The organism is Clostridia bacterium, from assembly GCA_036654455.1.
GTDB lineage: Bacteria > Bacillota > Clostridia > Christensenellales > CAG-314 > JAVVRZ01.
In genome coordinates this window covers 1-41,886 of the sequence record JAVVRZ010000007.1, presented here as the reverse complement: position 1 = coordinate 41,886, position 41,886 = coordinate 1, and the positions used below count along the sequence as shown (strand labels likewise).

The window sequence follows — 41,886 nt, the reverse complement described above, 5'->3', positions numbered from 1 at the left end:
ACAAGAGTTTAAATTTAATAAGCGCAAAATTGCAATCCTTAATACTTATTTTATTTAATTTGACTCTATTATATCATATTTAATAAAAAGAAAAAGCCGACACCTTACGTAATCGTAAAATGTCGACTGTTTTTAATGGAGCTGCTGGGCAGATTTGAACTGCCGACCTATTGATTACGAATCAATCGCTCTACCAGCTGAGCCACAGCAGCAACTATTATATTATAAAATATTTATTGGTAAATGACAACAATTTAAGCCTATTTAAATTAGATTTTGCCTCAAATTTGCCCCTAGTCTAACCGCTAACGGCTAGCCTTGTCTATATAATCTTTAACTTGTCTTGCCGTATCTCGCTTGCTGTCAGCTTCGGCGATTGATTGCCGTTTGTCGTAAAGAAGTTTTCCACGAGCAAGGGCTATTTCTACCTTAACTAGACTGCCTAAAAAATATACTGTAAGGGGAATAATCGTGTAACCTTTCTCAATAACTTTACTTCTCAAACGTTTGATTTCGGCTTTGTTCATTAAAAGTCTGCGTTGCCTAAACGGGTCTACGTTGTTGTAGCTCCCCTGCGGATAATTCTTTACATGGCAACCAATAAGGGTTAGGTCGCTGTCTACCCTTACATAACTGTCTTTGAGATTGACTTCGCCTTTGCGGATTGATTTAACTTCGCACCCCACAAGTTGAATACCAGCCTCATATTTTTCCACGATTAAGTAGTCGTGAAAAGCTTTTTTATTTGTAGCTACTACTTTCATATTGCCTTATTCTTAAAAAAAATTATAATTAATTGTTGGTTATTTGATATTTATTTAAACTCTTTAATTTACACGCCTTGATTTATAAAAAAATGCGACCACATTAAGCAGTCGCACCATTAATACAATAAAGTTATTTACCCTAGTATAAAGAACACGATTGAGCAAACTGCAAGTACAGCCGAACAAATAAATGTCCACATTTTGTAAACTGATTCTTTTCTCATACCTTTGTTGCGTTGATAAAAAGAGTTAGAGTCTTTGCCACTACCGCTACCCGAAAGTGCGCTTGTGCCGTCGCTGTTACTTCTTTGTAATAAAACAAGTATAGTTGCGACTACGCCCGACAAAAACATTAAAATTACTAAAATTATACGAATGATTACTACTACGGTCATTAATATATCCTCCAAAGTCTACTGCATATATTAGTATAACACATTTGTCTTTGCTTTGACAAGTGTTTTGTTTATTTTATTATTAATGATTTGCCTGTCATCTCCTGCGGAATTGGCAAATTCATAAGGTCTAATAGCGTTGGGGCTATGTCGCACAATGCGCCGTTATGTAATTTAGCGTCCATAAATTGTTGGTCAATCAAAATAAACGGAACTTTATTAGTCGTATGCGCCGTAAAAGTAGCGCCGTCTAACAGCATTTGTTCGGCGTTGCCGTGATCTGCCGTAAGAAGAACTCTACCATTTGTGGACAAAATGTATTCGATAAGTTGTCTTACGCAGTCGTCAACCGCTTTAACCGCTTGACAAGTCGCCTCGAAATTGCCCGTATGCCCAACCATATCGCAATTTGCGTAATTAAGCACAAGACAGTCATATTTATCTTTTTGTAATTCGGCAATAACTCGTGTGGTTAGAGTTTGAGCGTTCATTTGAGGTTGCAAATCGTAAGTAGCTACGGTTGGAGAAGGAATAAGTAACCTTGACTCGCCCTCATTTGCCTTTTCAACGCCACCATTAAAGAAGAATGTCACGTGGGCATACTTTTCGGTTTCGGCTGCTCTAAGCTGAGTAAGCCCTAATTTTGAGATATATTCGCCTAAGGTATTGTCTAAGTGCTGTTCGCCAAATGCAGTTGGTAAATTAAAAGTTTCGTCGTACTTAGTAAATATAGTATATTTTACCTTGCGTTCTTTCCCTTTAATTGAAAAATTGTCAAATCCTTTTTGAGTAAATACACGAGTCATTTCTCTCGCCCTGTCGGGGCGGTAATTAAAGAAAATAACCGAGTCGTCGTTATTTATAGTAGCTATCGGCTTGCCCCCAGAGGTAATAACGCTTGGCAAAATAAATTCGTCGTAAATACCGTTGTCATAACTAGATTGCACGGCTTGGCTTGCGTTATCAAAAGTTAGCCCTTGCCCAAGAACAAGCATATTATAAGCCTTTTCTACTCTATCCCAACGATTGTCCCTATCCATAGCGTAATATCTACCGCATACGGTGGCGATTTTACCAAATTGAAGTCTATCCATTTCTTGTTGAAGGTCGGCGACAAAGTTGATTGCGCTTGTTGGAGAAGTATCTCGTCCGTCGGTAAAACAATGCACATAGCAGTCGGTTACGCCGGCTTCTTTTGCCATTTGAAGCAAGGCAAAAATGTGAGAAATATGACTATGTACTCCGCCGTTTGAAACCAAACCCATTAAATGTAGAGAATGCCCCTTAGCCGAGTCAAAAGCGCTAAGCAAAACTTCGTTTTTAAAAAAAGTTCGGTCTTTAATACTGTTAGAAATTTTGAGCAAATCTTGATATACTATTCGCCCTGCGCCCATATTTAAGTGTCCTACTTCGCTATTGCCCATTTGTCCGGCTGGTAGACCTACGTATTCCCCGCTAGCTTCGAGGGCGGTATTTGGGTAAGTATTCAATAAGTAGTTGACAAAAGACGAGCAAGAGCAACCTACTGCATTGCCAACCTTACTTTTGGATAGCCCATAGCCGTCCATAATAACTAACGCTGTTAATTTTTTCATATTTACCTACTTGTTATAGTTTGCAATAGTTGCAAACTTAGTTGCGTCAAGCGACGCTCCGCCGATTAGTCCGCCGTCAATGTCGGGTTGCGAGAGCAGTTCTTGCGCATTTGTTTGGTTCATACTTCCGCCATATTGGATATACATTTCTTTTGCAGTATTTTCGCCAAACATAGTAGAAAGAGTTTTTCTTATATAGCAAATTGTTTCTTGGGCTTGTTGAGTAGTGGCAGTAACGCCGGTGCCGATTGCCCAAATAGGTTCGTAGGCTACTATGATATTTTTAGCCTGGCTTGACGAGATGTCTTTAAGCCCCAAACTAAGTTGCGAGTTAAGAATTTGTTGCGTTTGATTGCTTTGGCGTTGAGCTAAACTCTCGCCTATACACATAATAACCAACAAATTGTATTCGAGAGCTTTCTTTATTCGCATACAAATCGTTGCGTCGGTTTCGCCAAAATATGTTCTGCGTTCGGAGTGACCTATAATTACATACGCAACGCCTAATTCTTGCAACATAGGCGCACTAATCTCGCCGGTAAATGCGCCGGAGCTTGCCCAATGCACATTTTGAGCCCCTATTTTGATGTTTGTCCCCCTGCAAAGCTCTACCGCTACTGCTAGGTCGGTATATGGAACACAGGCTACAACGGTGTTAGTAGACTCTTTAACAAGAGGGATTAATTGCGTTAGCAACTGCCGAGCGCAAGAAATATCATTGTTCATTTTCCAGTTGCCGGCTAATATTTTATTTTTCATTGTTCTCCTTGTCGTAAACGCTAAGTAGCTATGTTTACAACTTCTAATTAAGTTAAATTCTAAAAAAGAATTTCTTCGTCTTTTGTTATACGGCTAAACCTTCTTAATCTAAATTAATAAATCTATTTTTTAAAAAAAATAAGTTTTTTTAGGTCGCAAACAAATATATATATGCAGTTACTTATTGTCAATAGATATTTTTTTAATTTGCAATTACTTATTGTCTAGGCAATCTATGCCCGGCAAAACTAGACCTTCGAGAAATTCTAGGCTTGCTCCTCCGCCCGTGCTAATATGAGTTACCTTGTCGGCAAAACCCATTTGCTTTACTGCGCTTGCCGAATCGCCACCGCCGATAATCGAAACAGCCTTGCTTGACGCTATGGCTTCGGCAACGGCAAAAGTGCCGTAAGAGAAGTTTGGCATTTCAAAAACGCCTACCGGTCCATTCCAAATAATTGTCTTTGCTTGTGAAATATATTTTGCAAATAGCTGTCTTGTCTTTGTGCCGATATCAAGCCCCATATACTTTTCGGGAATACCGTCGCAAGCAACTTCAAGAGATTTAGCGTCGTTATCAAATTTATCGGCTACAATATTATCTATCGGCAAAACTAAGTTAACGTTTAGCTTGTTTGCCTTTTCGAGCAAAGTTTTTGCAAGTTCAACCTTGTCGAGTTCGCAAATTGAAGTACCTATGTTGTAGCCTAGCGCCTTATAAAAAGTATAAGCCATACCTCCGCCAATCAGTAAAGTGTCAACCTTCTCTAATAAATTATTGATTACGCCAATTTTATCGCTAACCTTGCTACCGCCTAGAATTGCAACAAACGGACGAATAGGGTTGTCTAAGGCTTTGCCCATAATAGAGAGTTCTTTTTCAATTAAAAAACCACAAACGTTAGTAGAACAAAATTTACAAATACCCGCTGTCGAAGCGTGGGCTCGGTGAGCTGTTCCAAAAGCGTCGTTGACATATATGTCGGCGTAACTTGCCAAAGTTTTACTAAATTCGGCGTCGTTAGCTTCTTCTTGCGGATAAAAACGAAGATTTTCAAGTAAAAGAACTTGACGAGGCTTTAAATTATCTATTATTTGTTTAGTTTCTTCGCCGATACAGTTACTGGAAAATAATACTTGTTGCCCAAGTAGTTCGGCAAGGCGTTTGGCTACCGGCAAGAGCGAAAAACTTAAATTAACCTTGCCCTTTGGTCTGCCTAAGTGGGACATAAGTATAATTTTAGCGTTATTTTCTATTAAATACTTAATTGTTGGCAAAGTTTCTACTATGCGGTTGTCGCTTGTAATGTTGCCAGACTCGTCTAACGGAACGTTAAAGTCTACTCTTACAAGACATTTTTTGCCGTTGACTTCACAATCTTTTATGCTCTTTTTCATACTTATATTCTCCTATTAATCATTATACGTTTGTTAGCCTATGCAAAACATAAACTAACATTTTAGCTTTATTTTATTATTAATTATAACGAATTTAAACCTAAATGTCAAACGATGGGAAATAAAAAAGAATATAGAGCATTTTTGATACTTTGCGTATCTTCAAACTGCATAATTTTTGTCACTACTTGTTTGTTTCCGGTAATGCCTTTTATGTAGTGAAAAACGTGTTTTTTCATTTCGTTAGCTACGACCTTGTCGGGTAAAAGTTCTTTTAGTTTGTCGATATGAAAATTAATTGTAGAATAAATATCATATTGATAAGGAATATTTAATATTTGTGAAAAAATATAAGGCCTACCAAGCGCTCCCCTTCCAACCGCAACGCCATAACAGCCTAGACCTTGCAAGGTTAAATAGTCTTGTCTAGTAGAAACGTCGCCATTTCCAAATACAGGGGCGTCTACGGCGTTACAAATTTTGCCAATGCTATCCCAGTCGGCTTTTCCGGAATACATTTGTTTTTGCGTGCGACCGTGAACGGTTAGCATATCCGCTCCGCTATCGACGCAATTTTTTGCAAAGTCAACGCAACGTGAATTGTCGGTAATACCTAGCCTAAATTTAACGCTAACATATTTACCGCTTGACTTAACCGCCTTGATTATTTGACTTGCAAGCAAAAAATTATTAATTAGTGCGCTACCTTCGCCGTTACTTACAATTTTTCTAACGGGACAGCCCATATTGATGTCTATAATGTCAAAGCTAGAAAGTAACTCGCTACTGGCTACTTGCCTAAATACTTCTACCTCGCTACCAAATAGTTGAACGCACTTAACGCCCGAACCATCAAGACAATAGAGAAGTTCGTGGGCGATATTTTTAGGGTTAAGCGACAACGCCTTAGCCGAAACCATCTCGGTAGTAGTAAGACCTGCGCCGTATTTGTGAGCAAGAAACCTAAACGGAGCGTCGGTGTAGCCTGCAAGCGGGGCTAGAATTACATTAGAAGTTAGTAGGTCGGTAACGCTCATTTGTGTTTTGCCTCATTCCAAAGTACGTCTAACTCCTCAGCCGATACCTGCGCAAATGATTTGTCGTTACCAGCAAGCGTCTGTTCGATATAGGAAAATCTATTTATAAATTTATCAATCGCCTTGCCCAACGCAACTTCGGGGTCAGTCTTAAAAAACCTAAATACGTTTACAACCGCAAAGAGCAAGTCGCCTAATTCTTCTTCACGTTGAAGCGTATCGGCGTCGATTACTTCGGCAAGTTCCTCTTTAACCTTAGAAATAGCCTGGTTAACGTTAGAAAAATCTAACCCAACCTTGCTAGCCCGACTTTGCACTTTGTAGGCTCGCATAAGCGATGGCGTAGTCAAAGGCACTTGTTTAAGATGCTGAGCGTAAGTAGAGTAACTGTGTTCGATAAGTTTGTTTTTATTCCAAACGTCAAGAGCCGAACTTTCGCTATCGGCGCAGTCTTGTCCAAAAACGTGGGAATGACGGCTAATTAATTTGTTGCAAAGGGTAGCGCAAACATCGTTGAAGTTAAATTCGTTGTTTTCGCTTGCTATTTGAGAATGCAAAGCGCATTGAAGAAGTAAATCGCCTAGCTCCTCTTTAATTGAAGACGAGTCGTTTTTGTTAATTGCGTCGACAAGTTCGTAAGCCTCTTCGATACAATTAGCCCGCAAGCTTTGGTGAGTTTGAACTTTATCCCACGGACAACCGTTTGGACTGCGTAAAATTTGAACTATTAAAAGTAAATCGTCAAAGTTATAACTTTTTTTGTCCTTCAAAAACTGTTTTTGTGTTTCTAATGTTGTCATTTGCTTTATCCTTCTTGTTAAATTTGGCAAGGTCAAGTTCTTCTTTTGTAAAAACTTTAAGCGCAAATGCGCTAGCTACGTATATAACAATGCAAAGTAAAATGCTTACTAACGTGCCTGTTATCGTTGCGACAAAGTCCGTTGCAAAAGTTGTAATTACAAGTAAGCCGGTTAGCATTATGGCGTTGCAAGCTATGGGTTTGAGCAAAGAATTAACTATGTCTATACTCAAATTTGACCTAACTTTAAGATAAATTATACCACAAATACAAGCAAAAAGATAGCAAAAAGTTTCGGAGAGGGCAGCTCCGTAAATATCTACGTTTTTAAGGGGCAACAAAATGTAGTTGACAATCAATTTAATAGCTACCGCTCCCACAACAATAACCACGGCGACATAGGGCTTAGAGAGGGCTTGAAGCGTTGCCGTCATAGTTTGAACAAGCGACAAGAATAGTATCGACAGCCCCGAATACATCAGTAGTTTAGAGGCAATCTCAATTTCTTCTAACGGCAAAGATGCGTAGAGCAAGCTAATAATTGGTTTAGATAGCACCATAAGTCCTAGCGCAGAAGGCAAAGCTACAAGAATAGTAAGTTTGAAAGCCGAATTATACTTTGAAATAAGATGTTGCCTATTTTTGCCAACCGCTGTTCTTGTAATTGAAGGCAAGGCAGAAACCGCAACGCCGGCCGAAAGAGCGATTGGAAAACCTAGCAAGGAATTTACCGGCCCTGTCCATAGCCCATACAAAGAAGTTGCGTTAGGAGCGTTTACTAAGTTGACTACCATAATGCTATCGACAAGTTGACTCATCTGCATAATAAAACTACCCATTACAATAGGTAGAGCCAGCGTAAATATTTTAGATAGGCTATCGTCTGTTTGTATATTGTTGCTATGAGCTAATTTCTTATCGTAACGGAAATAGGTAATAGACATTATTATAAAACTGGCAAATTCCGAAACTGTAATTGCAATTACCGCCCCGTTTACCGCCCTTACTATGTCGGGCAAAAATAACACTGCAAAACCTAGTCCAAACAACAATTTAACTATTTGTTCGGCAACCTGAGTAAGTGAAATAGGCATCATCTTCATATTGCCTTGAAAGTATCCCTTAAAAGCGCCGGTAAGACATACAAAAAGTATAGCCGGACTTGCTATCCTATACGCTAAGGTTATTTCGGGCGTTTGTTGCCAACTTGCAAGCAAGGGGGCAAGACAAAATAAAAGAATCGAGCCTAACGAACCCGTAGTTAGCAAAAACATAAAGGCTCGTTTAAATAATATTTGAGATTGCTTATAGTCCCCTAGTTGATAGCACTCGGCAAGCAACTTAGAAAGCGCCGAGGGTATTCCAAAAGAGGCTAAAATCATTATCAAAATATAGGGCGGAAAAACTAGTTGATACAGCCCCATACCGTAACTTCCAACTAAATTAGTAAGGGGTATACGGTAAATAGCTCCTAAAAATTTAGCAACAAGCCCCCCGATACTAATTATCAAAGCGCCGGTTACAAAATTGTTTGGTTTCTTTGTCGAGATTAGATTTACACTTTTGTTCATAATAGTAGTTTATGTTGGAAGGCTAAGTATAAACCCATATTTATTTTTTCTTTTACAAACATAAAAAACCCCCTTTGCTATTAGTGTGTGAGCAAAGGGGGGTAATTTATTTACTAAATATCTATTAAAAATTAAAGTTCGTCTGCCTCGGGGAAACAATGCTGTTGAAGAAAGGGCAACAATCTATAACCGTCGCACTTTGCGCAACATCGCCTTAGACCAAAGCGAATAGCCCTAAGTTTATGATACTTGTTAAACATCTCTAAATCTTGGTTGGAAAACTGCGATTTGAAAAAATGTAAGGACTTGTCGAGCTTATCAAAAGTCGAAGTTACGTTAAAATAACAGTTAGGACGAGCTGTGAAATAAAAACCTAACATTTTTGGTTGGAATGTTTGATTTACATTTGTGTATTGCATAAGTTTTGTCCAGTTGGAATAAGCGCAAACTGCGTGAGAAGTTGCTTGCCCTACTAATATGTGGTCGGGGTGACACTCGCTAGCTACGGTGTAGTCGGTGGTTAAGACAATATCGGGCTTAATCAACACAATTTGCTCGGCAATACTTTTACGCATATCTTTTTCTTGATATTCGCCTCCGTCGTGAAATGGCAAAAAAATTATATCGGTAACGCCTAAAAACTTTGCCGAATTTTTAGCTTCGTTTTGTCTAATTTCTACAAGCTGTTCTTGGCTAATATTTGCGTCGTTACTGCCAACTCTGCCATCGGTAGCTATTAAAAAATATACTTTTTTGCCCTGCGCTACAAGTTTTGCTACGCTAGCGGCGCAACCAACTTCAATATCGTCTGGATGAGGACCAACAAAAAGATAGGTATTAAAACTATCAAATTTAGGTATTGGGCTTACTTTTCTTAAAATAAACTTAAACATATTCGCCTCCATTAATTAATCTTACTTTTCTTAAAACAAACTTGCAATTCGCCTCAGCTAATTGCGATTACATTTTCAAACAAACTTACATACTCGTTTCAGCTAATTAAGTTAATTGATTGTACAAAAGCGCAAGAATTTGATAAAAATTTGCAATAGAAAAGACTTGTTAAAACTAACAAGTCTTTTGATAATTATTGATTAAAATACAGGCATTTTAAAGCCGTTTTGTTTTACAATTTTCTTCATATACGAGTAGAGGTCAATTTCGATGCCTTTGTTAGTTTTACGAGTTAAGTCTTGAAGTAACGTATTTGAAACTGACTCGTAGTAAGCCTTATACGCGCGGTATTCTAGCGTTGAAGTATTGTAAATTTTGGTTTCGGTAAAGTGAGCTTGGTCGGGTGTAACATCGGCGGTATAGTAAATTATATGCACGCCATAATTACTTACTACAACCGAATAATTGCCTATGCCCTTAGCGTAAACGTCCTTAGCGCCCTCGACAAATTCTTCTACCCACTTAGCTTTATAGCCCTCGGGGAGTTTGTCTTTATCCGTAACGTTAACTACGTAGTCGTACTTTGCTCTATGTTGACCGGCGTCGGTATTGTAGCGATACATTAAATCTAAGAAATCTTTGGGGCTTGCAAGTTGATTAAGTCCTTTAACAATAGTTTTATCGTCGGTAAAGCCCTTAAATAAATTTGACTCTTCGTCGATTATTAGTTTGTCGGTGGCTTTGTCGTAAATAAAGAACTTTTGGTCTTGGGCGTCTTTATCTTTGGTTAAAAAGTCTTTTGCATAAATTTGTTCGGCGAGTTGGTTGAGATACAATTTAAATTCTGCCTTAGCTTGGTCTTTGCGAGCCTCAAATTGTTCTTTTGTTTCGCCTGCTTGAATTGCCAAAGCGTCTACTTCGGTTTGATATTTCTTAATTTCGGCAGATTGAGTCGCCGAGAAAGGTATTAGTAAATTCTTAACATAAATATAGTTATATTTACTAGCCGTATCGTATACAAAAGTCTTTTCGCTTAACCCTTCGATAGCTGTAATATATGCGTCAGGATTGGTCAAATACTCTTGCGTTACAGTGTCTTTCTTAGTATTCCAGTAGTTATTTATATCTTTAAGAAGAACTGCCTTGTCGGCTTCTATTTTGTTATAGCAATAAGCTTGTTGAATCTTAGTAGCTAACACGCTTGTAATTGTTTCGTTAATTTGTCTATTGACAAATTGGTCCATTGATGCGCCATAGTTAGAGTCGATTGTATTTCTAAGATTTGTTAGAGCCTTTCTTTGAGCGCTAATGTATTCTTGGGCGGTAATCGGTTTATAGCTTTCTACGGTCTTATCAAGTTTTTGGTTTAGTTCTTCAACTAGCGCAAGTAACCTAGGATTAGATAAATCGCTAAATACAAAGTTTGAGTCATATTCTTCATAATTAAGGTCTGCCGTATAATTTTGTTCGCCCTTAGAAAAATACTCTTTGATAGCTTTAAGCGAAGGCATAGTATTATGAGTCTGTTGACTTAGCGACTCGATAATCTCGAATATTTCGTCTTCTCGGTTGGTCTTCTCTTCTTCTTTAATGAAGGTGTGGTCTTTGGCAAGAACTTGGTTGATTGTTTCGTCCATAGCTATATAAGTTGAATATTTGGTCAAAGTTAAAATGTACTCCATCTCCTCTTTGGTCAAATATTTAGCGTTATAGAAAGAAACAAAGTCGTGTTCATAAGTCTTAGTCGTAAGGTCTTTCTTATAATTGCTAATAATAGCCTGCGTTGATACAAGTTGAGAAACCGCTAATTGAAAAACTTGTTCGACAGTATAATAGCCGGCTTGAATATATTGTTGATATTGACTGTAAAGATTGTTAAATACAAGGTTAAAACTACCAACGGTAACAGGTTCGCCGCCTACCTTAAAGGCTACGTCGTTGTTCATAGCAAAAGCGTCTTCTTTGATTAAGACACAACCGCTCAATGCGCTAACTGTTAGTAATAGCGCAAGTATTAAACTTACAAATTTGATTTTTGTCATTTCTATCTCCTAGTTGTACGAATACTTATACTAATTGATTATACTAAAAAAATTAGCAAAAAGCAATTGTTTTTATAAATAATGTTGCTTTACTTAGCAAGGTTTGCCAAAAAAGTTACTAAATCGTTGATAAATTGAACCTTAGAGCTTTTTTCGCTAAACGTAATTTCAAATTTTTTGGCGCTAATTGTGGCTTTGTCTTTATTTTCGTCAAGCGCCTTAAAAACTTTACTATTAAACAAGCTGTCTTTGCTTGAAAACTGCAATAATGCGGAAGTATCTTTAATAGTTACATGGTCTATGCCTGCTTTATTAGCGAGTAGTTTAATTGTAACTATTTTAAGTAAATTTAATACCTCGCTAGGCGGTTTACCGTAAATTTCGGTTATTTCTATTAAAATTTCTTCGACATCTTGAATTGAAGTTGCCGACGAAGCTTTTTGATAAAAGTCCATACGATATTCCGGCGAAGCGATATATTCTTGTGGCGCATAGGCGTTGATGTCGCTATCTAGCGTTGTAATTATTTCAGTCTTATAATTCTGTCCTTTAAGTTCGCCAACCGCCTCTTTAAGAAGTCTGGTGTACATATCGTAACCTACTTTTTGCATAAAACCGTGTTGTTCTGCGCCTAAGATGTTGCCCGCTCCTCGAATTTCCAAATCCCGCATAGCTATTTTAAAACCGCTACCCAGTTGATTATATTCCATAATCGAAGTTAGCCTTGCATAGGCGTCGTGAGAAAGAATTTTATCTTTCTTATATACAAAATATGCGTACGCAAGTCTATCGCTTCGTCCAACCCTACCTCTAAGTTGATAGAGTTGAGCAAGTCCCAGCCTATCTGCGTCGTAGACAATTAAAGTGTTAGCGTTAGGCATATCTATGCCATTTTCAATTATTGTTGTGGCTATAAGAACGTTTGTATTGCCTTTTGCAAAATTATATATGCTACTTTCAAGTATATTAGAGTCCATTTGACCGTGCGCAAAGGTAATTGTTGCCTCAGGCACAAGTTCCCTAATACGAGCAGTAAACGCTTCGATACTTTCGACTTTGTTATAGACAAGAAAAACTTGCCCTTCTCGCATAATCTCTCTAAGTATAATCTCACGAATTAAACTAAAATTTTCTTCGACGACAAAAGTTTCTATGGCTATACGTTTAGAGGGGGCAGTGTTAATTACCGAGATATCTCTAATACCCGACATAGCCATATAAAGAGTGCGGGGTATTGGGGTTGCCGAAAGGGTCAAAACGTCTATGTTGGTTTTTAGCTCTTTAATCTTCTCTTTATGTTCTACGCCAAAACGTTGTTCTTCGTCAAGAATTAGCATACTTAATTTATTAAAACAAACGTCCTTGCTAAGTAGTCTGTGCGTGCCGATAAGCAAATCTATTTCGCCTTTTGCAAGCCTTGACAAAATATCTTTTTGCTCTTTTGCCGTCCTAAATCTATTGAGGCAAGCAACTTTAATGCCAAAAGCTTCCATTCGTTGTTTTGCAGTTTCGTAATGTTGCTCGGCAAGAATGGTAGTTGGCGCAAGCAAAGCTACTTGGTAACTATTAGTAATTACCTTAAACGCCGTACGCAAAGCCACTTCGGTTTTTCCATATCCTACGTCGCCTACAAGAAGTCTATCCATTATTTTATTTGTAGTTAAATCTTTGTCAATGTCGCTTATGCTTTGGGCTTGGTCGGCAGTTAAAACATAAGGAAAACTCGAATCGAAAGCGTTAGCCAAATAGCTGTCGATATTGTAGGTAAAGCCACGCTTGTTCTCCCTTTGAGCGTAAAGTTTGAGCAAATCTATCGACATTAATTTAATAGATTTCTTTACGCTTGCCTTAACTTTTTCAAAATCTTTACCGCCTATTTGCGATAAAGTCGGCATCTTTTGGCTACCCGAAAAGCGTGAAAGTAGCGAGGCGCTATCTACCGGGACATAGAGTTTGTCGTTATTTTTATAGGTTACAAGTATAAAATCTTTTACGCCCCAACTACCGCTAAGCGAAGTAATTCCTTCGCAACGACCTATGCCGTGTAGCTCGTGAACAACGTAGTCGCCGGGTACAATATTGACTAAGGCACGCTTGCTAGAAGTCTCTACTTTCTTCTTTTCCACCCTACCGCCTAAATCTCTAATACCTATGATTACAAGCGCATTAGAATGAGAGATATAACCTTTCTCAATTATATATGGCAATATAAGGGCTTTATTTGTGTCACAGCGGGCAGAAGGACTTGCAACGCAACTTAACCCTAGCTGAGAAAGTTGCCCTTGCACACGTTTGCAATCTTGCTCGTCACGAGTAAAAATAAGAACGTGATAGCCCATTTTTTCCCATTGTTCGTAGTCAAAAACAAGCTGTTTTATATTGTATTGATAGTTAAATAATGGCGAAGAAGCGTAGCTTATAGACTCTTGCGAGTTAAAAAACGACACCGAATAATTAAGCTGTTGGAGAGCGACTTGGTCAAAATTTGAGTAATTTGTAAAAATTTCTTGCTTGTCGTAAAGCAGATTTCTATGCTGAGGAAGTATCTCGCCCGACTTAATTAGTTGGTCGGTACGAGTCGAACTGTCAACGTAAAGCCTGTCGATTCGTTGCTCGATTAGCTTAGGTTCTTCCCACATAATCAAAGTATTTGGGGCTAAATAATCGCAAAGACGACTATGCGGAGCGTAACAGAATAACCAGTCGCTAAATTGCGACAAACGAATTTCGTCTAAAATATCGTTAATTCTTTGCCGAGATGAAAGAACTAATCTTTGTTCGTTTGCCTCTTTTTGAGCTTGCTCGACATACTGCCACTCAACCTTATTTACTAGCGGATACAAGGAAATGCTGTCAATATGTTCTCCGCTACTTAAATCGGGTTTGATATTTCTAATGCTTTCAATGTTATCATAGTCGGCGGAAATTCTTATTGGCTGAGAAAACGAAGGCGAAAAAATATCAAAGATATCGCCACGTTGAGCAAATTCCCCTCTTGAAGTTACCTCGACAACTTTAACATAACCAAGCTCGGTTAAAGTTTTTGCAAAATTAGAAACGTCTAAAACATCGCCTTTGCTAAGAGTAAACGAATTTGAAAATATTTCCTTATAGGGCAAAGGGCTACATAGCGTTTCCGCCGAAGTAACGACTACGTCAACACCGCAATATATTTGATAAAGAGCCTTGCTAAGCTCAAAATCATAGGCGTTAGTTATACTTCTTCGATGCAAAAAAACTTCGTCTTTAAAGGGAAGATAAACGGTGTTTTTGCCTAATTCGGTTAATTGACGCACTGTTTCTTGGGCTGAAATATAGTCGCTAGCAATATAGAGAATAGGGCAATCTAGCCCTGATACAATAAAAATTCGCTCGCTTTGTTGCAAGCCAAAAGCCGTAATATATTTATTATTACGGTGGTAAAGTTTTGCGTATTGAGGATAATCGGTTAAATAATATTTTGCCATATATTTGTGGAAAATTTAGTAAACTAAGTTTTCCTTATTTATATAAATTGTTGCTGACAGTCAAATGTAAAATAGATGTTAAAGCTAAAACCGCTCTACAAAAAGCTAAAACATTATAATTTTTTATAATATTAAAACTATATTAAAATAACTGTAAATTAGTTTATAACGTGTCGTTTATATGATTAAACTGCAACATTACTTTGTCAATTTGCTGTCCCGAACAAAAAAATTCTAACGCCGAAACTACCGAAGTAATCGCTTGGTCAAGAAGTTTTAGGTCGGCTTTGCTAATTTTTGACAATACATAGTCAAATAGTTCGCCCTCGTGAGTTTGCCCTATTCCCACTCGTATGCGGTAGATGTCCTGCGTATTAAGACAGGCTACTACGTTCTTCATACCGTTATGAGTGCCTCCGCTACCCTTACAGCGTATTCTAACGCTCGCAAGAGGAATATCTACGTCGTCGTAAACTACCAGTAATTTATCTTGCTCAATCTTATATTTATTTACAAGTTCCCTTATCGCTTCGCCCGAAAGGTTCATATACGTAATTGGTTTAGCTATAATAATTTTTGTCGAACCCGATTTGATAGACGCTGTAATCGCCCTACATTCGCCTTTACTAAACTCAATACCCAGTTTTTTTGCATAAGCGTCGACGCACATAAACCCAATATTATGAAAGGTTTGTTGATACTGCTTGTCGGGGTTGCCTAACCCTACTATTAAATACGTAATTGTGTTGCTTAACATTTCAAAATTATAACATAAATAGTTGTAATAATCAATTAATGTTAGCAAATTTGCTTGTATTTGACTTTGATTATTGACAAATTATCAATTCTAATCTATTTAATGGAGTAAAGTCTAGGCTATACTGTTGATATGCGCATTATTTTACACTGATATAATCTTTACTACTTGCAAATTTTTGTAAAACTATATGTTATTATTGACAATTATTGCAAAACTATATAAAAAAATAACAACCCTTAAAGGATTGTTATTTTTTAGTACTAAAAATATTAAAATTACTTAATGATTTCTACTATCGCCATTTCTGCCGCATCGCCACGTCTTGGTCCAAGTTTATAAATTGTTGTATATCCGCCCTTAATTACGCCTTCAATCTTCTTGTCAAAGCGAGGAGCGTAGTCGTTAAAGATTTTTTCAATTAGAGGGTGACGAACATCTGAGGTACGAATTTTATAAGCTGAACGGCTCTCTTTGTCGCCCTTAGTTTCTAAAATATCGTATAGGTTAGCCATAAGCCTTCTTCTTGCAACTAATTTCTTAGGACCGTCGTTGAGCGTTACTTTTGTGCTTTTCACGCCCTTAACCACTATTGGTTTTTCTACTTCCAAAGTGTTTTTGTAAGTATTGATAGCCAAAGTGATATATTTTTCCGCAAGTCTAGCAACCTCTTTTGCACGAGCGTAGGTTGTTTCAAGTTTGCCGTACCAAAGTAAATAAGAGGTTTGATTTCTCAAAATTGCTCTTCTTTGGTCTGTTGCTCTGGATAATTTTCTTTGTAATGCCATTGTAATTTAGCCTCCTGTTTACTATTAGTCATCTTTGCTTCTAAGGCATAAGCCGTAACTTTCAAGTTTGGCAATTACCTCATCAAGCGACTTTCTTCCCAAGTTTCTCACTTTTAGCATATCGTCTTCACTACGTTTTGTTAGGTCTTCTACGGTTTGGATACCTGCGCGCTTTAAGCAGTTGAAGCTTCTAACCGATAAATCCATATCGTCCACGCTCATATCTAAGACTTTCTTCTTGACATCTGTGCCACCGTCGACCAAAATATCGCCTATACCGTTTAGGCTATCTGCAAGCTCGCTAAACATTGAAATATATTCGCCTAGCAGTCTTGCCGCAAGAGAGATAATCTCTCTGCCTGTAAATGCTTTGTTGGTCTCACACTCTAATGTAAGTTTGTCAAAGCCTATATTATGCCCTACTCTTGCAGGTTCAACGTTATAATTAACTTTTACAACTGGGGAATAAATTGAGTCTGTTGGAATAAACCCTATGGGGTGTACTATGTTAAGTTCTCTATTTATTTCTTTGTTGCGTTCTGCCGAAACATAGCCTCTGCCTCTTGCGACAAATAGTTCGGCGTTAAGTTCTGCGCCCTCGTCTATCGTGCATATTGGTAGGTCGGGGTTGAGAATTTCTAATTCGGCGTCTGTTTCTATATCGCCTGCGTAAACCTCGCAAGGACCTTTTTTATGGATACCGATTGTTGTTCTAAATGCCTTATCTGTATTGATTGATTTAAGGCACAGACATTTAAGGTTGAGTATTATTTCGGTAACGTCTTCTTTTACTCCATTTACCGTACTAAATTCGTGTTCTACACCGTCAATCTTTACCCCTACTACTGCTACGCCCGGAAGCGCCGATAGTAATACCCTGCGAAGAGCATTGCCTAGTGTTATTCCAAAACCTCTTTCCAGCGGTTCGACAACAACAGTTATCGAGCTGGCGTCTGGGGATTCTTTAACAACAATTTTTGGTTTTTCTATTTCCATCATAAGCAAAACAATCTCCTTTTATTAAATTTTTTGTGATTTTGCGTACAAAAGAGCAACCACAAACTCTTAGGGTAAATGCTACTTGGAGTATAACTCGACAATCATATGTTCTTGGAAACTTGGATCGATGTCTTCACGAGTTGGCTCTGCAAGCATTTTGCCTACTAAGGTAGAATTGTTAAACTCTAACCATTTGGGCAATACGGCAGATTTCATTTGCTTTAACTCTACAAAGTAAGGGATATTTGCTTTGTTCTCTTTAATAGCAATAACATCGCCTGCTTTAACCGAGTATGATGGTATATTAACGGGAGCGCCGTTGATAGTAATATGTCCGTGTGTGACTAATTGACGAGCTTGCGAACGAGATGCGCCAATACCCATACGATAAATAATGTTATCTAGCCTTTTTTCAAGCATAACCAACATATTTGTACCGGTAACGCCACGCATAGTTTCGGCTTTTTCGTAGTAACCGTGAAACTGTCTTTCTTGAAGCCCATAAATTCTCTTAGTCTTTTGTTTTTCTCTTAATTGCATACCGTATTCGGTAATCTTCTTACGGGTATTCCAGTGTTGACCGGGAAGTTTAGCCCTACGGGTTAATGCGCATTTGCTAGAAAAGCATCTATCGCCTTTTAAGAATAGCTTAACTTTCTCTCTTCTGCATTGGCGACAGTCTGCGCCTGTATATCTTGCCATATTCTAATTCTCCTTTTATATTCTTCTACGTTTTGGTGGACGGCAACCATTGTGAGGTATTGGGGAAACGTCTTTGATTAGGGTTACTTGTAGTCCTGCTGTTTGTAACGCTCTAATTGCAGATTCTCTGCCTTGACCGGGTCCTTTGATATATACCTCAACGCTTTGTAGTCCATATTCTTTGGCTTTGCCTACGGCTGTTTCTGCTGCTTGTTGAGCTGCGAAAGCTGTGCTTTTCTTACTGCCTCTAAAACCTAAACTGCCAGACGAACTTTGACTAAGCGCATTACCATTTGCGTCGGTTACGGTTACTAACGTGTTGTTAAAGGAGGCGTGAATATGAACGGCACCTTTTTCAACTCGTCTAAAATCTTTCTTTTTCTTGGTTGATTTCTTTACTGCCATAGTTTATTCCTCCTACTTTTCTACTGCTTTTTTACCACGAGAAACGGTACGCTTAGGTCCTTTTCTTGTGCGAGCATTTTGTTTAGTGTTTTGACCTCTTACAGGTAGTCCTTTTCTGTGACGAACGCCTCTGTATGAGCCAATGTCCTTCATTAGTTTTATGTTTTGAGCAACTTCTCTACGTAAGTCGCCTTCTACGTGCAGATGTTTCTCGATGTACTCTCTTAGCTTAGAAACATCGCCTTCGGACAAATCTTTAACACGAACATCGGGGCTAACCCCAGTTTCTGCTAATATTTTGTCAGCGGTAGGTTGACCTATACCAAAAATATAGGTTAGACCTATCTCTATGCGTTTTTCTCTGGGTAAATCTACGCCGGAAATACGAGCCATTTAATATTCTCCTTATGTTATTATATTTGATATATATACGGCAACTTAGGCGATTAGTTTAATTGGAATGTAACTAATTACCTCGTCGCCAGATTATTTTTACTAGCCTTGTCTTTGTTTGTGTTTGGGATTAGAGCAAATAACCATAACTTTGCCGTCTCTCTTAATAATTTTACATTTGTCGCAAATTTTCTTTACAGATGGTCTTACTTTCATTGTTTTTCTCTCCTTCTTAATTGTTTGTTGGGTTGTTAGGTTTGCCTCTCCATACGATGCGCCCTTTTGTCAAATCATAGGGACTCATTTCAATTTTTACGGTATCTCCGGGCAGAATTTTGATATAGTGCATTCTCAATTTGCCTGAGATGTAGGCATTAATTATGTGATTGTTGCTAAGTTTGACTACAAAAGTCGCGTTTCGCAAAGCTTCTACGACCACGCCTTCTACTTCAATGCAATCGTCCTTTGACATTAGTTACCTCCGTTATTAGAATTAAGCTCTCTTATGGCGCTACTAAGTTCGGTATCGAATACTTTTTTGCCGGAAATTAATTTCTCGGCGATTGTTTCTAAAACAATACCGCTATCTTTGATGTGTTTTATATTTTTCTTTTTAGGATTTTTTAATTTTCTAAGGTTGCCATCGGCTATATAAGCGTATTGGTCGGCTAGGCTAACTACCATATAGTATTTACCGCTATCCCTACCCATCTTGGAATAAACAACGCAACCTATTCGTAAATGGTCGTCCATATTATCCTTTTTTTATTAAAGTGACAGTATATCTACGCCGTCATCGGTTATTGCCAAAGTATTTTCGTAGTGTGCGCTTGGCATACCATCGAGCGTCTTTACTGTCCAACCGTCTGGTAAGGTCATTACCTTGTGAGTGCCCATATTTACCATAGGCTCAACTGCTATTACCATACCGCTAGCGAGTCTTAGCCCTTTGCCTGCCATACCAAAGTTTGGAATGTTTGGGTCTTCGTGCATATCTCTACCAATACCGTGTCCGCATAAATCTCTAACTACGCCATAGCCAAATTGCTCGACATAAGTTTGTATTGCGTGACCTAAGTCGCCTAGTCTTGCCGAAGGTTTGATTACTTTCATACCTTCGAAAAAACTTTGTTTGGTAACGTCAATTAGCTGTTGACATTCTTTGGAAATTTTGCCGACTCCAATCGTCCTTGCCGCATCGCCCTGCCAACCTTGAAGAATTACTCCGCAGTCATAACTAACAATATCGCCTTCTTGCAAGCGTCTTTTTTTGCTAGGAATACCGTGAACAACCTCGTCGTTGATTGACACGCATATAGAAGCAGGGAAACCTTGAAAGTGTAGAAACGACGGAACTCCGCCCTTTGAGATAATGTATTCGTAGGCTAGCTTGTCAAGTTGATAAGTCGTCATACCCTCGGCAGTATTGTCAAGAAGCATATTGAGAGTATCTCTTACAAGTATGTTTGCCTTGCGCATTAATTCTATTTCTAATTTGCTTTTTATATAAATCATTTACCCAGCACCAACATTATATCGCTAAACACTTGCTCAGGTGTGGCGTTAGCATTGATATTATATAGTCTGTCAAGCGCCGAGTAGTAGTCTATCATAGGTCTAGTGGTTTGCTCATACACTTCCAAACGGTGAGTAACCGACTCGGGTTTGTCGTCTAAACGAGTAATGAGCTGTCCACCGCATTTATTGCATATTTCAGTTCTTAAATCATTTGCATTATATACGCTACCGCAAGAACTGCACGTTCGCCTACTTGCCATACGGTTAATGACTATTTGTTTGTCTATACTTAAATTAAGCACATAGTCAATCTTAACTGATTGGTCAAGGGCAATAGCTTGTGGAATTGAACGAGGAAACCCGTCTAAGATGTAACCGTTTATAGCGTCAGGCTGATTTAAGCGGTCTATTACCATTTGTATTACAAGGTCATCGTCGACAAGCCCGCCACTGTCTACTGTCTGTTGGACTTTAAGCCCTAATGCAGTATGCTCTTTGATATTCTTTCTAAATATGTCGCCGGTAGAAATTTGAGGAATACCAAGTTTTGCCGACAGTTTAGTCGCCTGCGTCCCTTTGCCACTTCCCGGAGCGCCCAGCAATATTAATCTCATTTTAAGAACCCTTTATAGTGTCTCATCATAATTTGATTTTCTAGCGACTTGTCAAATTCCAATGCGACGCTTACTATAATCAACATTCCCGTCGCCGAGAAAGCGTTGAGCAACTGGCTGTTTGTAGTAACTAAACCAAAGATTAAGTTAGGTACAAGAGCGATAAAGGCAAGGAATACAGCTCCCCATAAAGTTATGCGGGATACGACTCTTGCTAGATATTCGCTTGTTTCTCTGCCCGGTCTAATACCGGGTACAAAACCGCCGTTTTGTTGCAAATTCTTGCTGATTTCGATAGGGTTAAATTGTATTTGCGAATAGAAATAGCTGAACACAAATATAAATACAGCTAGTAACACCGTATAAACTGTTGTGCCAACCCAATATCCGCCTGCGTTAGTCATATACTTAGACCACCAAGTAGCAAAGTCGGTCGTTGACCAAAAAGTGCTAATTAGCATTGATGGGAAAGACATAATTGCAAAAGCGAAGATTAACGGTAATACGCCCGAAGCATTTACTTTAACGGGTATATAGGTCGATTGACCACCGTACATCTTGTTGCCTTTGATTTGTTTAGCGTATTGAACGTTAATTTTTCTTTCAGCGCCGTCAACCCAAGTAATGAAACCAAATATTGCAACTACTACGATTAAGAACCCCATTAGCTCCCAGCCGACCGGATTCCAACCATTGTCGCCTATTAGCTTAAAGCTGTTAAGTAAGCTTGAACCTGCGGTTGAAAGAATACCTACGAAGATTAGCATTGAAATACCGTTTGAAACGCCGTATTCGGTAATTCTCTCGCCTATCCACATACATATCATACTTCCGCCTACTAACATAATGGTAGCGTAGACAAATAACAACCAAACAGGTAGGGTAATTTGTGCGCTTATCATATTGACGTTGAGTATGCTTGCAGATTGGTTCTTAAACGCTAACAAAATGCCAACTGCGTTGACGATTGCAAGAACAAGGGTTACCCAACGGGTAATCTTCTCTATCTTTTTCTTGCCGTCCTCGCCTTCTTTTGACATTCTTTCTAGCGCCGGAATTGCTACTGTTAATAGTTGCATTATAATTGAAGCGTTGATATACGGACCGATACCTATCGCAAACAACGTACCCTGAGCAAGAGCCGAACCTGTAATAGCGTTCATAATGCTAAGAAGGTTGTAGCTGTCGCCTAAGTCGATGTTGCCGTAGATGTCAAGTCCGGGAATCGGTATAAAACAACCTAGCCTGTAAATAAATACAAACAAAATTGTCATAAGGATTTTGTTGCGTACTTCTTTGACCTTAAAGGCGTTTTTAATCGTTTCAAACATTATGCAATTACCTCGACAGTCCCACCTATGCTTTCAATTTTTTGTTTAGCTACGGTAGAAAATTTATTAGCTTGAACAGTCAACTTTTTTGTTAACTCGCCGTTGCCTAAAATTTTAAGTCCTGCGTTATGTTTGATATTGATTATTCTCATTTCTTCAAGCAATTCAATCGTGACTACTGCGTTGTCGTCAAAATTTTGCAAATCGCTTACGTTAATTACGGTGTAGTCCATTGTAAAGGTCTTGTTGTTAAAACCACGTTTAGGTAGTCTTCTAGCGATAGGAGTTTGTCCGCCCTCAAAGCCGGGACGAACTCCGCCACCGCTACGAGCCCACTGACCCTTGTGTCCTTTACCGCTTGTTTTGCCGAGGCCGCTTCCTATACCTCTACCCAATCTTCTAGGTTGCTTGTTAGAACCTTCGGCTGGGGAAATAGTGTGTATTCTCATATCTGCCTCCTTAAATCTCGTCAACTTGCACTAGGTGTCTTACTTTAAATAACATACCTTGCAGTGCTTCGCTGTTGTTAAATATTTTGCTTTGTCTAATCTTGTGTAAGCCTAGCGCCTCAACTGTGGCAATTTGACCTTTTAAACAAGCGACTGTGCTTTTAATAAGGGTTACTCTTACTTTTTTGTCTGTAATTGTGTAAGGGCATTCGCCTTTTTGAAAGTTAGCGTTGTGCAAAGGCTCTGTTGATGTAACCACATATTTACCGTTAATATACAAAGGCTCTTTTTTATCTGTTATAGCCATTAGATGTTATCCCCCTTTTTATAGCTCTTCTACACGCTTGCCACGAATAGCTGCAATTTGCTCGGCTGTGCGGAGCATCATTAAGCCTTCCATCGTTGCCTTAGCGCAGTTTACAGGAGTGTTACTGCCATACGACTTTGTGCGGATATCTTTAATACCTGCCGCTTCAAGTACGTTTCTTACCGAACCGCCAGCGATAACGCCTGTTCCTTTTTCAGCTGGTAATAGTAGAACGTGTCCACGACCGAATTTACCTATTGCTTCGTGAGGTATTGAGGTATCTTTACGAGCTATATAAGTCATACTTGCCTTAGCTCTTTGAGTTGCCTTCTCGATTGCTTGTGGAACTTCGCCTGCTTTACCTGTGCCGATACCAACCTTGCCGTTGCCGTCGCCTACGACTACAACTGCCGAGAAACGCATAGTTCTACCGCCCTTAACAACCTTAGTTACACGATTGATAGCTACGGTCTTTTTGATTAAGCCGTCGTCTTCCTTAGCGTCACGTTGAGGTCTTCTGCCACCACGTCTGTCGTTAGGGTTAGCGGTTTTATCTCTATTAAAAGTACGTTCTCTATAACCTTGCGGTTTAGCCTGCTCTGTCGTTTCTTGGGCTGGTTGATTAGTTAAATTTTCTACTTCACTCATTATTATTCCTCCTAAAACTTCAAGCCGGCTTTACGCGCGCCCTCTGCTAATGCTTGAACTCTGCCGATATAGATGTATCCGCCTCTATCAAACACAACTTGGGTAATGCCAAGTTCGATTGCTTTTTTGCCAATCATCTCGCCGATTAATTTAGCTTGCTCGACTTTGTTTTTACCTTTTAGCTCTTGTTTTTGCGCAAAAGAAGATGCTGAGCATAGTGTTACGCCGTCAATATCGTTGATAATTTGAGCGTAAATATAACTTGTGCTACGGTAAACGTTAAGACGGGGCGAAACTGACGTACCAAAGACTTTTTTGGTCACTCTTTCGTGGCGAATTACTCTATCTTGATTTTTATCTTTTTTGATTATCATTGTATTACCCCCTATTTACCTGTCTTCTTGCCTTCTTTCAGCACAACCACTTCTTCCTTATATCTAATTCCATACGCATGATAAGGTTCAACTGGTCTTTCGGCCTTAATGTCGGCAGATACTTGACCTACAAGTTCTTTGTCAATGCCAGAAACAAGGATATCGGTTGCATTAGGACACTCAATCTTAATTCCTGCTGGGGCTATAATTTCGATTGGGTGAGAATATCCTATATTAAGCACTAATTTGTTACCGTTTACTTGGATACGATAGCCTATACCGTTTGTAACAAGCGTTCTACTAAAACCAGTGGTTACGCCTACTACCATATTATTTACCAAAGCTCTATACAAGCCGTGTTTAGCACGAGTTTCTTTTTCTTCGTTAGGACGAGTAAAGATTAACGCACTACCGTCTTGTTTGCAGACGATTTCTTTGCCGATATCTCTTGAAAGAACGCCCTTAGGGCCTTTAACCGTAATTAAGCTACCAGCTATTTTTACTTCTACGCCTGCGGGTATTGGGATATGTTTATTACCTATTCTTGACATTTAATCTTCCTCCTACCACACATACGCTAATACTTCGCCGCCTAAGTTTTGCGCACGAGCATTTTTGTCTGTCATAATACCCTTAGATGTAGAAACGATAGCTATGCCTAGACCATTAAGTACTTTGGGCAGTTGGTCTGCCGGAGAATATACTCTTAGTCCGGGTTTGCTAATTCTTCTTAGTCCGCTAAAAACTTTTACGCCCTTAGGACCATATTTTAAGGTTATTTTAATTGTGCCTTGTATTTTGTCTTTCTTTTCTTCTACCGCAGTAATATATCCTTCGTCGAGCAATATTTTAGCTATTGCCATTTTGGTATTAGATGAAGGAATCTCTACATCGGTATGTTTAGCTGTTGATGCGTTGCGAATTCTTGTTAGCATATCAGCGATTGTATCAGTTACTACCATTATTCTTCCTCCTTACCAGCTAGCTTTCTTAACACCGGGTATTTCTCCCTTGTATGCTAAGTTTCTAAAACATATTCTGCAAATACCGTATTTACTTAACACTGCGTGCGGCCTACCGCATATTGTGCATCTTGTGTATTTACGGGTACTGAATTTTGCGGGTTTTTGTTGCTTATTTATTAATGCTTTTCTTGCCATTTGTTACCTCACTTACGCCCTAAAAGGCATTCCCATCAGTTGCAACAGTTGCTTAGCTTCTTCGTCTGTTGCTGCTGTGGTTACGAATGTAATATCAAAACCACGAGTCTTTTCTACTTGGTCGTAAACTATTTCGGGGAAGATAAGTTGCTCTTTTACGCCCATTGTATAGTTGCCTCTTCCGTCGAAGGATTTGTCCGATATACCACGAAAGTCTCTTACCCTAGGTAGAGCGATAGACATTAATTTGTCCATAAACTCATACATTCTTCTACCTCTAAGCGTAACCTTTGCGCCTACGTTCATGCCTTCTCTTACTTTAAAGTTAGCTACGGACTTCTTTGCCTTAGTAATAATTGGTCTTTGTCCGCTAATGCTCTTTAATTCGTCAACTGCGATTTGGAAAGACTTAGTGTTGTCTTTACAGTCGCCTAACCCGCAATTAAGGGTTATTTTTTCAAGTCTTGGGACTTGGTTAACGTTAATATAGTTGAAGTGTTTAACCAAAGAGGGCACAACGTTGGTTACATAGTATTGCTTCAATCTGTTTGGCGCAAGTTTCTCGGGCGCTTTTTTAGCTACGGGTTCTTTTGCCTTTTTAGCTGCTGGCGCTTCTTTAACTTGTTCTTTCTTTACTTGCTCTTTCTTCTCAGCCATTTAACTATTCCTCCTTGTTTATTTCTTCTTTAAGTTCTTTAACTGCTTTCTTTTTGGTTGCTTTTTTGGTTGCTTTTTCTTGTTTAACGTCTAGAATTGCTCCGCATTTCTTGCAAGTTCTAACGAACTTTTTGCCGTCTGCCGATAGGGTGTGTCCTACTCTTACGGCTTTTTTGCAAGTTGGGCATACTACGCTAACGTTACTGATATCGATTGGTCTTGGTTTATCTACGATACCGCCCTTTTCCTGCGCCTTGCGAGGACGGGTATGTCTTTTAACGATATTAAGACCTTCAACTATGACTTTGCCATTAGAAGATACTAAAAGCACTTTGCCACGTTTGCCTTTCTCTTTTTCGTCGCCGACTAAAATTTCGACTGTGTCGCCTTTTTTTACGCTATAATTTGCCATTCTTCCTGCCTCCTCTTAAAGTACTTCGGGAGCAAGAGAAACGATACGCATATAGTCTTTTTCTCTTAGTTCACGAGCGACGGGCCCAAAAATACGTGTGCCTCTGGGTTGCTTTTGATTGTCTATGATAACTGCCGCATTGTCGTCAAAACGGATATGAGTGCCGTCTTTACGATTAAGTCCGCTAGCTGTGCGAACGATTACTGCACGCACTACTTCGCCTTTCTTAACTAGACCGCCCGCTGAGGCGCTCTTAACGCTAGCGACGATAATATCGCCGATATTGCCAAATTTTCTAACTGAACCGCCTAATACCTTAATGCACATAATTTCTTTTGCGCCCGAGTTGTCGGCAGCCTTCAATCTTGTAAATGTTTGAATCATTTATAACCGCCCTCCTACTTTGCTCTCTCGATGATAGAAACCAAACGCCAGTTTTTGTCTTTGCTTAACTTTCTCGTCTCGGTAATAAGGACTTTGTCGCCTATACCGCATTGGTTTTCTTCGTCGTGAGCTTTAAATTTCTTGGTTGTGGAAATTGTCTTTTTGTATAGCGGGTGTTTAAATTTATTAACTACCGCAATTACGATGGTCTTGTCCATCTTATTAGATGTTACAACGCCGATTAATTCTTTTCTCTTATTTCTTTCAATAATTTCTGCCATAATATCTCCTTACTTGCCCTCTCTTTCTTTAAGTATGGTCATAACTTTTGCGATGTCTTTTTTGCAAAGGTTAAGCGCCATATTGTTTGTAAGATGTCCCGTAGCATTAGAAAGACGAAGATTGAAAAGTTCCTTTTTCAGGTCTTGCAACTTAATGTTGAGTTCCTCGTTGTTCATATCTCTAATTTTACTCGCCTTCATCTGTCTTCACCTCTTCTTTCTTTATAAACTTACACCTAACAGGCAGTTTATGGCTTGCGAGCCTAAGCGCCTCTCTGGCTTGGTCTTCGGGTATGCCTGCCATTTCGAACATAACTCTACCGGGCTTGACTACCGCAACCCAAAACTCAGGAGAACCTTTGCCTGAACCCATACGAGTTTCGGCTGGTTTCTTGGTAACTGGTTTGTGAGGGAAGATATCTACCCATACTTGTCCGCCACGTTTGATAAATCTTGTCATCGCTACTCTTGCCGCTTCTATTTGGTTACTGGTAATCCAACCGCAATCTAGCGTAGCTAAACCGTATTCTCCGTAGGCAATGAAATTGCCCTTATGCGCTGTACCGCACATTCTGCCACGATGCACACGGCGTCTTTTTACTCTTTTGGGCATTAACATTAGTCATTACCTCCTTTAAGTTTCTTACCTAATATTTCTCCGTTGTAAACCCACACTTTTACGCCTATAATACCAAAAGTGGTCTTAGCTTGGGCAAAGCCGTAGTCGATGTCGGCTCTTAAAGTGTGTAGTGGAATACTTCCTTCGTGATAATGTTCTTTTCTTGCAATTTCTGCGCCGTCAAGTCTACCGCTAACCATAGTTTTAATACCTTTAACGCCTGACCTGATTGCTCTTTGTATACATTGACGCATAGCGCGACGGAAAGCTATTCTGTTTTCTAGTTGTCCGGCTATATTCTCAGCTATTAGTTGAGCGTCTGCGTCGGGTCTTTTAACTTCAATAATGTTAAGAACTATTTCTTTGTTGCCAATAAGTTTAACGAGTTCGGCTTTGATTTGTTCTGCGCCTGCTCCGCCCTTGCCGATTAATACGCCGGGTCTACCCGTTACAATATTGATTACAATTTTACCGTCGCTACGTTCGATATCAAGTCTTGATATAGAAGCGAGGTAATATTTCTTTTTGATATATGTTCTTAAAACGTTGTCTTCTTTAATAAAGGTTGCAAAGTCGGCTTTGTTACAAGTCCATCTACTATTCCAGTCTTTATTAATTCCAATTCTCATTCCTATCGGATTAACTTTTTGTCCCATTAATATCTTTCCCCCTTTAAGCCTTTTGGTCAAGCACAATCGTGATATGGCTTGTACGCTTTAATATGCTATGTGCTCTGCCCTTAGATACAGGTTGGAATCTTTTAAGCACTGGCCCTTGCCCTGTATAACATTCTGCGACATACAGTGTGTCTTTGGCTAACCCTTTGTTTACTTCTGCATTTGCAGCGGCTGAGTTAAGCGCTTTAAGCACAGGTTCGCAGGCAATTTTTGGAGAGCCTTTAAGAATAGCTACTGCTTGAAAGTATGCCTTGCCACGAATTAAATCGAGTACTATGCCTACTTTACTTGGTGACATACGAATATATTTCGCTTTGGCAAAAGGTCTTTTTTCACGGGACTCTGCCCTCTTAATTCCTTTCTCTTTGCTTCTAGTTGCCATTGTTCTCCTCCTTACTTTGTGGCAGTTGTGGTCTTGCTACCGCCACTATGCCCTCTAAACGTTCTTGTAGGAGCAAACTCGCCGAGTTTAAGTCCTACCATATCTTCTGTAATATATACTGGTACGTGTTTCCTGCCATCGTGTACTGCTATTGTGTGTCCTATAAAGTCGGGAAAGATTGTTGAAGACCTTGACCACGTCTTTAATACTTCTTTCTTGCCACTCTCATTAAGCGCTTTTGCTCTTTGCAGTAACTTTTGATCTACAAATGGTCCTTTTTTAGTTGATCTACTCATTTATCTTCTCCTTAATTAACTCTCTTAATAATCATCTTGTTGGACGCTTTGCCTTTCTTTCTAGTCTTATATCCTAGCGCTGGCTTGCCCCAAGGGGTAACTGGGCCGGGATGACCAATAGGCGCTTTGCCTTCGCCACCGCCGTGTGGGTGGTCGCAAGGGTTCATTGCGCTACCACGTACGGTAGGTCTAATACCCTTATATCTTGTCTTGCCGGCTTTGCCGAGATTAACTATTGAATGGTCTACGTTACCGACTTGACCGATTGTTGCGTGACACTTTGTAAGCACAAGTCTTGTTTCGCCAGAGGGCATTCTTAGAGTTGCATATTTGCCTTCTTTTGCCATAAGTTGAGCTGATATACCGGCTGCTCTTGCGACTTGTCCGCCCTTTTCGGGTGAAATCTCAATGTTGTGTATAATTGCGCCAACTGGGATATTTTCAAGCGGAAGATTGTTGCCGTCTTTGATATCTGCTGTTGTAGCCGAGATTATTGTATCGCCTACGTTAAGACCCAGGGGAGCTAGAATATATCTCTTTTCGCCGTCTGCGTAATGAAGTAGAGCAATATTAGCCGAACGGTTTGGGTCGTATTCGATTGTAGCTACTTTTGCGGGAATATCGTATTTGTTACGTTTAAAGTCTATTACACGGTACTTTGTGCGATTGCCTCCGCCGATGTGTCTTACGGTAATCTTGCCCTGAGCGTTACGTCCGCCACTCTTACTGAGCGTTCTAAGTAAGCTTCTGTGCGGGGTAGTAGAAGTAATCTCTTCGTACGTTGGCACAGACATAAAACGGCGACCTGCTGATGTTGGTTTGTATCTTCTAATTGCCATTGTTAAATCCTCCTAAATTAAGCCAAGCTCTCAAAGAACTCTAATGCTTTGCTGTCTTTGGTCAAGTGAACAATAGCTTTTTTCCATTTAGCAGTTAAACCTTGATGTTTACCTTGCCTTTTCATCTTTCCTCTGACGTTTGCGGTGTTAATTTTTTCTACTTTTACGTTAAATATTTGTTCGATTGCATTTTTAATTTCAATCTTGTTAGAACCGACAGCTACCTCAAAGGTATATATTTTGCTTGCTATACCGCTGTAACTCTTTTCTGACAAAACTGGTTTTCTTATAATGTCGTATGGGTTCATACCAAATAGGCCTCCTCAATCTTCTTCATTGCTGACTTAGTCGCAAGTATTGTGGTATTGGCTACCAACTGATATACCCCAACTAATTCGCTAACGCATACTGTCAAACATTCGATGTTGCCAGATGCTCTTAGTATGTCTTGCTCGTTATCTTCGATAATAAGCAAGGTCTTGCTCTTTAACTTAAAGTTAGCAAGAATTTGCGCTACTAACTTGGTCTTTGCCTGAGCAAGTTCAAACTTGTCAAGAACTATTAATTCGTTGTTGGCTACTTTGTAGCTAATTGCGCTTCTAAAAGCGGCAAGTTTGACTTTCTTGTTGAGTTTCTTTTCAAAGTCACGTGGCTTTGGCGCAAAGACTACGCCACCCTTCTTCCATTGTGGAGCACGGATACTGCCTTGTCTTGCTCTGCCTGTGCCTTTTTGTCTCCAAGGTTTAATGCCACCGCCACGAACTTCGCTACGATTAAGCGCACTTTTCGTGCCTTGACGTTGATTAGCTAGGTAGGCTACTACGACTTGGTGTATTAGCGACGAATTATATTCGCAACCAAACACGCTATCTTCTAATTTAACTTTACCGACCTCTTGCGCCTCGGTATTATATACTTTAACTTGCATTTATTATTTTCCTCCCCTAGTTCAATGTTTTAACAGCGTTACGCACGTAGACTATACTGTTTTTTGCGCCGGGGATTGCTCCCTTTATTAGTAAAACGCCTCTTTCTTCATCAACTCTAATTACTTTGAGGTTGAGTACGGTCATTTGCTCGGCGCCATATTGACCGGGTAATTTCTTGCCGGGCATTACTCTGCTTGGCGTAGAGTTTGCGCCTAGCGAACCGACTTGTCTATGAACAGGGCCAACACCGTGAGTTTCTTTAAGTCTGTGATGTCCCCATCTCTTGATTACGCCACTAAATCCGTGACCCTTAGTTGTGCCGGTAACGTCGACTAATTCGCCTACTACAAATGTTGAACATTTGATTACGTCGCCAACTTTCATATTGCTTGCGTCTTGTAGGTCGAACTCTTTAAGAACTTTAAGAGCGCCTGCGTTAGCCGCTTTAAGATGTCCCATTTCGGGTTTGTTAAGATAAGAATCTTTAACTTGCTCAAAACCTAGTTGTACGGCGGAATAGCCGTCTCTTTCTGTGGTCTTCTTCTGTATTATAGGGCAAGGACCAGCCAACACTACTGTTACGGGTACCATTGCGCCGTCTTTCTCGAAGACTTGTGTCATTCCTAACTTTTTGCCTATGATTGCTTTATTCATTGATAAAGTTCACCTCCGTATAAATTGTATATTACTTAATCTTAACATCAATACCAGCAGGCAAATTAAGCTTGGTTAGGCTGTCAATAGTGCGCGCGTTAGGATTGTAAATGTCAATTAAGCGTTTATGCGTTTTTAGTTCAAATTGTTCACGAGCGTCCTTATACTTGTGCGTTGCACGTAGTACGGTAATAATCTCTCGTTCGGTTGGTAGTGGAATAGGTCCGCTTACCTTTGCTCCCATCTCTTTGGCTACGGCTACGATTTTTTCTGCCGAAGCGTCCACAAGGTTGTGGTCATAAGATTTAAGTTTGATTCTCATTTTCTTTTGATCTGCCATTAATGTGTACTCCTTTTAAATGTTTTTATTGAACCGACCGAATAGCCTTTGCAAACAACACAACCGTGTGTGTCATTGGTGGAATAATTATAAAGCGCTTATTTGCGCCCTACTTAGTCTTTTAAGTTGTTAGTTTGCATACTTAAACGCACTTGACAAACTTAAATATATTATCGGTCGACTAGCAGATGGTCTTGCCTTCTGCATTGGTCAGCGTGAGTTTTCTGTTTGCTCAGTAACCTCCCGCCTCTACCCTTTTCCACAGCCTTATAAATATATCACAAATATGCAAGTACGGTCAACTGTTTTTTAGTAGTTTTTTAAGGTTTTTGGTAGTTTTTTTAACTATTTTTACTGTATTTTTAAGTTTTTAGATAGTTTTAATTAAAAACGTATTTTAACCTAAAATAGCTAATAATAAACAAACTTAGCCTAAAATTTAATGTATTAGACTAAGTTTGATTTAAAATAAATTAAAATTAAATTGCGTATATTTTTTTAAATAATGCAAAGAAATATTTTACTGACTTTACCTACAAATAAAATTTGTTAGATTTGTTTTTTAAGCCATTACTATTTAGCTAAAAAATAAGAAATTTTTATAGACATTCTTAAATAATAATGTTTTGTTTTGTCTAATATTTTTACTTATTAATCATTTATTAGTTATTTTTTCTAAATAATTAAAATTTTTCTTCTTGTTATTTTTCGCTTTTTCTAAATAATTAAAGTCTTCCTTCTTGTTATTCGTCGCTTCCTCTAAATAATTTAAGCGTTTCTTCTTTTGAAATAGCTTTTGAAAAATAGTAACCTTGTATGTAGTCGCACCCTGCGTCCCTAGCAAATTCATATTGGTCGTTAGTTTCTATGCCTTCGGCTACTATCTTTGCCCCGATAGCTTTAAGCAATTTGATTATTTCGACTAGAATTGTCTTAGCTTTTGCAAGGTTACTGGTATCTTTAAGGATAAAAAACCCTGCGTCGAGCTTAACTATATGATATTTTAAATCTTTTAAAGCGTTAAGGGACGAATAACCCGAGCCGAAGTCATCGATACAAATTGTAAAGCCTGCATCATTTAAAAGGTCGCCGGTTGTTAAAGCGTTAGAGCGGTCTTCTATCATAATAGATTCGGTAAACTCTATCTCGATATATTTACGGTCAATGCCATATTCGCATAGCACGGCTTCAATATCTCGCACAAAATTGACATTGTTGATGTGTAGCCTAGAAAAATTTACCGATATAGGCAAGAGCTGTTTGCCTTCGTCTGCAAGTTGACGGAGCAACTGACACGTTTGTCTAAGAATAAAAAAGTCAAGCTCGATTACTTTGCCATTCTTTTCTATCAAGTCTATAAACTCTAACGGCGAAATAAACTCTCCGTTGCGACGCCACCTAGCCAAAGCCTCCGCCCCTACGACACGCTTGGTAATAGCGTCAAATTTGGGTTGAAAATTTGCAAATATCTCACCGCTCTTTAAGGCAAAGTCAAATTCCGCCACTATACGAACTCTTCTAAGTCGCATGTTGTGCCTATCTACGTCGTATATTCTAGAATTTTCTAAGGCATTGTGTTTAATTCCGCTTTTTGCAGAATTTGCGTAACTTGCCATATAGCTAATAGCTAACGTTTTATCGGTTATTTTATATATCCCAAACTTAAAATTTACGGCATAACTTTCATTAAGCACAATGAAATTCTCTAAGGAATTATCTAAAACTTGCATTAGTTTGTTAACGCTTAAATCATTGAGCAACAACAAAAAGTGGTCGGCGTAAAGTCGAGAAATAATTTCGTTAGGCTCTAATATACTCTTTATATCGTCGACGACTTTTTTAAGTACGGCGTCGCCTATTGTTATGCCGTAAAGCTCGTTGATGTAACCAAAGTTCTCAATATCAAAGTCAATCATATCGTAATCGCCTTCGATAGTATTTAAAATTTCCCTTGCTTGAACGATAAAACCTTGCCTAGAAAGCGCCGAAGTCAAGTTGTCGCTTCCTAAATTCTTGACCTTTAAAATATTGTTTTTTAGCTTACTAATTAACAACAATATAATAGTTAAAGCGCTAACTAACGAAACTGTAATAATTATCGCCGTAGTTACGGGGGAAATTCTATTTAAAATGGCGAATATAGAATTGTCTTGATATTTGACGGCGTTAGAAACTAGCATATCGCTGACTTGTCCGCTTTTTATATGATTTATCGCCATATTTATCGTATCAAGCGCTTGGGTATCTATACTATCGCTTACGGCTATGCAATAATTATAATATTCGTTGTTTAAGGTTGTAACAATCAATTCTCTATAATTACCACCGCTAACTAATCTACTTGCAATTACCGAGTTAACTATGGTTTGGTCGGCTCGATTGTTTACGACGGCGTCAAGACAGTCAAGAGTGCCTTGACAATGTATTATAGTCTTGCCTATGCCATTGATGCGAGCCGGGTCGTAGTTAGACAAATAGTAGTCAGGTACGGCGGTTCGTTCGCCTAGCCCGTGATTCTTATTCTTAATCAATACCATTGGCAAACGCATATAAAGATTAGATAAATTATAACCTAGCTCGTTAGCTTGTTTGATTGAATAATTAAAATGAGGAATAATATCCGGCTTAATATTGCCTTGTTCAAAAATAAAATCAAATTTAAGTCCGGTAAGTTGCGATAATTCCTTGAAATAGTCGGCGGTAACGCCACAAAGTTCGCCGTTGTCGCCCTTAAATTCGATTGGAATAGCGTTGCTATTACATAAAACCGTAAAGGGTTTGGCTGTCTTGACATATTTATCAAGTTCGTAAGTCAAATGAAATTCGGCGTCGTCGCTTACTAGATATTCGCTAGCTAAACTATTATGCAACGATGGTTTATGAATATTGATTTGTTCAAGAGCGTCGTTGAGTCCGTGCAATATTTCTTTATGCTTTGGGTCAAAACTTGTAACAAAATAAAAATTACTTGGCGCAAAAGTAGCTATGGCTCTAAAACATTTGTCATTTCTAAATCCGCCCATAGCTCCAAGTGGAATTTTCCCTCTTAAAATGTCATTTTTGATGTCGTCCATACTGGTATATTTGATTATTTTACTTGTATCTAACCCTAAACTTTCATAGTATTCGACTAAGTTATCATAATTAGCGTTGTCCTCTACGCCGATAGTTAAACCTTCAAGGTCGGCGGGGTTACCAAATAAAAGGTCGCTCTCGTTATGAACAAATATCGAAGTGCTATCTACGCCGGCGCTATACTGCGGAAAAGCAAACTTACCCTCGTCTTTGCGAGCCTTGGTATCAAAAACTCCGCACATAATGTCTATCTCGCCGGCAAATAATTTTTGGCTTAATTCGTAGAAGTTTTCACATATTACATATTTATATTTCCAACGGGTGTATTGAGAGATAATTTCTAAATATTCGTGAAAGTAACCGCTAGGTTGGTCTACCGTACCGCCCATATAACCCTTAATATTCATCCAACCAATATTGACAACTTTATTTTGAGTTGGCATAGCGTAGACAGAGCTAGGCAAAATAAGAGTACAGCACATTATTATAGATAGGGCTATGGTTATTATTCTAACATTTCTCTTTTGCATAGGTATTCCTTTGCCAAACGGCTAATTAACAGTCGGTGGTAGTAACGGAGATTGTTGTAGAAATAATAGTCAACTAGAAAAAAATATAAGACTAGATTTATTATAAAACTACTGAAAATACTCCCGAGATGCTTAATTTACTGATAACTAATAAAATTAATTTTTTCTGCTTGTTTTTTTGTTTGAATACATAAGTAGGTCGGCTTGCTCAAATAGTTGTTCTATCGACTGCTCTGGACAACCCATCTTATAACCGCAAGCTATTGAAAGCGAGAGCGGTTCTTGTTCAATCGACTCGACGGCGATTGCTTTAAGCTTGTCTAACGCTTGTTGTATTTGCTCTTCTGTCGCTTTATGGCAAACTGCGCAAAACTCATCTCCGCCTATGCGGTATAAGTTGGAAAAAGAAGAAAAACAAGTCGAGATGTCGGCGCAAGCCTTGACTATGACTTCGTCGCCTTTCAAATGCCCGTACTTATCATTTACGCATTTAAGTCCGTTGAGGTCAAACATTATTATGCTAGCGTTTTCTCCGGTCTTGTGAGTAGACAAATAGGTATTAAAGGCTCGCCTATTGTACATCTGCGTTAGCCCGTCGTGTTTATATTGACGAGATTTTAACAAAGAAAAATATAGTGTTAGTACAATCGATACGCACATCCAAATCATTAACACGTCTTTAACTAGGGCTTGGATAAACACGCTTACAAAAATTAGCAAAACTAAAAAGAATAGGAATACTTTTTCGTCGGTATCATATTTCTCGTAAATTGGTAAATTAAAAAATAAAAACACACATAAGCCATATCCCGAAATAATATAGCTAATAAAAATTAAACTTCCGCCTACAAATCTGTTGTCTGCCGAAATGGTAAAGACCCAACCTGTCCACATACTGACTATCATAAGCGCAGCGTAGGCTATTAGGGGAAGATATAGCCACAAGTTGCGTTTGCAAAATGGCTTGGTGAGTAATGCTAGCCAAATAAATACAAGCGGAGTTAATATAAAGTTAATGGTTGAGCAAATTATGCTTAACCATTTAAGTTGAGGCGTAGCGTTAAGAAATACAATGGATAACAGTTCAAAAACAATTATAGTTAGGGTAAGAATTACCACTCGCAAATAGCGCAAGGTAAGTTGGCGTGGCAAAAGAGTATTGACGCTTACCCAGTAAATTAAAAAGCACAATATGCCTATGCCCAAAAAGTCATTGACGATGAAAGACATCATAACGGTGTACTCCAACTTTTTTTTCATTATCTCATAGATTTATTTTAATGTCAATTGATATCCTAATTTGGCATAATTTCAAGTTAAACTTAAAGAATTAGCGTATCTATTTAAGAAATAATTAAAAGGAACAACTAAAAATAGTCGTTCCTTTTAACTTAATTAATTGTCATATTACTATTATTTATTTGGTTTAGCCAAAACATCTTTACCCTCGAAGAAACACTCAAACCACTTAGTCAAATCTGCCCCATATACGCTTGAAAAACAACTTATCATTTCGCTAGGCGTAGCTATTTTCATAAGACAATGGTCGTAATATTTAGCTAGTCCTTTTACAAATTGCTTTTCGCCCATAAGTTTACTAAGCTCGTTGAACATTAAGCAACTCTTGACATAGCTGATAAATGCGTATTCTTGCCCGCTAGTAAATTTATCTAAACTTCTCATTGAAGTATCTACGCTAGTTACATAAGTGCCGATAACGTCAAGATAAGTCGTATAAGAAGCGAGCATATTGTTTAAGATACTTTCCTTTGTTATTTTAAATTCGTCAGCTTGCCCAAAAAACATAGCCGTTGAAAGTTCGGCTAGCCCTTCGTCCATAAAAGGCGAGCTAATTTGGTCGTTTCCCACCACGCCATACCACCATTGATGGGCTATTTCGTGAGCGATGGCTTGCAACTTCTCTTCGCCCAATAAATTAGCGTTGTAATATATTAACGACGGATATTCCATACCGCCATAGCAAAAATCTGTTTGCGCTATTGCAAGCGTGGGATAAGGGTATTTGCCGAACGTATTAGAATAATATTCGAAAGCTTTGCATGCAAGCGACATCGTAACCTGAGCCGATTCGTCGTTAAAATAATAATAGTTAAGCGTTGTTTCTCCCATTTGAGCGGTAAGAACCTTAAATTTTGACGACATAACGAGCGCAAAGTCACGCACGCAATTAGCCTTGTAGGTGTAGGTTGCAGTTTCGCCTTCGATTGACTTATTTGTTTCCCTACCGCTACTAGCAATAATTAAATTTGAAGGAGCAACCAAAGTTAAGGTATAATTAGCAACTTGACTTACAAAAGGGTCGCCTATTGCGTAGTAAGGCGTAGTTTGCCAACCATTGTCAAAATTACAAAGAATAGGAAACCAGTTGCCTAAGTTAACAGTATTTCTACCGTAACCTAAACGGTGATGTATATTCGCAAGCGATATATCATAAATAAGCGCAATAGAAATACTGCTTTCGGGGGCAAGCGGAGTAGCTAAGGGCAAAGAAAGTATTTGTCCTTCTACCGTAAAAGCAACGGGGGAAGAATCTACCGAAGCCGAATCAATCTCTATGTCGCCATAACTGTAACCTTGCGGGTAAGCTTTAACACGGTCTTCGGGCATTATAACCGAAGTAGTAGCGTCTTGTTTATATATACTGGCAAATATATGAAATTTAATATCTTCGAGCGCTTGACTGGTGTTGTTGGTAAACTTGACAATTTGCGCCGCCGATATTATTTGGTCCTTTTGGTTATATGTAGCCGTTATCGTATAAGTGTCTAGTCCTTTACTTATTCGTCCTATGCTGTTACCACACCCGACAAAACAAATACCTATAAGAATAACTATAAGAATAACTGCAATTTTACGTTTTTTCATCTTTATCTCCAATACATTTTTATTTTATTTTATGAAATTCTTTTAACAGATATTCCCCACTTGCAAAGTTGTATTATTTAATATATAATTGTCAATAATAGGAGAAATATTATGAGATTATTTATTGCGCTTAAACTTCCCGAACAAACAGTTAATAATTTAGTAAAAATGCAAGACCAACTTGCTCCCTACAAAAGCAAAGGAAATTTTATCCCACGTCAAAACTTACATATAACTATTAAATTTCTAGGCGAAATATATGCAGATAAATTGTATTCGCTGTATAGTTTGCTTGACTCGGTTAAAGATTACTTGGCAACCACGCTAAGCATACAACAAGTAAGCACGCTTAAAGGGGCTAACATAGTAATCGCTAAATTAAAGTGCGACCAAAATTTGCTTACGCTTGAAAGATATCTTACAAACAAATTAGAAGAATTGCAATTTACAATAGAACACCGTAGTTACAATCCACATATTACTCTTATTCGTCAATATGCCTTCGAACTACCTTTTAGCGAAGTAGTTAAAAATATAACTATATACAATAAACCTTTTGTCGCCGACGAACTCACGCTATATTCAACGCAATTTAACGCTTCGGGCTTAGTCGCTTACAACCCAATCTATTCGGTGAAATTAAAAATTGAAAATTAAATTAATAACCTTTATATTAATAATAATTAGCCTTGCTAGCTGTCTTTTTGGTTGTAACGATATCAACGGCGACAAAGATATCGATAGCGACAAAGATATCGATAGCGACAAAACGCAACTTGCATATACGGCAAAAACCGTAGCTACTCAAAATTACTTCAACACAAATAGCAAGTTGGAGCTTTACGACGATTTTTCGCTAAGCGAAAAGGAACTTAAATTTGACCAAACTTGGATAAAAGTTAAAGAAATATTAAAACAAGTCGAAGACAATATTAGTCTTGCGTATTCTACAAGCGATATTGCAAGATATAACGCCCTTTCTTACGGGCAAAGCGTGGAGATTAGCAAGTTAACCGCAGATATCTTAGAGATTGCCAAAAAAGCTTACAAGGATACCGACGGAGCATACAATCCCACGGTGTATCCGCTTGTAGACTTATGGGGATTTACTCCTAGATTTACAAATAACGCCCAATTTATCAAAGTTGAGGAATACGACCGAGCAAACCGAGAAGCATATTCTACTACTCTGCCTAAGCAAGAATATATTGACGGATTTTGCAAACTAACCGATTTTGATAACGCCATAGTTAGCCAAAACAATAACGTATATACGCTAACTAAAAATTCAAAAGACGTAACCATTAACGGCAAGACTTACAGTCAAAAGCTAGACTTAGGCGGTATCGGCAAAGGTTACGCTTGCGACTTAGTTACTCAACTACTTCAAAAAGAAGGCTATAAATACGGATATTTTTCTTGCGGTAGTAGTAGTATTGCAATTCTTAGTAACTTTGACAAAAAAACACATAAAGCAACCGACTATAAAGTGGGATTTACCGCCCCTAGAAACAATGATTTGCTAAGTAGCTCTTACGCTAATATTAAGACATCTAACAAAGCATTGTCGTCTAGCGGAGATTACGAGCATAAATATATAATTAACGGTTTCAACTATTGCCATATTATTAACCCTGCAAACGGTATGCCTATCAATTCGCCTAACGGCGCCGTTCAACAAGGCATAGCCCTTGTAAGCGTACTGGCTCAAAATAACGCTTATTGCGATTGCTTGACTACGGCTTTATGCGTTATGGGAATAGACAAAGCCAAAGAATTTTTAAGTAAAACCGACTACGAATATTCTATTGTAACTTACAATAGTCAAGAAGAAACATATCAAGTTCACTCAAATATTGACAATTTAAACTTAGTCGATAGCGACTATAAAAAGGTAGAAGAATGAGTCAAAAAACGTTAATCAACGCAAAAAACCAAAAAGTATTTCTACCGCTTGACTTGGTAATTTATGGGGCTATTGCCCTAACTATTGCGCTACTATTTATTCTATTTGTCTTCGCCCCTCAAAAGGAAGCGTTGCAGGGAATAAGCATAATTTATAGCGACCAAAACGCCGAACATACAATATTTACATACGATTTTGAAACAAACAAATATCAAATTGCCGACGACTTTAAAGATAAGGTAAACGTTAAAGCTAGTCAAGACCAATTAAAAGTTACTATTTACTTTTTTGCCAAAGAAAAAACCGAAGTTAATATCTTAATAATCGACACAAAAGGAAAAACAGTTAGAATGCTTGACGCAGATTGTTCTTATCACAAGGACTGCGTAAAAATGCAAATTGCAAACAGTAGGGACACAATTATTTGCGTGCCTCACCATCTTATTATTAAACCCACAAACAGTGATTCGGGTGATATTACACTAGGATAAGCAAAACGGTCAAATGACAAATTTAACTTATTAAATAATATAAATACAATTAAAGCGAATAATTTTTAGAATGAGTATGAGTATAACAACTAAAAAAATAGCCACGCTAGGCATTATTACCTCGCTTGCGCTTATCTCTTTTATGATAGAGGCGTTGTTTCCCCCGCTATTTATCGTAGGGGCAAAAGTTGGAATAAGCAATATTTTTGTGTTGCTTACCTTAGTTATGTTTAATCTTCCGCTTGCGCTAGCCGTAGTTATTGTAAAGACCGTACTAGGTAGCGTATTTGCAGGCAATATAAGTATGCTTATGTATAGCCTAAGCGGAGGAATAGTATCAACCTTAATTTCTGCTTTGTTGCTCTCTACCCTCTACCCAAAAATAAGCATAGTTAGCGTAAGCATATTAAGCGCTGTTAGCCATAATATAACCCAAAACTTAGTATACGTATTAGTTAGCAATACTCCGCTTATGATGTCTTATTTGCCCTACCTTGCCCTTATAGGCGTACTTTCGGGCATAATTGTCGGGCTGACAACTAGACTGATTTTACATATTATTCCGCTAAAAACTTTTCTAAAAGTTTACGAATAAATCTATTTTTCGCTCTAACCACTATACTTTTATAATAGTTAATAGCTTTTTTATTTTTGGTGGTTATCTTATTTTAAAGACTAATATTTGCCTTTTTCAAACTACTTATACAGTAAAATTATTTTTTAAATTGCGTATTATAGAATAAGTTTATTTTTTAAGAGGCGTATTATAATTTACTTAATTTTTAATTTATCTTTTGTTTTAGAGCTTAATTTATTCTTGCTTAAAATGCTAAATGGTTTAAATAAATCAGTTTCAAGCAATAAAACAAAAATATATCAATAAAGCAATAAATATTATTGACTAAGAAGTTAAGTTGTGGCATAATACATTAGCAGTAATGCTGTTGTAGCTCAGTAGGTAGAGCGCGTCCTTGGTAAGGACGAGGTCATGGGTTCGACTCCCATCAATAGCTCCAAAATAGCGTGAGGGTGGTACAAACCGTACTGCCCTCAAACAAAATACATAGATTTGTTTGCAAAATTATTTGCCATATAACCGTTGCTTTAACAAAAAAATTAAATAAATTATGGGGGCGTGGCTCAGTTGGCGCGACGCGTTAAGACAAATTGCCCTTTGGCAATTTGTTAGCCAAAGCGGGGAGCAATTTATAATTGCGACCCGGAAGAGCTTGCTCTACCAACGGCAAAGAAATACAAAACTGGCAATAAAGTAGCATATTATAAAAAAATTAAATAAATTATGGGGGCGTGGCTCAGTTGGCGCGACGCGTTAAGACAAATTGCCCTTTGGCAATTTGT

Annotated in this window: 50 protein-coding genes, 2 tRNA genes and 1 pseudogene; 5 read left to right on the top strand and 48 right to left on the bottom strand. The window is 38.5% G+C overall.

The window, feature by feature from the left end:
• Nucleotides 1-136: 136 nt before the first annotated feature.
• The 48 genes and pseudogenes from RR062_05760 to RR062_05525 form a co-directional block, all read right to left on the bottom strand.
• Nucleotides 137-212, bottom strand: a tRNA-Thr gene (locus tag RR062_05760).
• Nucleotides 213-305: 93 nt separating this feature from the next.
• On the bottom strand, nucleotides 306-764 hold the full coding sequence (gene smpB / locus RR062_05755) for an SsrA-binding protein SmpB (protein MEG2027211.1): 459 nt from the start codon (nucleotides 762-764) through the stop codon (nucleotides 306-308).
• A 137-nt stretch (nucleotides 765-901) separates the two neighbouring features.
• The gene (gene secG, locus RR062_05750) at nucleotides 902-1,162 is read right to left on the bottom strand and encodes a preprotein translocase subunit SecG (protein ID MEG2027210.1); all 261 of its coding nucleotides are present in this window, start codon (nucleotides 1,160-1,162) and stop codon (nucleotides 902-904) included.
• A 71-nt stretch (nucleotides 1,163-1,233) separates the two neighbouring features.
• Complete coding sequence (gene gpmI, locus RR062_05745) at nucleotides 1,234-2,757, bottom strand: 2,3-bisphosphoglycerate-independent phosphoglycerate mutase (GenBank protein MEG2027209.1); 1,524 nt, start codon at nucleotides 2,755-2,757, stop codon at nucleotides 1,234-1,236.
• A 6-nt stretch (nucleotides 2,758-2,763) separates the two neighbouring features.
• Nucleotides 2,764-3,516, bottom strand: coding sequence for a triose-phosphate isomerase (tpiA, locus tag RR062_05740; protein MEG2027208.1), 753 nt, complete (start codon nucleotides 3,514-3,516; stop codon nucleotides 2,764-2,766).
• A gap of 213 nt (nucleotides 3,517-3,729) precedes the next feature.
• Nucleotides 3,730-4,920, bottom strand: a complete 1,191-nt coding sequence (locus RR062_05735) for a phosphoglycerate kinase (GenBank protein MEG2027207.1) — start codon at nucleotides 4,918-4,920, stop codon at nucleotides 3,730-3,732.
• A gap of 101 nt (nucleotides 4,921-5,021) precedes the next feature.
• Nucleotides 5,022-5,951, bottom strand: coding sequence for a tRNA-dihydrouridine synthase family protein (locus RR062_05730; GenBank protein MEG2027206.1), 930 nt, complete (start codon nucleotides 5,949-5,951; stop codon nucleotides 5,022-5,024).
• Complete coding sequence (mazG, locus tag RR062_05725) at nucleotides 5,948-6,751, bottom strand: nucleoside triphosphate pyrophosphohydrolase (protein ID MEG2027205.1); 804 nt, start codon at nucleotides 6,749-6,751, stop codon at nucleotides 5,948-5,950. Before mazG ends, RR062_05730 begins: the two co-directional genes overlap by 4 nt.
• Nucleotides 6,699-8,321, bottom strand: coding sequence for a polysaccharide biosynthesis protein (locus RR062_05720; protein ID MEG2027204.1), 1,623 nt, complete (start codon nucleotides 8,319-8,321; stop codon nucleotides 6,699-6,701). The genes mazG and RR062_05720 overlap by 53 nt, the downstream gene beginning before the upstream one ends.
• Before the next feature lie 131 nt (nucleotides 8,322-8,452).
• Nucleotides 8,453-9,214 carry a PIG-L family deacetylase gene (locus RR062_05715; GenBank protein MEG2027203.1) on the bottom strand — a complete coding sequence of 254 codons (762 nt, stop codon included), beginning with the start codon at nucleotides 9,212-9,214 and terminating at the stop codon, nucleotides 8,453-8,455.
• Between the two features lie 201 nt (nucleotides 9,215-9,415).
• Nucleotides 9,416-11,257 carry a hypothetical protein gene (locus tag RR062_05710; protein ID MEG2027202.1) on the bottom strand — a complete coding sequence of 614 codons (1,842 nt, stop codon included), beginning with the start codon at nucleotides 11,255-11,257 and terminating at the stop codon, nucleotides 9,416-9,418.
• An 89-nt stretch (nucleotides 11,258-11,346) separates the two neighbouring features.
• A complete protein-coding gene (mfd, locus tag RR062_05705; GenBank protein ID MEG2027201.1) occupies nucleotides 11,347-14,724 on the bottom strand; it encodes a transcription-repair coupling factor in 3,378 nt (1,125 codons plus the stop codon).
• A gap of 163 nt (nucleotides 14,725-14,887) precedes the next feature.
• Nucleotides 14,888-15,481 (bottom strand): aminoacyl-tRNA hydrolase, encoded by a 594-nt coding sequence (pth, locus tag RR062_05700; protein ID MEG2027200.1) that lies wholly within the window; start codon nucleotides 15,479-15,481, stop codon nucleotides 14,888-14,890.
• Nucleotides 15,482-15,759: 278 nt separating this feature from the next.
• Nucleotides 15,760-16,269 (bottom strand): 50S ribosomal protein L17, encoded by a 510-nt coding sequence (gene rplQ, locus RR062_05695; protein MEG2027199.1) that lies wholly within the window; start codon nucleotides 16,267-16,269, stop codon nucleotides 15,760-15,762.
• Nucleotides 16,270-16,293: 24 nt separating this feature from the next.
• Complete coding sequence (locus RR062_05690; protein ID MEG2027198.1) at nucleotides 16,294-17,268, bottom strand: DNA-directed RNA polymerase subunit alpha; 975 nt, start codon at nucleotides 17,266-17,268, stop codon at nucleotides 16,294-16,296.
• 78 nt (nucleotides 17,269-17,346) lie between these two features.
• Nucleotides 17,347-17,970, bottom strand: a complete 624-nt coding sequence (gene rpsD / locus RR062_05685; GenBank protein ID MEG2027197.1) for a 30S ribosomal protein S4 — start codon at nucleotides 17,968-17,970, stop codon at nucleotides 17,347-17,349.
• 15 nt (nucleotides 17,971-17,985) lie between these two features.
• A complete protein-coding gene (rpsK, locus tag RR062_05680) occupies nucleotides 17,986-18,375 on the bottom strand; it encodes a 30S ribosomal protein S11 (GenBank protein MEG2027196.1) in 390 nt (129 codons plus the stop codon).
• Between the two features lie 12 nt (nucleotides 18,376-18,387).
• Nucleotides 18,388-18,768, bottom strand: coding sequence for a 30S ribosomal protein S13 (gene rpsM, locus RR062_05675; protein MEG2027195.1), 381 nt, complete (start codon nucleotides 18,766-18,768; stop codon nucleotides 18,388-18,390).
• A 102-nt stretch (nucleotides 18,769-18,870) separates the two neighbouring features.
• A complete protein-coding gene (rpmJ, locus tag RR062_05670) occupies nucleotides 18,871-18,984 on the bottom strand; it encodes a 50S ribosomal protein L36 (GenBank protein ID MEG2027194.1) in 114 nt (37 codons plus the stop codon).
• A 16-nt stretch (nucleotides 18,985-19,000) separates the two neighbouring features.
• Nucleotides 19,001-19,240: a translation initiation factor IF-1 gene (gene infA / locus RR062_05665; GenBank protein MEG2027193.1), complete on the bottom strand. Its 240-nt coding sequence runs from the start codon at nucleotides 19,238-19,240 to the stop codon at nucleotides 19,001-19,003.
• Nucleotides 19,240-19,521 carry a KOW domain-containing RNA-binding protein gene (locus RR062_05660; protein ID MEG2027192.1) on the bottom strand — a complete coding sequence of 94 codons (282 nt, stop codon included), beginning with the start codon at nucleotides 19,519-19,521 and terminating at the stop codon, nucleotides 19,240-19,242. Before RR062_05660 ends, infA begins: the two co-directional genes overlap by 1 nt.
• Before the next feature lie 15 nt (nucleotides 19,522-19,536).
• Nucleotides 19,537-20,283 (bottom strand): type I methionyl aminopeptidase, encoded by a 747-nt coding sequence (gene map, locus RR062_05655; protein MEG2027191.1) that lies wholly within the window; start codon nucleotides 20,281-20,283, stop codon nucleotides 19,537-19,539.
• Nucleotides 20,280-20,900: an adenylate kinase gene (locus RR062_05650; GenBank protein MEG2027190.1), complete on the bottom strand. Its 621-nt coding sequence runs from the start codon at nucleotides 20,898-20,900 to the stop codon at nucleotides 20,280-20,282. The genes map and RR062_05650 overlap by 4 nt, the downstream gene beginning before the upstream one ends.
• Nucleotides 20,897-22,231, bottom strand: coding sequence for a preprotein translocase subunit SecY (gene secY, locus RR062_05645; protein ID MEG2027189.1), 1,335 nt, complete (start codon nucleotides 22,229-22,231; stop codon nucleotides 20,897-20,899). Before secY ends, RR062_05650 begins: the two co-directional genes overlap by 4 nt.
• Nucleotides 22,231-22,680: a 50S ribosomal protein L15 gene (gene rplO / locus RR062_05640; GenBank protein ID MEG2027188.1), complete on the bottom strand. Its 450-nt coding sequence runs from the start codon at nucleotides 22,678-22,680 to the stop codon at nucleotides 22,231-22,233. Before rplO ends, secY begins: the two co-directional genes overlap by 1 nt.
• A gap of 10 nt (nucleotides 22,681-22,690) precedes the next feature.
• Nucleotides 22,691-22,987 (bottom strand): 50S ribosomal protein L30, encoded by a 297-nt coding sequence (gene rpmD, locus RR062_05635; protein ID MEG2027187.1) that lies wholly within the window; start codon nucleotides 22,985-22,987, stop codon nucleotides 22,691-22,693.
• Nucleotides 22,988-23,005: 18 nt separating this feature from the next.
• Complete coding sequence (rpsE, locus tag RR062_05630) at nucleotides 23,006-23,467, bottom strand: 30S ribosomal protein S5 (protein ID MEG2027186.1); 462 nt, start codon at nucleotides 23,465-23,467, stop codon at nucleotides 23,006-23,008.
• 179 nt (nucleotides 23,468-23,646) lie between these two features.
• Nucleotides 23,647-24,009: a 50S ribosomal protein L18 gene (gene rplR, locus RR062_05625; GenBank protein MEG2027185.1), complete on the bottom strand. Its 363-nt coding sequence runs from the start codon at nucleotides 24,007-24,009 to the stop codon at nucleotides 23,647-23,649.
• An 11-nt stretch (nucleotides 24,010-24,020) separates the two neighbouring features.
• The gene (gene rplF, locus RR062_05620) at nucleotides 24,021-24,560 is read right to left on the bottom strand and encodes a 50S ribosomal protein L6 (GenBank protein MEG2027184.1); all 540 of its coding nucleotides are present in this window, start codon (nucleotides 24,558-24,560) and stop codon (nucleotides 24,021-24,023) included.
• Between the two features lie 12 nt (nucleotides 24,561-24,572).
• On the bottom strand, nucleotides 24,573-24,971 hold the full coding sequence (rpsH, locus tag RR062_05615; GenBank protein MEG2027183.1) for a 30S ribosomal protein S8: 399 nt from the start codon (nucleotides 24,969-24,971) through the stop codon (nucleotides 24,573-24,575).
• A gap of 12 nt (nucleotides 24,972-24,983) precedes the next feature.
• A complete protein-coding gene (locus RR062_05610; GenBank protein MEG2027182.1) occupies nucleotides 24,984-25,169 on the bottom strand; it encodes a type Z 30S ribosomal protein S14 in 186 nt (61 codons plus the stop codon).
• 12 nt (nucleotides 25,170-25,181) lie between these two features.
• Entirely contained in the window at nucleotides 25,182-25,826 is a 645-nt protein-coding gene (gene rplE / locus RR062_05605) for a 50S ribosomal protein L5 (protein MEG2027181.1), read from the bottom strand.
• Nucleotides 25,827-25,902: 76 nt separating this feature from the next.
• Nucleotides 25,903-26,238 (bottom strand): annotated as a pseudogene (rplX, locus tag RR062_05600) (50S ribosomal protein L24).
• A gap of 15 nt (nucleotides 26,239-26,253) precedes the next feature.
• Nucleotides 26,254-26,622 carry a 50S ribosomal protein L14 gene (rplN, locus tag RR062_05595; GenBank protein MEG2027180.1) on the bottom strand — a complete coding sequence of 123 codons (369 nt, stop codon included), beginning with the start codon at nucleotides 26,620-26,622 and terminating at the stop codon, nucleotides 26,254-26,256.
• Nucleotides 26,623-26,636: 14 nt separating this feature from the next.
• Complete coding sequence (rpsQ, locus tag RR062_05590) at nucleotides 26,637-26,891, bottom strand: 30S ribosomal protein S17 (protein MEG2027179.1); 255 nt, start codon at nucleotides 26,889-26,891, stop codon at nucleotides 26,637-26,639.
• Nucleotides 26,892-26,912: 21 nt separating this feature from the next.
• Nucleotides 26,913-27,104, bottom strand: coding sequence for a 50S ribosomal protein L29 (gene rpmC / locus RR062_05585; GenBank protein ID MEG2027178.1), 192 nt, complete (start codon nucleotides 27,102-27,104; stop codon nucleotides 26,913-26,915).
• A complete protein-coding gene (gene rplP / locus RR062_05580) occupies nucleotides 27,091-27,522 on the bottom strand; it encodes a 50S ribosomal protein L16 (protein ID MEG2027177.1) in 432 nt (143 codons plus the stop codon). Before rplP ends, rpmC begins: the two co-directional genes overlap by 14 nt.
• Nucleotides 27,522-28,178, bottom strand: coding sequence for a 30S ribosomal protein S3 (gene rpsC / locus RR062_05575; GenBank protein MEG2027176.1), 657 nt, complete (start codon nucleotides 28,176-28,178; stop codon nucleotides 27,522-27,524). The genes rplP and rpsC overlap by 1 nt, the downstream gene beginning before the upstream one ends.
• A 16-nt stretch (nucleotides 28,179-28,194) precedes the next feature.
• The gene (gene rplV, locus RR062_05570; protein ID MEG2027175.1) at nucleotides 28,195-28,581 is read right to left on the bottom strand and encodes a 50S ribosomal protein L22; all 387 of its coding nucleotides are present in this window, start codon (nucleotides 28,579-28,581) and stop codon (nucleotides 28,195-28,197) included.
• Nucleotides 28,582-28,592: 11 nt separating this feature from the next.
• Nucleotides 28,593-28,877, bottom strand: a complete 285-nt coding sequence (rpsS, locus tag RR062_05565; protein MEG2027174.1) for a 30S ribosomal protein S19 — start codon at nucleotides 28,875-28,877, stop codon at nucleotides 28,593-28,595.
• Between the two features lie 11 nt (nucleotides 28,878-28,888).
• The gene (rplB, locus tag RR062_05560; protein ID MEG2027173.1) at nucleotides 28,889-29,716 is read right to left on the bottom strand and encodes a 50S ribosomal protein L2; all 828 of its coding nucleotides are present in this window, start codon (nucleotides 29,714-29,716) and stop codon (nucleotides 28,889-28,891) included.
• Nucleotides 29,717-29,733: 17 nt separating this feature from the next.
• Nucleotides 29,734-30,024 carry a 50S ribosomal protein L23 gene (gene rplW / locus RR062_05555; GenBank protein ID MEG2027172.1) on the bottom strand — a complete coding sequence of 97 codons (291 nt, stop codon included), beginning with the start codon at nucleotides 30,022-30,024 and terminating at the stop codon, nucleotides 29,734-29,736.
• On the bottom strand, nucleotides 30,021-30,644 hold the full coding sequence (rplD, locus tag RR062_05550; protein MEG2027171.1) for a 50S ribosomal protein L4: 624 nt from the start codon (nucleotides 30,642-30,644) through the stop codon (nucleotides 30,021-30,023). Before rplD ends, rplW begins: the two co-directional genes overlap by 4 nt.
• A gap of 16 nt (nucleotides 30,645-30,660) precedes the next feature.
• Nucleotides 30,661-31,299, bottom strand: a complete 639-nt coding sequence (gene rplC, locus RR062_05545; GenBank protein MEG2027170.1) for a 50S ribosomal protein L3 — start codon at nucleotides 31,297-31,299, stop codon at nucleotides 30,661-30,663.
• Between the two features lie 31 nt (nucleotides 31,300-31,330).
• A complete protein-coding gene (rpsJ, locus tag RR062_05540; protein MEG2027169.1) occupies nucleotides 31,331-31,639 on the bottom strand; it encodes a 30S ribosomal protein S10 in 309 nt (102 codons plus the stop codon).
• Between the two features lie 743 nt (nucleotides 31,640-32,382).
• Entirely contained in the window at nucleotides 32,383-35,244 is a 2,862-nt protein-coding gene (locus tag RR062_05535; protein ID MEG2027168.1) for an EAL domain-containing protein, read from the bottom strand.
• Nucleotides 35,245-35,400: 156 nt separating this feature from the next.
• On the bottom strand, nucleotides 35,401-36,504 hold the full coding sequence (locus tag RR062_05530; GenBank protein MEG2027167.1) for a GGDEF domain-containing protein: 1,104 nt from the start codon (nucleotides 36,502-36,504) through the stop codon (nucleotides 35,401-35,403).
• A gap of 153 nt (nucleotides 36,505-36,657) precedes the next feature.
• On the bottom strand, nucleotides 36,658-38,130 hold the full coding sequence (locus tag RR062_05525) for a M1 family metallopeptidase (GenBank protein MEG2027166.1): 1,473 nt from the start codon (nucleotides 38,128-38,130) through the stop codon (nucleotides 36,658-36,660).
• 111 nt (nucleotides 38,131-38,241) lie between these two features.
• Between RR062_05525 and thpR the strand changes: the two genes are divergently transcribed.
• The 5 genes from thpR (at nucleotide 38,242) to RR062_05500 (ending at nucleotide 41,543) form a co-directional block, all read left to right on the top strand.
• Nucleotides 38,242-38,787, top strand: a complete 546-nt coding sequence (thpR, locus tag RR062_05520; protein MEG2027165.1) for an RNA 2',3'-cyclic phosphodiesterase — start codon at nucleotides 38,242-38,244, stop codon at nucleotides 38,785-38,787.
• The gene (locus tag RR062_05515; GenBank protein MEG2027164.1) at nucleotides 38,777-40,036 is read left to right on the top strand and encodes an FAD:protein FMN transferase; all 1,260 of its coding nucleotides are present in this window, start codon (nucleotides 38,777-38,779) and stop codon (nucleotides 40,034-40,036) included. The genes thpR and RR062_05515 overlap by 11 nt, the downstream gene beginning before the upstream one ends.
• Nucleotides 40,033-40,527: a NusG domain II-containing protein gene (locus tag RR062_05510; protein ID MEG2027163.1), complete on the top strand. Its 495-nt coding sequence runs from the start codon at nucleotides 40,033-40,035 to the stop codon at nucleotides 40,525-40,527. Before RR062_05515 ends, RR062_05510 begins: the two co-directional genes overlap by 4 nt.
• Before the next feature lie 76 nt (nucleotides 40,528-40,603).
• Nucleotides 40,604-41,122, top strand: coding sequence for a Gx transporter family protein (locus tag RR062_05505; protein MEG2027162.1), 519 nt, complete (start codon nucleotides 40,604-40,606; stop codon nucleotides 41,120-41,122).
• Between the two features lie 345 nt (nucleotides 41,123-41,467).
• Nucleotides 41,468-41,543 (top strand) — tRNA-Thr (locus RR062_05500).
• The last annotated feature ends 343 nt before the right edge of the window (nucleotides 41,544-41,886 follow it).

What these genes read in the sequence shown, in the direction of transcription:
- rplD (MEG2027171.1), bottom strand. Translation starts at nt 30,644, where the DNA reads ATGCAAGTTAAAGTATATAATACCGAGGCGCAAGAGGTCGGTAAAGTT.
- rplF (MEG2027184.1), bottom strand. Translation starts at nt 24,560, where the DNA reads ATGTCAAGAATAGGTAATAAACATATCCCAATACCCGCAGGCGTAGAA.
- rplV (MEG2027175.1), bottom strand. Translation starts at nt 28,581, where the DNA reads ATGGCAACTAGAAGCAAAGAGAAAGGAATTAAGAGGGCAGAGTCCCGT.
- rpmC (MEG2027178.1), bottom strand. Translation starts at nt 27,104, where the DNA reads ATGAAGGCGAGTAAAATTAGAGATATGAACAACGAGGAACTCAACATT.
- rplP (MEG2027177.1), bottom strand. Translation starts at nt 27,522, where the DNA reads ATGTTAATGCCCAAAAGAGTAAAAAGACGCCGTGTGCATCGTGGCAGA.
- RR062_05525 (MEG2027166.1), bottom strand. Translation starts at nt 38,130, where the DNA reads ATGAAAAAACGTAAAATTGCAGTTATTCTTATAGTTATTCTTATAGGT.
- rplQ (MEG2027199.1), bottom strand. Translation starts at nt 16,269, where the DNA reads ATGGCATTACAAAGAAAATTATCCAGAGCAACAGACCAAAGAAGAGCA.
- RR062_05720 (MEG2027204.1), bottom strand. Translation starts at nt 8,321, where the DNA reads ATGAACAAAAGTGTAAATCTAATCTCGACAAAGAAACCAAACAATTTT.
- mazG (MEG2027205.1), bottom strand. Translation starts at nt 6,751, where the DNA reads ATGACAACATTAGAAACACAAAAACAGTTTTTGAAGGACAAAAAAAGT.
- secG (MEG2027210.1), bottom strand. Translation starts at nt 1,162, where the DNA reads ATGACCGTAGTAGTAATCATTCGTATAATTTTAGTAATTTTAATGTTT.
- RR062_05505 (MEG2027162.1), top strand. Translation starts at nt 40,604, where the DNA reads ATGAGTATAACAACTAAAAAAATAGCCACGCTAGGCATTATTACCTCG.
- secY (MEG2027189.1), bottom strand. Translation starts at nt 22,231, where the DNA reads ATGTTTGAAACGATTAAAAACGCCTTTAAGGTCAAAGAAGTACGCAAC.
- rpmD (MEG2027187.1), bottom strand. Translation starts at nt 22,987, where the DNA reads ATGGCTATAACAGATAAAAAAGAGCCTTTGTATATTAACGGTAAATAT.
- rpsH (MEG2027183.1), bottom strand. Translation starts at nt 24,971, where the DNA reads ATGGTAGTAACTGATACAATCGCTGATATGCTAACAAGAATTCGCAAC.
- rplO (MEG2027188.1), bottom strand. Translation starts at nt 22,680, where the DNA reads ATGAGAATACACACTATTTCCCCAGCCGAAGGTTCTAACAAGCAACCT.
- rpsM (MEG2027195.1), bottom strand. Translation starts at nt 18,768, where the DNA reads ATGGCTCGTATTTCCGGCGTAGATTTACCCAGAGAAAAACGCATAGAG.
- pth (MEG2027200.1), bottom strand. Translation starts at nt 15,481, where the DNA reads ATGTTAAGCAACACAATTACGTATTTAATAGTAGGGTTAGGCAACCCC.
- rplC (MEG2027170.1), bottom strand. Translation starts at nt 31,299, where the DNA reads ATGAATAAAGCAATCATAGGCAAAAAGTTAGGAATGACACAAGTCTTC.
- rplN (MEG2027180.1), bottom strand. Translation starts at nt 26,622, where the DNA reads ATGATTCAAACATTTACAAGATTGAAGGCTGCCGACAACTCGGGCGCA.
- RR062_05710 (MEG2027202.1), bottom strand. Translation starts at nt 11,257, where the DNA reads ATGACAAAAATCAAATTTGTAAGTTTAATACTTGCGCTATTACTAACA.
- thpR (MEG2027165.1), top strand. Translation starts at nt 38,242, where the DNA reads ATGAGATTATTTATTGCGCTTAAACTTCCCGAACAAACAGTTAATAAT.
- RR062_05650 (MEG2027190.1), bottom strand. Translation starts at nt 20,900, where the DNA reads ATGAGATTAATATTGCTGGGCGCTCCGGGAAGTGGCAAAGGGACGCAG.
- rpsC (MEG2027176.1), bottom strand. Translation starts at nt 28,178, where the DNA reads ATGGGACAAAAAGTTAATCCGATAGGAATGAGAATTGGAATTAATAAA.
- rpsK (MEG2027196.1), bottom strand. Translation starts at nt 18,375, where the DNA reads ATGGCAGTAAAGAAATCAACCAAGAAAAAGAAAGATTTTAGACGAGTT.
- RR062_05660 (MEG2027192.1), bottom strand. Translation starts at nt 19,521, where the DNA reads ATGGACGACCATTTACGAATAGGTTGCGTTGTTTATTCCAAGATGGGT.
- rplE (MEG2027181.1), bottom strand. Translation starts at nt 25,826, where the DNA reads ATGGCTGAGAAGAAAGAGCAAGTAAAGAAAGAACAAGTTAAAGAAGCG.
- rpsD (MEG2027197.1), bottom strand. Translation starts at nt 17,970, where the DNA reads ATGGCAAGATATACAGGCGCAGACTGTCGCCAATGCAGAAGAGAGAAA.
- gpmI (MEG2027209.1), bottom strand. Translation starts at nt 2,757, where the DNA reads ATGAAAAAATTAACAGCGTTAGTTATTATGGACGGCTATGGGCTATCC.
- RR062_05510 (MEG2027163.1), top strand. Translation starts at nt 40,033, where the DNA reads ATGAGTCAAAAAACGTTAATCAACGCAAAAAACCAAAAAGTATTTCTA.
- rpsS (MEG2027174.1), bottom strand. Translation starts at nt 28,877, where the DNA reads ATGAGTAGATCAACTAAAAAAGGACCATTTGTAGATCAAAAGTTACTG.
- smpB (MEG2027211.1), bottom strand. Translation starts at nt 764, where the DNA reads ATGAAAGTAGTAGCTACAAATAAAAAAGCTTTTCACGACTACTTAATC.
- rplB (MEG2027173.1), bottom strand. Translation starts at nt 29,716, where the DNA reads ATGGCAATTAGAAGATACAAACCAACATCAGCAGGTCGCCGTTTTATG.
- RR062_05730 (MEG2027206.1), bottom strand. Translation starts at nt 5,951, where the DNA reads ATGAGCGTTACCGACCTACTAACTTCTAATGTAATTCTAGCCCCGCTT.
- rpmJ (MEG2027194.1), bottom strand. Translation starts at nt 18,984, where the DNA reads ATGAAAGTAAGACCATCTGTAAAGAAAATTTGCGACAAATGTAAAATT.
- RR062_05715 (MEG2027203.1), bottom strand. Translation starts at nt 9,214, where the DNA reads ATGTTTAAGTTTATTTTAAGAAAAGTAAGCCCAATACCTAAATTTGAT.
- map (MEG2027191.1), bottom strand. Translation starts at nt 20,283, where the DNA reads ATGATTTATATAAAAAGCAAATTAGAAATAGAATTAATGCGCAAGGCA.
- infA (MEG2027193.1), bottom strand. Translation starts at nt 19,240, where the DNA reads ATGTCAAAGGACGATTGCATTGAAGTAGAAGGCGTGGTCGTAGAAGCT.
- tpiA (MEG2027208.1), bottom strand. Translation starts at nt 3,516, where the DNA reads ATGAAAAATAAAATATTAGCCGGCAACTGGAAAATGAACAATGATATT.
- RR062_05535 (MEG2027168.1), bottom strand. Translation starts at nt 35,244, where the DNA reads ATGCAAAAGAGAAATGTTAGAATAATAACCATAGCCCTATCTATAATA.
- RR062_05690 (MEG2027198.1), bottom strand. Translation starts at nt 17,268, where the DNA reads ATGATGGAAATAGAAAAACCAAAAATTGTTGTTAAAGAATCCCCAGAC.
- mfd (MEG2027201.1), bottom strand. Translation starts at nt 14,724, where the DNA reads ATGGCAAAATATTATTTAACCGATTATCCTCAATACGCAAAACTTTAC.
- RR062_05610 (MEG2027182.1), bottom strand. Translation starts at nt 25,169, where the DNA reads ATGGCAAGAAAAGCATTAATAAATAAGCAACAAAAACCCGCAAAATTC.
- rpsJ (MEG2027169.1), bottom strand. Translation starts at nt 31,639, where the DNA reads ATGGCAGATCAAAAGAAAATGAGAATCAAACTTAAATCTTATGACCAC.
- rplR (MEG2027185.1), bottom strand. Translation starts at nt 24,009, where the DNA reads ATGATAATCAAAAAAGATAAAAATCAAGATAGAGTAATTCGCCACGAA.
- RR062_05530 (MEG2027167.1), bottom strand. Translation starts at nt 36,504, where the DNA reads ATGAAAAAAAAGTTGGAGTACACCGTTATGATGTCTTTCATCGTCAAT.
- rplW (MEG2027172.1), bottom strand. Translation starts at nt 30,024, where the DNA reads ATGAACCCATACGACATTATAAGAAAACCAGTTTTGTCAGAAAAGAGT.